This is a genomic window from Staphylococcus sp. HMSC62D11 (assembly GCF_001839145.1).
GTDB classification, from domain to species: Bacteria; Bacillota; Bacilli; order Staphylococcales; family Staphylococcaceae; genus Staphylococcus; species Staphylococcus lugdunensis.
Map to the genome: position 1 here is coordinate 293,346 of NZ_KV840184.1, position 57,671 is coordinate 351,016.

Here is a 57,671-nt window from a genome sequence, read left to right on the forward strand (position 1 = left end):
ACTCCTGAGGGAGCAGTGCCAGTCGAAGACAGGGCTCCAACAAAGAGAAATACGAAAAGCATTTCGCCAAGCAAAGCAAGTTGGGGTGGGGCCCCAACAGATAGGCCTTCGAAAAGAAAGCCATCGGACAAAGCAAGTTAGGGTGGCTGAGACGGCATCCTAGGAAAGCGAAGCCATTCAATACGAAGTATTGTGAAAATAGAGAACAGCAGCAAGATATTTTCTAATTGAAAATGATCTTACTGCTGTTTTTAGGAATTTATATCCCAAACTCGCATATATTTTATGACTAGATTATATACTATTTTTTATTTTTCCACCAAAATTATTTTGTTGTTCCTCTATATTCAATTCTATGTGGCAAAATCACATTAGGTTCATCAATAGGCTCGTCATTCATATATTTCGTTAATAGGCGCATACCAACTGCACCAATATCATACAATGGTTGAATCACACTTGATAATTTTGGTCTAACCATCTCAACTAAACGCGTATTGTTAAAACTTACAATTTGTAAATCTTGAGGGACTTTCACACCTTTGTCTTGAGCACTATGCAAAATTCCAATTGCTTGCTCATCACTAATGACTAAAATAGCATCCGGATGATGGCCTTGTAACTGTTCAAATGCATGTACACCTTCTTTATAACTTTCTTTTCCAGTAAGATGTAAAGCATCGTCAAGTTTAAGTTGATGCTCCCTTAGAGCCTCGCTTAAGCCATCAAGTACATCATCTTGGGCCTTTTTCGAATAATCTCCACCAACAAGCGCAAACTTAGTTGCACCATTTTGAATAAGTTGTTCTGTCACTTCTTTGGCAGCCGATTTAAAGTCAATATTAACTGATGCAATTTGATCGTCTTTTCCATTTGTTCCCGAAACAACAACGGGCACTGATGATTGACTTATTAAATCTTTTATCTCATCTGAAATCGTACCACCTAAGAATATAATACCGTCCACTTGTTTACTTAATAAATTATTGAATATCTCTTTTTCTTTTTCAGGATCATTATCTGAATTAGAAATAATAGAATGATATTTGTACATCGTTGCAATATCTTCTATACCTCGAGCCAATTGTGAATAATAAATATTTGAAATATCTGGAATAATTACACCTACTGTTGTTGTACGTTTACTAGCTAATCCGCGAGCAACTGCATTAGGTCGATAATTTAAGCGCTTTATCACTTCATTGACCTTTTTACGTGTTTCTGGTTTTACGTTTTGATTACCGTTAACCACTCTTGAAACGGTTGCCATGGATACTCTGGCTTCTCTAGCAACATCATAAATTGTAACTGTCATAGCGTCCTCCTGTAAGCGGTTTATTTATTATTATATCGTGTTTTCATTTCATTTTCAAAGTTTAACACAAAAAACTTATGTATTAAATATGTTTTAATTTCGTTCACATATCTGTAAAAAATATTTACTAATTAAAATAAATACCTGCCATAGTGATTCATTAATATGACAGGTACTTGAATTCAGCTAATAACTATTTTAACTTTTTGCTATTATATAATTCAGAAAGTGGTTTAAGTTCGCTGTAAAATGCGTCAAACTCATCTAAGTCCATTTGTTGAGCACTATCACTCAATGCAACAGCAGGGTTAGGATGAACTTCGGCCATTACACCGTCAGCACCGACTGCTAATGCTGCCTTTGCAGTTGGTAACATAATGTCCTTTCTACCCGTACTATGTGTTACATCTACCATAACAGGTAAATGTGTACCTTGTTTAAGAATTGGTACTGCAGAAATATCTAATGTATTTCTTGTAGCTTTTTCATATGTGCGAATACCACGCTCACATAAAATTATATTTTTATTTCCTTGAGAGGCAATATACTCAGCAGCATATGTAAATTCTTCAATTGTTGCTGAAAGCCCTCGTTTTAGTAATATAGGTTTATTTGTACGACCAGCTTCTTTTAGTAATTCAAAATTTTGCATATTACGTGCACCAATTTGGAAAACATCTAAATAATCATCCGCAAGTTCAAAGTGAGCAGGATTAACGATTTCACTAACAATATTTAATCCAAATTTTTCTTTGACATTTTTTAATATTTTAAGCCCTTCTAAACCGAGTCCTTGGAAATCATAAGGTGATGTACGAGGTTTAAAAGCACCACCACGTATGAATTTTTCACCTTTTTGTTGAAGATTACGAGCTACTGCATCTACTTGTTCTTGTGATTCAACGGAGCATGGACCAAAAACAAATGATTTCTTACCATCTCCAATAATGCCACCATTTTTAAATGTTACAACTGTATCTTCTGGCTTTAATTTTCTTGATACATATAAATGTTTTTCATTTTCTGATTTTTGTAAATCTGTGGACGCTTTAAAAATTTCTTTAAATAACTGTTTAATTACATTATCATTAAAAGGACCTTGATTTCGATCTAATAAATCGTTTATCATCTCTTTTTCACGTTGTGGATCATAAACTCTCGTACCCTGTTTTAATTTTTCTTCACCAATTTTTTGCGCCAATTCCCCACGTTTGGACAACAAATCTAATATTTGATTATTAATCGATACAATCTCTTCTCTGTATGATTCTAATTTATTACCCATAAATACTCACCTCAAAATTCTGTTTTAACAATTAGTGTCACTTTAAAGCGATAAAATTATTAATATTAAACTCTATTTTAACAATTCTTTTTTTATTCTTCAACCTCATACGATCTATATTTTTAGAATTTTCTGATATTAATAACATAAAGTAAAAAGGTATCTCCATTATAACTTAATTATAGATGAAGATACCTTTAAATATTTAATCATTGAAAGTACGTTTATCAATTTTACTTTTAGCTTTTTCTACACGTTGTGCTTGTTTAGGTGTTGATTTACGTTCATTTTTAGTTGAATTATCCTGCTGAATCGACTTTTCTTCATGCGTAATTACGCCATTATCAAAATGTGCTGACTGATGCGTTTGTTGGTCTTTAATTTGTGCTTCTGGTTGATTTATTGAAGGCTTTGTAACTAAATTTGGAACACGTTCAACTTTCACAAATTTTAATTCTGGTTCAGTTAATAGCGCTTTTGTTTTAGCCGTAACAGAGCTATCTTGTTCCATTTTTTGAGCTTTGCCTTTTGCTGCTTGTGCTAAACGCTGTGCTTGATTATTTGCCATCATCTTTTTTGTTTTATTAGAAGGCGCTTTTAATGTATCGTTTGTTTCGTGTTTTATTGCTTGTTGCTGTGCTGCTATTTCTGTGGCACTCGCTTCTTTTTTATTCTCTTCTTTTGCTTCTGCTTTAGCTTGTTGAATCTCTTGTGCTTCTGGTGAATCATCTTTTAATGTATCATTTACTTCTTCTTTAATAGCTTGTTGTTGTGCTGCTATTTCATCTGGTGAAATACTATCTTGTTGTTTAAAGTCTTCTATCTTGCTTTTTATAGCGTTAAAATTCGTTTCAGCTTGTTCTTTTATATTAAGATATTTCTGTTCTAATTCTTGTTCTTTCTTTTTAAGTTCATCTATTTTTTCAAAACCTTTATTTTTATATAATAGACCAATCGTTGAACCAATAATTGCGCCAGTAATAAAACTTACTACAAAGTCTTTTCGTTTTGGAACTTCATTAGAATAGGGCGTTAAATTTTGATGTTGGTAACTATCATGAGATAAAATATCACCTGAATGTGTATGTTCAAGTGGTTGTTGATTAAATTTTTGACTCATTGTAACTCCTCCTATAACAAATGCACTTAAACAGGTACAAACCTCATTTAAGTGCATGAAATTACATCTTATTAAAAAGTTTTCTCTACAAAAGTTAAGCAGCTTTATTTAATGGATTTTAGTGTCATCAGCTACAGAACTTGTTTTGTAGTTTGAACTTTCTCTACGATAGTGTCTGTTTTGCCATTTATCTGCAATTTCCATTGCAACATTGGACCATTGCACTACTTGAGAAATTTTATCTTCATTTTGAGAGATATTGTGAGTAATTGAATTTGTCACTTTATCAATTGAGCCATTTAAATTTTGAACAGAATCGCCAATACCTTTAACAGCATCAACAACAGAATTTAAACGTTCAACTTTACCTTGGATATCCTCTGTTAAACGATTTACTTTGTGAAGTAAATCTGTAGATTCACGTGTAATACCTTGAACTTGGCCTTCAACACCATCAAGAGTTTTTGCTACGTGATCTAAATTTTTCTTAACTGAGATTAACACAACAACTACACCTATACATAAAATTAAGAATGCAATTGCAGCGATAATTCCAGCAATTGGTAAAATCCAATCCATTAAAAACGCCTCCTAAATACCTATTAAAAATGTCATTAGTATTAAATACCCATGAGAATAATGTATAAACATATTAAAAATTATTTGTTATACCTAATTTGTGTTCGTATGCACGTTGTATTTTTTGTATATCACCAGCGCCCATAAATAAAATCACAGCATTATCAAATTGTTCTAATATGTCAATATTATTTTCGTCTATTAATGCAGATCCGTCAACACGTTTGATTAAATCTTGAATCGTTAAGTCTCCTGTGTTTTCTCGAATAGAACCAAAGATTTCACATAAAAAGACATGATCAGCCTTGCTTAAACTATCAGCAAACTCATTTAAAAATGCTTGTGTTCTAGAAAACGTATGCGGTTGAAAGACTGCAATGACTTCTTTATTTGGATATTTCTTTCTTGCTGTTTCTATTGTAGCACTAATCTCTCGTGGATGGTGTGCGTAATCATCAACTAATATTTGTTGATCATATTTAGTTTCATTAAACCGACGTTTGACACCACCAAATGTTTCAAGTGCTTCTTTAATATTTGCAACATCCATATCTTCTAAATAGCTAATTGTTATTACTGCAAGCGCATTTTGAATATTATGATTGCCATATTGTGGTGTTAAGAAGTGATCGTAATATTTGCCATTGATGTATACATCAAATTCAGTACCTTTATCAGTAATTTGAATATCATTGGCATATACGTCATCTTTATCACTTAAACCATAATAATATATTGGGATATCCACGTTAAGTTTACGTAAATGTTCATCGTCCCCCCAAGCTATAATTGCTTTTTTTACATTATTAGCCATCTCTTGAAATGCATCAAAAACATCTTCTACATCTTTAAAATAATCAGGATGATCAAAATCGATATTTGTCATAATAGCATAGTCAGGACGATAGCTTAAAAAATGTCGACGATACTCACATGCCTCAAAAGCAAAGTAGTCGCTTTGAGGTATTCCCAAACCTGTGCCATCTCCAATTAAAAATGATGTCTTTTTATCACCATTCATGACATGTGATAACAATCCAGTTGTTGATGTTTTCCCATGTGCGCCTGTAACAGCCACAGAGGTATATTGATCGATAATGTGACCAAGGAAATCATGATATTTAATAACGTCTAGTTTTAAATCATGCGCTCTAACAACCTCTTCATGAGTGTCTGGAAAAGCGTTTCCCTGTATGACTACCATACCCTCTTTTATATTTTCTGCACTAAAAGGTAATATTTTTATGCCTTTGTTTTTTAATGCTACTTCAGTAAATACATATTTTTCAATATCAGACCCTTGAACTTCATGTCCTAAGTCATGCATGATTTGCGCTAAAGAGCTCATGCCAGCGCCTTTTATACCAACAAAATGATAATGCGTCATATCACTTATACTCCTTTATTCATTTAATTATTTGTTATATCAGCTTCTGTTATCAATACATCTCTAGGTTTAGAACCATTTGCTCCTGTTATATAACCTAGTTGTTCTAATTGATCGATAATTCGTGCTGCACGATTATATCCAATTTGGAAATGTCGTTGAATTAATGACGTTGATATATGACCTTCTTTTATCATAAATTCACATACATCCTCAAATAATTCGTCTTGAGCTTGTGATTGATTTTTCTTTAATAGTTCCTTTTCCTCAAATAAATAATCTGGTTCGCGTTGATGCTTAATAAAATCTACAACACCATCAATTTCATCGTCAGATACAAATGTACCTTGGACTCGAATTGGCTTGTTCATTCCACTGCCGAGATATAGCATATCACCATATCCGAGTAAACGTTCTGCACCACCACTATCTATGATTGTTCGTGAATCAACGCTTGATGAAACCATAAAGGCAATACGCGTAGGTATGTTAGCTTTAATCAAACCAGTAATAACATTAACTGATGGTCTTTGTGTAGCAACTAGCATATGAATACCACATGCTCTCGCTTTTTGAGCAATTCTAGCAATAGACTGCTCTACTTCTTGTGGCGCTATCATCATTAAATCAGCAAGTTCATCTATAACTATGACAATTTTAGGAATACGTTGTTCATAAGATGCTTTTTTATTAAATGCAGTAATATTTCGAACGTGATATTGCGCAAATAATTTATAGCGTCGTTCCATTTCTTCAACAGCCCATTTCAGGCTTTGTGTAGCGGCCTTAACATCTGTAATTACTGGTGAAACTAAATGAGGTAAATCATTGTACGGTGCTAATTCTACCATTTTAGGGTCAATTAATAGTAACCGCAATTCTTCTGGATGGTTTTTATACAATAAAGACATTAATATGCTATTAATGCATACGGATTTACCTGAACCTGTTGCACCTGCAATTAAAGCATGTGGTGTTTTAGCGATATCCATAAGCAACGGTTCATTATTAATTCGATTACCCATTGCTACAGTTAATTTTGATTCAGAATGCTTAAAATGCTCAGTCTCTAATATTGATTTTAAGTTTACTTTCGTGGGGTTTTGATTTGGAACTTCAATACCAACTAGACTTGTACCAGGAATTGGCGCTTCGATACGTATATCTTTGGCTGCAAGTGCCATTTTGATATCATCTTGCAATGCAGTAATTCTTGATACCTTAACACCCTTTTCAACAGCCAATTCAAAGCGTGTTACACTTGGTCCAACTGTAACATTCTTCACTTCTGCTGGCACATTGAAATAATAGAATGCATCATTAAGCTCTTGCTTTTTGCTATCAATCCATGTTTCATCAATTTCTTGTGGTTGAGCATCATTTAAAATATCTAAATCCGGCAACTTAATGTTCGGGCCTCTTCGTATCATTGTCTGTTCAGGTTTTGCAGTTATATTATTGTTATCATTCTTAGATTGTTTTATTTCACCATCAGGTTGTGTCGCATTTACATTTGCCTGTATATTAGTGGAATCGTCTTCTAAATCTTCATTTTGTGGATATATATCTTGACTTAGTTCATCAGTGTTTCTTTCTATTACGTTATGATTACTTTCATGATTTTTAGCGACATTGTTTTTGTCTAATGTTTGTGATGTCTGTGGAGTTAACTCTGGCACATTAACTTGTTTTTCTCGTCTTTTGGCTTGTTGATCCATCATTCTTTTTCTATCAGATGGTGTCATAACGACGTTAAATGGTTTAGAACCTAGCTTAATATTGTTCTTATTTTGTGCTTTTACAGCATATGTTGTGTCATGATTATGCTCTTTATTCGTTGCTGATTTTTTCTGTTGCAACTTAGTTGCGCTGTGTTGTGCACTTTGTTTTGAGTCGATGTCGTTATGCGACTCATGATTTCGATATGCATGACCTTGTTTAATTGTAGAACTTTCTCTATTATCACTGTTTGAACGCGTATTATTGTCATCAGCAGTTTTAGTCGAAATGTAAGCCTGCTCTATTTCATGATATTCTGCATCTGTAATGTCATTGTCTATCAAATGATCATCTTGATGTTTATCACTGTGTTGTTCTCTGTCTAACATATTTTTATGCTGTTCAGCTTCTAATGTTTCTTGGTCATCCGATTGCTGAATGTTATTTGAGCTTTTATCAGCAGAAACATCAGTAATGTCTGGCACATTAACTTGATCATCTGTTAATTCTTGAATTTGTTGAATATCATCTAAAGCTATTTCCTCATAGTGATAATCTCTTTTTTCATTGTTGTTATCATAATGAGTATCTTCGGAAGTATGCTCAGCTTGCCGATTATTATCTTTTAACGATGTATCGTCATTAAGCGAACTTTCACCCGTATAACGTTCAGCTTGTTTGGCATACATAGCATCTATGGCTTTTTGTATGTCATCATCTTGATGTTGTTTCTGCTGACGTTTATCTTGCAATGCCTTTTTAAATCGACGTTTTTGTAACACTTTGCGTTCTCTTTCTTTACGTATTTCTTCAACAATCTGAGAAGCATAAATGTTTTCGATATTTATAGTATTATTTCGTGCGGGTTGGCGTTTTTTTATAATATCATCGCGATGCGTTGTCTCATCATTGTGTTGACTTTGTTGATTCGTATTTTCAGCCTGAGTTGACTGAACTGGTTGCTGTGTATCTCTTTTAACTTCAGTTTGTTGTTTATCGTTATTTCGGCTTTCATCATCACGCTTATCATGCTCAACATCAGGAATGATACCATTTTCAATTGGACGTCTTTTTTTTGTTCCAAAAATAGCTGATGGAACTTCACTAGCTTTAAAACTATGTGCTTGATATGTAGGTTTCGCTTCATTTGCAGACGATTTGATCCGCTCAGATTGCAATTTAAAGCGTGGTTTAGTGCTTGAATAATGCGAATGCGGTGATGTTTGTTGTGTTGCATATGCTGATGCTTGTTTCTTTAATCTGGATTGACTATCTGCATGTGATTGTTCTTTGTGTCTGTCATCATGTGAAGATGTTGCGCGTTGCCCACTTCCTGTATAATTTCTATGTCTACGGCGGTGTGTATGTGCTTGACCAGTTGTGAAGTCAGATTGATATGTTTGTCGACGGCGATTATTGTTACGCTCATTAACGTTATCGGTTGATGAAATATCATCTTGAACTTCATTATCTGAAATATTCATAGGAAATCGAAATTTTCCTTTTGGTCTTTCGTAGATATCATTATTTTCAGGAAGTAATGAGTCTTCGCTATTTAATTGATGCTTTGAATGTTGACGACGCGTTTTACGAAAAAAGACATCACTATCTGAATGATTATTTTCGCCAAATAATTTATCGAACCAGCTCATATACTCACTACCTTCCTACTTTTATTCAAAAAATGCTTGTCCAATTTGGTAATTATCAGATAATACCAAGATGCCTTTCTCTTGTGGCGCATTCGGCAAGTTAAGTTCTTTCATTGAACATACCATACCGCTTGAATCAACACCTCGTAGTTGCGCATCTTTAATAACCATACCACTAGGCATAACAGCGCCAACTTTAGCAACAACAACTTTTTGCCCAGCTTCTACATTAGGTGCACCACAAACAATTTGCAATACTTCTGTTGCAACGTCAACAGATAAAATACTTAGCTTGTCTGCATTAGGATGCTTTTCTTTTGTTTTCACATAACCCACAACAAATTTTGGAGATAAATCAGCATCTAATTGATATGAATAACCAGCTTCTGAAATGACTTGTTGCAATTTGTTAAGTATTTCCTCTGTTAATTTAATATTACCCACGTCTTGAATATGAAAATAATGAGAAAAATTAAAAATATTAAAACCAACAACAGCGTTATCTTGTGTTAATTGAACAACATTTTCTTTGATTTCATAAGCAACGTCACCTTCAACAGGATTTATTTGTAGAAATGCCACATCTCCAACGCCTTTGGGATTGTAAAATAAATTCATCATTTAAAACTCCTCTATATCGCTTCTAGTATTCTTTATGATTAAACTTTTTTCTATTTGCTTCTAATCTCTGTATAACATTAGGATCTCTTTTTTGTTTGTTATTTTTACCTAAAATAAAAATCGGTTCTAAGTGACCTTTACTATATCCAAATGATAAGGAGGTAATAGGTACTAATCCTTTAGTGAAAAATTCCATCGTTAAATGAGCCATCACATCATAGCCAGTTTTATTTCTTATATCAGCAATGATAAGCACATCTTGATGTGGTACAGCTACAAGCATTTCACCTTCACACTGTTGTTCAAATTCATTAAGTAATTTTGTATTTAATATACGGCTAGCATCATAACCATCGTTTGAATTAATAAAATAAAATATATTACCTTTCACTTCGTCAGTGGAATAAGAACATTCAAGCTTACGCAAATTAAATAAAGACATTTCTTTTACTTGTTGTGTCGTTATATTCATTTGTTTTAGCATACTTTCATCAATTAAACGATAAGATTTGCCTAAGTCAACAGCGTAATAAACGTTTGTTTCAGCTGTATGTTTATCAATTACAAATGCACTTCCATCCTTAGTCTTTTTCTCAAAACTTGTGGAACGAATAACTGGCATGATATTTATATCAGAAATTTGGTCTAATCCTTGGTCCTGCATTTGTGAAATCGCCTCTGTAACATAGTAGACAATTTCATCAATAATTTTATTTTGTTGCTCTTCATACTTAGCAACTATGGCATTTAATTTAATCGTAACGCCTTTATGATTATCATTTCTGTAGATACGTAGAGTTTCTTCTTCACGATCAAACTTAAAATCAACGTCTAAATATTTTAATCGTTGCTTTAATTCGTCTCTCATCTTAAAGACGTTCATCTTTACACCTCAATTTCACACCATTTATTATTTTACAATAAATATAGCCTTAATTACAGAAAAATTAAGCGATGTTGACTGCTAAAATAATATTTTAACAATATTGTGCTAAAAATTCATCAATCTGGGCAATTGATTTGCGTTCTTTACCAATATATGAGCCTAACATATCACCATCTTTAAACACTAAAAAACTTGGAATTCCCATAATATCGTATTTTACACATAAATCTATAAAACGATCTCTATCTACTGAGACAAATTGAAATTGTGGATACTTATGCTCTAAAATTGGCAAATCTGGTTCAATGATTTTACAATCTGGGCACCACCCCGCAGTAAACTCAAATACGACATTACTTTGCTTTAATTTATCAAATTGTTGTTCAGATTCAAGTTGGATCATAATTTAATTCTCCCTTAAATTTCATATTGTAATTCATTAATTTGATGACGATCTAAGTTAATCACAGCCTCCATTAAAAGCTGTCGTGCTGAAAAATAATCTCTAATATCAAACACAGCATCCGTACTATGAATATAGCGCGCACAAACACCTATGACCGCAGTAGGTATACCCTGATTCGCCTTATGTATTTCTCCCCCATCCGTACCACCAGGTGACATATAATATTGATAATTTATCTCTTTTTCATTCGCTAATTTCAATAGATAATCTCTAAAAATTGGTTTTAAGATCATTGTACCGTCTTTAATTCGAATTAATGTCCCTTCACCTAATTCACCGGACAAACGTCCTTTGCCTTTTACATCATTAGCTGGTGAACAATCAACAACAAATGCAATATCTGGTTGAATCAATTCGGCAGATGCTCTTGCACCACGTAAACCTACTTCTTCTTGCACATTCGCACCAACATATAAATCCACATCTAATTCAACATCTTTTAATAATTCTAATATTTCAATAGCAAGGACACACCCATAGCGATTATCCCATGCTTTTCCACTAAATCGATATTCTGACAGACGTGATAATGTTGTTGCTGGCACTATAGAATCACCAATTTCAATACCGCGTTCACGGACTTCTTCAGCACTAGTTGCACCTATATCTAGTAGTAAATCATGTATTTTAGGTGCAGCTTCATTTCCAGTGCGGAAATGTTTAGGAATATTAGCTACAACCCCTAATATTTGATCACCTTGACGTGTTTTGATAGTTAGTCTTTGCCCTTGCCAAATATCATTGGCAACACCTCCAAGATTTGTAAAGTGCAGCAAACCATTATCTGTTATTTCAGTAATCATAAATCCTATTTCATCCATGTGTGCAGCAATCATTACTTTTTTAGCATTGGCTGTACTAGACTTTTTCACTCCAAAAAATCCGCCTAATTTATTCTCTACAAAATGACTAATATAAGGTGTCATTTCAGCTTTCATATAGGCTTTAACATCATTTTCGAATCCTGGTGCACCATGCAACTCAGTTAGCGTTTTTATGCGTTGCAATGTGCGATTTTGTTCAATCTCCACAAGAATCACGCTCCTTGATAGTTATTATATCATGTTAAATATGGTAAACTAAATTTATGAACTATTGATTTTGAGGTGCATTTTAACATGAAAGACATAAATAAAAAAATTTTAATTTCGCTAATTGTCCTTTTCACACTAATGTTAGTTACCCTACCTGTTCTTTTCTTAATATTAACACGTCAAAAACTCAAGCATCCTAATCAAGTGTTAAATGAGGTTAAGTCTTATTTTAGAAATGTTAAAGGTTCCTACATATTAGAAACACCATTAGTTGACGACGCAAGTTACCCTGGGCGCTTTATATATCAAGGTGGTATCACCCAAGTTAAACATAATGAATTTACACAATATGAATTCTATGTCGATGCCAAAAATGGTGAAGTGTTAAACATCGTTGAACTTTAATCTACATCAAAAGTGGAAATACGCTAACTTTATAGTTATGTCGTATTTCCACTTTTGTCATCGTTCTATTCTATCAATTATTGTTTGTGGATTTGATTGAAATTTGCAAGCAAAATATTGATGGTCATGATAATATAAAAACCAATAGTTATGATAAATAAAATAAGGAATGAGTCTTTCTTTCGCTCTAATTGATTCCATAGGATAATCATCATATGCGGACACCCACAGTGGATTTAAATGAGCATGAGTTGGAAAAATATCTGACATATGCACTGCGCTTTCACCATTGCTCTTTATTGTTACAATAGATAGGCCATTGCTATGACCTCCAACATGATGCATTTCAATACCTGGGAGCACTTCAATAGTATCTTCAAATAAAATAACATTCTGATCGTAGTCCCCCTGATTCTTCTTCCAATATGTCGCTTTACTTCGCAAGTTAGGACTAAGAAATTCATGCCACTCATCTTGCTGTATAATATGCATAGCATTTTTAAATATGGCATTGCCATCACAATCTGATAATCCAGCTGCATGATCAAAATGCATGTGGGTCATTAATACATAATCAATTTCATCCGTAGTTAAATGAAACTGCGATAAAGCCTTTTCAATATTGCTTTCATAATCAACGCCATAATTTTTAATTTGTTTTTTTGTTAACTTGGCATTGCCTAATCCTGCATCGATAATGATATTTTTTTCTCCAGTCTGAATAAGTATAGGATATGTAACAAGTGGAACTTGGTTATTATTATTAACACTATACTTTTTAGACCATAACGGTTTAGGTACTACACCAAATATAGCTCCACCATCCATTTTAGTTATACCGCCATTTAGCTGATTAATCATAAATTCGCCTAATTTCATATATTTCTCTCCTTTAATATGAAAAGCTGATTTATTTTTGTATACCCTATTTAGGTAACTTTATGTTCATGAAAGAAACTTGTTATACAAGGTCGACTTACTGTGCTTGGTGAAATGCTTTTCGCATTTCTCTTTGTTGGGGCCCCATCCCCCAACTTGCTTTGTCTGTTGGCTTTCTTTTTGAAAGCCTATTTGTTGGGGCCCCTGTCTTCACTTGTCTTGTACTCCAAAGTGTCTTGCTAAAATACGTCTCATTGATATGTAATTTTACATCAACATATTTAAAAAAGGCAGTTTCTATATTATTTCAATAGAAATTGCCTTTTTTTATTTGTCCAACAACTTTATGTCACAGACTCATCATCATTTAATTTATAAATCTTGATGAAATTTAGCTTCCATGCGATATATACGAGATCCTTTATCTGCAAATTTCTGTTCATATTCTGTAAGAACATTATCTTCATTATCTTCTTCATGCAAGTTCAAATTTATTTTAGTAAAGTACATGCCAAACGTTGACATGCTTTCTAAACTATATGCAAATAATCCACGATTATCTGTCTTAAAATGAATTTCTCCATCTTTAACTAAAATTTGTCTATATAGTGCTAGAAATGTCTTATATGTTAGTCGCCTCTTTGCATGACGATTTTTAGGCCATGGATCTGAAAAGTTTAAATATATACGAGACACTTCATGAGATTTAAAATAATCGGTTAATTCTATGGCATCGTTACATATCATTTTGACATTTGTTAGTCCTAAATCTTTCACTTTATCTAGTACTTTGTACATCACACTTTTTTCTCGTTCCATAGAAACGAAATTAATTTCAGGATGTTGTGAAGCTATGGTAGTTATAAATTTCCCCATGCCAGAACCAATTTCGATATAGATGGGTTGTTTTTTGTCAAACCATTCTGATATATGTCCCGCATGTCTACCATCCATATCAACTAAATCTGGATGCTCTTTTAAATAATCTTCTGCCCATGGTTTATATCGAACTCTCATGCTTATCCTCCTTATATAAAAAATTGAGACTGTAAGTAGCTACATTTCTGCAACTACTTATCAGCCTATTAAATAAATAAATTACTATTCATAACTTCATTAAGAAACTTCAACCAAGTATTCATATCTTTAAAACGCTTCTGTTCTTCATACCATTGCACCATGCCGATGGATTGTATGACCGTATACCATTTCATGCGTTTATTTAAATCAAGACTTTCTTGTTCACCATAAATTTTGAACCATTGAGACCATTTTCTTTCGGGAACGTAGTTGTAAAGCAACATACCAATATCAATCGCAGGATCTGCAATCATTGCACCTTCCCAATCCACTAGAAAAAGTTCATCCCTATCTGATAATAACCAATTATTATGGTTAACATCTCCATGTACGACTGTAAAAAAGCGAGCATCTAAATTTGGAATATGTTCTTCTAAATAAATAAGCGCTTTTCTCACAATATGATGGCTTAATACTTCCCTGGATAAAGAGGCGTTAATTTTGTTCAACATGATTGCTGGTGTAATTGGTTCCATTTCCATGCGTTTCAACATCGTTAGCAAGGGTTTTGAGCTATGTATTTTTTTCATTAGCTGAGCTACTCTCGTCTGTGCCATTTCAATAGGCTCTAACTCTCTGCCGTTTTTCCAATGCTGAGCTGTAACGACTTCTCCTGTCTCAATACGTTTTGTCCAAACAAGTTTTGGGACAATTCCTTCAGCTGATAAAGCTGCGATAAATGGATTTGAATTTCGTTTTAAGAAAAGCTTTTGTCCGTCTTGTTCTGCCATATAAGCTTCGCCTGAAGCACCACCTGCAGAATCAAGTGTCCACCCTAATTGATAAAACTGCTCCAACACGTTCACCTCACTTCCAATTAGAAAATGGCTCTAGAAAGAAGTTTCAAGAGCCATATATTCTAATTTATACCAGTCGTATACTTCTAAAATACGCTGGTCATAATATAATCACTAGTAGTGTGTTTTATTATATTTTTTAAAATATTGTCCCGATATTTTAATTAAATTTACCATTTAGTTTTGTTATCACTCAAAGTAAATTTTATAATTTTTAGCCTCATTTTTCAACTGAAAATGAGAAAATAAAAGTCACATTTTACTAGTCATTTATACGTCCAAAAGTTAACTTTTGCTTAGGTCTTATTATAACACATTCATCTTAAATAAGTAGTTGTAATTTCATCTTTTCACAATTTATTAAATACTTTTTTCTTGAATGTATTTGTCGAAACCTTCTTGCAACTGACGTGTTATAGGTCCTACTTTACCATCATTAACCGCTTCACCATCTAATTTAATAATTGGCATAACTTCTGCTGATGTACTAGAAATAATCACTTCATCTGCATGTTTTAAGAAATCAACATCAAATGTTTCTTCAATAAATTGAATATTATAATCATCTGCAATCCATTTAATCACTCTGCGGGTAATACCATTTAAAATGTAATTATTAACCGGATGTGTATATATTTTGCCATCTTTAATCGCATACACATTACTTGATGCACCTTCTGTAACAGTGTCTCCGCGATGCTGAATCGCCTCTGTAGCATTATATTTAACCGCATATTCTTTTGCCAATACGTTACCTAGTAAGTTTAGACTTTTAATGTCACATCTTAACCAACGTATATCTTCAACTGTGACTGCACTAACGCCATTCTGTAATTCTTCATATGGGCGATCGTAACTTTTAGCAAATGCTGTAATAACCGGCTTAACTTCTGGTGTTGGAAATGAATGATTACGTGGTGACACACCACGTGTTGCTTGAATATAAATGCCACCAGTTTCTATTTGATTTTCTTTTAGTAACTGGCGTGTTATGTCAATAAGTTCTTCTTTAGTTTTGCCTAAATCTAAACCTATTTCATCTGCACTGCGTAAAAATCTATCAAAATGTTCTTCGACTGTAAATAATTTACCTTTATATGCTCTTATATATTCATAAATACCGTCACCAAAAACATAACCACGATCTTCATAAGATACTTTAGCCTCAGATTGATCTACAAATTTTCCATTTAAATATACCTTCATATTTATCCCTCCACACACAATGAATATATCGCTTCTAAGTAAATGCTTGTTGCGTCAAATAGTTGTTTTTTCGTAATATATTCATTCTTTTGATGCATTAAATCTTCAGAATCACTGAACATTGCCCCAAATGCAACACCTTTATCTAAATTGCGCGCGTATGTACCGCCACCAATTGTATAAGGTTCTGATAAATCGCCAGTTTGATTGCGGTAGGCAGTTACAAGCTTTTGAACAAACGGATCATTTTTATCTACAAAATGTGGTTGCTGTACCTTTCCTAAATCTACGTCAAATCCAAGTGATTTAATTTCATCTTCAAAGCGGTGAATTGCTTCTTCAAATTCAAATCCTAATGGATAACGTAGATTAACACCAAAACGCCCTGCATGTTCATTATCATATTCAATAATTCCTACATTGGTTGTTACATCACCCATAATATCAGTGTGGAATTTCATTCCCATTTTTTCACCAAAATGAGATTCAAATAAATAACGATTACTAAAGTCTACAAAATCTTTTGCTGTTTTGTTTAAGTTCAATGAGCCTAAAAAATGTAATAAATGTAAACCAGCATTCACGCCTAATGATGGATCCATACCATGAACTGCTTTACCATTAACAGTTAATTGTAAAACGCCACTATCAACTGTGCTATCACCCGTTAGTTTATGTTCTTGTAGATAATGTTCAAAGTGTTGAATTACATCTGTCATATTTTCTTTAACAAATACCTTTGCTTCTGCAAAATCAGGTACCATATTATAACGTTGGCCTGATTTAAATGATAACAATTCATAATCAGGTTCATCTTGATCATCTGATTTCAATTGCTGTACTAAATCAAACGTTGTGATACCCTTTTCACCATGGATAGCAGGAAATTCAGCATCAGGTGCAAAACCAAGTGTTGGCATTTCTTCTGTTTGGAAATATCTTTCAGTACACTTCCAATCAGACTCTTCATCTGTACCAATAATCATATGAATACGTTTTTTCCAATCAACATTCATATCATTTAAAATCTTAATAGCATAATAAGCTGCAATCGTAGGTCCTTTATCATCGAGTGTTCCTCTTGCTATAATGGCATCATCAGTCACAACAGGTTTAAATGGATCTGAATTCCAGCCATCTCCAGCAGGTACAACATCAACGTGACATAATATCCCCAATACATCATCGCCTTTTCCTGCTTCAATTCTTCCAGCGATATGGTCAACATCATGCGTAGCAAAACCATCTCTTTGAGCAATTTCATACATGTAATCTAATGCTTTTCTAGGTCCTGGGCCAACTGGTGCGTCCTCAGATGCTAGACTATCATCACGAACACTTTCAATTGAAAGCAGGCCGTTTAAGTCATCTATTATTTTACTTTCATATTCTTGAACCTTTTCTTTCCACATTTAGATCAACTTCCTTTTTTAATTTATATTTTCTATTCTACATAATTTATGCTATAAATTACAGTCAGATCTAAGAAGAATTACAAAATGTTCAGACAATTAGAGATTTTGGCAGTTCATTATTTAATTTTTGGCTTATTAAATGAATCATTATTTCACTAATAAAACAGAAAAATACACATCCAGCAATGCCGAATGTGTATTTTTCTATTTTAATGATACACTTTTATTTGTTTCGATTATTTTTTAAATCTTCTTCTGTCACTACACGTAAATTATTTGATGCTGATCCACCTTCATCATCAAATTTCACTTCTTCAAGTTCCTTTTGATTATCTTTTTTAGAAGTTAATTTAGATTTTTGTTCTTGAATAAAGCCTTTTGGATCATTTTTTATTTTATTCATGTATGCTTGTGGATTGTTCTTTACATCTTGAATTTTGTTTGTTGCTCTAGATCCAAGGTCATTTGCGATTCCTTTTGCATTTTCCTTGTAGCTTTCTGGATCTTCTTTGTATTTATTGTATTCTACCTTTAATTTGTCACGGTTTTCTTTTCTAGACAATATCACAGCTGCTGCCGCTGTTCCTAAACCTAGTATTACTCTGAAAAAACCTGCTTTTTTAGCCATGTAAAACACCTTCTCTTTCGAATATTATTTTAATTGCTCGATATCGGTTTGCGTTAATACACGATATTGACCCTCGTCCAACTCTTCATCTAAACGTAGGTTAGCAATTTGTATGCGTTTCAATTCTAATACCTCATTTTCAATGCTATGAAACATTCTTTTTATTTGATGATATCTTCCTTCATATATAGTAACCTTTGAGTGGTAGTCATCAATTATGGTTAGTTCAGCTGGTTTTGTCAAACCATCAGACAACATCACACCTTGTTTAAACATATACTGATTATCTTTAGTCACTGGATACTTAGAAGTTACTAAATATGTCTTAGCTACATGCTTGTTGGGGTTCATCAAATTGTGGCTAAATTGACCATCGTTAGTGATGAGTAATAAGCCCTCAGTATCTTTATCTAACCGGCCTACTGGAAATAGATCTAAATATTTATAGTCTTTTATTAAATCAATGACTGTTGCCTGTTTAGGGTCTTCGGTGGCTGAAATATAGCCTTTAGGTTTATTCAACATCAAATATACCGTTTCAACATAATCTATTTGATGACCATGAATTTGAACAACATCATGATGTGGATCGATTTGAGTTTTAGCAGATTTTTCTACTTTTCCATTAACCGTCACATTCCCCTTTTTTAAGGATTGCTTTACTTCTGTTCGCGTACCTTGACCCATATGTGCTAAAAATTTATCTAGTCTCATCATCTTAAAAACCCGATTCTATTACGTACTTTTTGAGCTACATCACCTAAAAATTCATCAGCTAATTTTGTTTTAATTGTTGCAAAGCCGTAAATCATTGCGCCTATTAAAACACAGACTAAGAGAATGATCAGTGCATAGAGTTTACGCTCAACAGGTAAGAATTGTGTCAATAATAAATATGTTAACTCAACGCCAATCATCATGATAAAGCCATAAATAAATATTTTAGCAAAGTGAATAAACGTTTCGGTAAATTCAAATTTTGCATAAACCTTTAAAATAACAAAGTTTGCAATATTAGCAGCTAGTAATGCTATTGCGGTACTCAATACTGCGCCAACTGTATGGAATGCCATAATTAAAGGAATATTGAGTAATAATTTTAAAATAACTGAGCCTAAAATAACAAACACAGTTAATTTCTGTTTATCGATGCCTTGCAACATTGATGCTGTTACACTTAATAATGAAATTAATATTGCTACAGGTGCATACCAGAATAAAATAAATTGACCATCGGGATTATATTGGTAGAACACTGTATAAAGCGGTGATGCTAATGCCATAATTCCTAAACTTGCTGGAACAGTAATAAACATTAATACACCTAATGACGTTCTTATTTGACGATGCATTTCAATTAAACGTCCTTCTGCATAAGTTTTCGTAATATATGGAATTAAACTCACTGCAAACCCAGCAGCTAATGATGTTGGAATCATTACAATTTTATTGGTTGTGAAATTCAAAATAGAGAAAAAGTATCCTTGTTTTTCAAAAAAACCTACTAAATCAAGCGCATTATTATGCGTAAACATATCAACTAAATTATATAAAGAAAAGTTAAGACTTACTATAACAAATGGAATACTGTATGAAATAATCTCTTTATACATTTGAGTATAAGTCACATTCATTCCTGTTTGGTCAGAAGCCACCATTTTATCAATATGTGGTTTCCTTTTACGCCAGTAATACCACAATGTTAATATACCTGCGATTGCACCAACTGCTGCAGCAATCGTCGCTATACCATTGGCTATTAAAATTGCACCATGAAATACATGAAGTACTAAATAACTTCCAACTAATATAAAGATAATACGAGCAACTTGTTCATTTACTTCAGACACTGCTGTAGGCCCCATAGATTGATATCCCTGGAATACACCTCTCCACGTAGCTAATAAAGGAATAAAGATAACAACAACACTAATCACTCTAATGATCCAAGTAATATCAGCTACAGACCACTCACTAGCGCTTACTTCTTTACCAAGCGTTAATGTAGCTATTTCAGGAGCAAGTGCAAATAGTAATAAAAATCCAATGATTCCGGTTATAAACATAACGACAAAACTAGATTTGTAAAGCTTTTGTCCAATTTTATATGCACCTAAAGCATTGTATTTGGCTACATATTTTGATGCAGCTAATGGTACACCAGCTGTAGCAACAGCAATGGCAATATTATATGGTGTATATGCATAGTTAAATGGAATCAAATTTGTTTCAGCATCGCCACCACCAGCGCCCATGATTGCATAAAAAGGAATTACAAATAACACACCAAGTATCTTTGTAATTAAAATACTGATTGTTATTAGAAAGGTACCACGTACCATTTCTTTATTCTCACTCATAATTATCTTCCTACCTTTAGTTTAAACTCTTCTTAAAAAGCTTAAATAATAATCAAGACTTACATTATTATAAAATATATCATAAATCGCACAACGTTTCCCAACAACTTTGTAAAATTTTGCGCAGATTTTATTTAATTATAGTAACTATAGATGCTCTTGTATTAGTTACACATTTATGCAAATCTTAAAATAATTAATTTTAAAATATGTTATTAACCAATCCTTGATTATATGAATAACGCATCAAAAAATAAATTTTATGGAGTCAGGGACATCATTATGTTTTGGACTATAAACTAAATATTGGCAGTAGTTGACTGGATTGAAAATACGCGTATACTAAACTTTTTTCAATCCTAGTCAACCTTGCCGGGGCGGTACTACGAATTCATGATAAATTCTGTCCCGCTCTCAATTTTTTCAGCTTGTTTGAATGTGAATTGACAACGTACACTTAATAATGTCATAAGCAATTGGGACATTGCAAATAATAATGTAGCCATATAGTGTAAGTGTCGTATACAATAGCAGTAGTAACTATTGGAGGATTCAACTATGTATCAAACAGTTATAATAGGAGGCGGTCCAAGTGGCTTAATGGCTGCAGTTGCAGCAAGCCAATCAGGACAACGTGTATTATTAATAGAAAAGAAAAAAGGTTTAGGACGCAAGTTGAAGATTTCAGGTGGTGGACGCTGTAATGTCACAAATCGCTTACCTTATGAAGAAATAATTAAAAATATTCCAGGTAACGGAAAATTTTTATACAGTCCATTTTCAACATTTGATAATGAATCTATTATTCAATTCTTTGAATCCCGAGCTGTTAAACTAAAAGAAGAAGATCATGGCCGCATGTTTCCCGTCTCAAACAAAGCCCAAGATGTTGTAAATGCTTTAGTTCAAACGATTCATTCTCAGCATGTCGATATAATTGAAGAAACACCTGTAACTCGTATTGAAAAATCAACAAATGATAGTTTTATCGTACATACCCAATCTAAAAGTTATAATGGCAAAACATTAGTGATTGCAACTGGTGGGACTAGTGTGCCACAAACCGGTTCAACTGGAGATGGCTATCGTTTTGCACAAGCAATGGGACATACGATTACCGAATTATTCCCCACGGAAGTACCTATCACATCAAACGAGTCTTTTATTAAAGAACAACGCTTAAAAGGTCTAAGCCTTAAAGATGTTTGTTTATCAGTACATAAGAAAAACGGTAAAATACGTATTAGTCACAAAATGGACATGATTTTCACCCACTTTGGGATAAGCGGTCCCGCTGCATTAAGATGTAGCCAATTTATTTACAAAGAACAGAAACAGCAAAAAACGCAACAAATAACAATGTCTTTAGATGTATTTCCAGATTTAAATAAAGACAAATTAAGTCAAAAAATTAATAAGCGTATTCAATCACAGCCAAATAAAATTATAAAAAATAGTTTACATGGTTTAATTGAAGAACGTTACTTAATATTTGCGTTAGAACATGCAAACATTAATGATGACATGACAGGACATCACTTTTCAAATCAGCAATTGCAACAACTTGTTGAAATATTTAAAGGATTTAAATTTAAAGTTAACGGCACATTACCTATAGATAAAGCATTTGTAACTGGCGGCGGTGTTTCCTTAAAAGAAATTTGGCCTAAAACAATGATGTCTAAACTTGAACCAGGTTTATTTTTGTGTGGAGAAGTCTTAGATATTCACGGTTATACTGGTGGTTATAATATTACTAGCGCCCTTGTGACTGGACATGTCGCAGGCCTCAATGCCGGAAGTTATTTATACCATTAATTTTAAGCTAGCATTTTTTAAATCGTGTTTAGACTTGGCTTTAAAAAATAAACACCCATTTAGTAACGGTAGCTAAATGGGTGTTTATTAAATCTATTAAAATTCATTTACTTAAAAATTAAATACGTTTTATTTCTAATCCTTCATTGCCCCAAGCTTTCATACCGCCTTCTACATTGACTGCATGAATATCTTGTTTTTCTAAATATCGAGCTACTTTTTCACTTCGAACACCTGCAGCACAAATAATATAGTAAGTATCATTTGTATTAAAATAATCAATATTTGATTCAATTTTATCCATAGGAATCGTTTCTGCACCAGGTATGATACCCATAGATGTTTCCTCATCTGTACGAACATCAACAATATTAACTGGATTAGATTCTAATACTTTATTTTTCAAATCTTCAACAGTTATTGAATCCATTATTCAACACTCCTTTAGTTATTTTGCTACAATATTTACTAGTTTTTGAGGGACTGCTATTACTTTCTTAATTTCTTTACCATCTATAGCCATTTTAACATTTTCATTTTCTAATGCTAATTCTTGCATTTCTTCTTTGGACAGCTCTTTAGGTATGGTTAGTTTTGCACGCACTTTACCATTTACTTGAACGACAATTTCAACTTCACTATCAACCAACAGTGTTTCATTATAAGTTGGCCATGGCTGATAAGTAATCGTTTCATCATGTCCTAATTTTTGCCATAATTCTTCACCTATGTGTGGCGCAATAGGCGCAAGCATCTTCACAAAGCCTTCCGCATATGGTTGATAAATTTCATCTACTTTATAACATTCATTAATAAAGACCATCAACTGACTGATAGCAGTATTAAAATTCAATGTATCAAAGTCTTCTGTCACTTTTTTAACCGTTTGATTATATACTTTATCTAATGATTTATTATTTGATTCAACAAATTTTTGAGATAGGCTATCATCCTCATTGATAAATAAACGCCAAACTCGGTCTAAGAAACGTCTTGAGCCATCTAAACCATTCTCACTCCAGGCAATAGCAGCATCCAAAGGCCCCATAAACATTTCATAAAGTCGTAAAGTGTCAGCACCATGAGAATTTACAATATCATCTGGGTTAACAACATTACCTTTGGATTTACTCATTTTCTCATTGCCTTCACCTAAAATCATACCTTGGTTAAATAATTTTTGGAATGGCTCTTTTGTTGGAACTACGCCTAAATCATATAAGACTTTATGCCAGAATCGAGCATACAACAAATGAAGTACTGCGTGCTCAACGCCACCGATGTATAAATCAACTGGTAACCAATGCTTTAATTTTTCTGGATCTGCTAACATTTGCTCATTATGAGGATCAATATAACGTAAGTAATACCAACAGCTGCCAGCCCATTGTGGCATTGTGTTCGTTTCACGACGACCTCTCATTCCCGTTTCTTCATCTACAACGTTAACAAAATCATCTATATTAGCTAATGGTGATTCACCAGTTCCAGACGGTTTAATTTCATCAGTTTCTTGTAATAATAGTGGTAATTCTTCTTCTGGTACCGTCGTCATTGTTCCATCTTCCCAATGAATGATTGGTATTGGTTCACCCCAATAACGCTGTCTACTAAATAACCAGTCACGCAACTTATAGTTAACTTTTTTCTCACCGGCACCTTTTGCTTCTAATAACTCAATTGCTTTAGCAATAGCCTGTTCATTATTTAAACCATCTAAGTCACCAGAGTTAACGTGCTCTCCTGCACCAGTATAAGCCTCTTTTTGAACATCTCCACCAGCAATAACTTCTATAATCGGCAAATTAAATTTAACCGCAAATTCGTGGTCGCGTTCATCATGAGCAGGCACTGCCATAACAGCTCCAGTACCATAACTAGATAATACATAATCAGCAATCCAAATCGGTAATTTTTCACCAGATAAAGGATTAATCGCATATGCGCCAGTAAAAACACCAGATTTATCTTTTGCCAAATCTGTACGCTCAAGGTCAGATTTTTTAGATGCAGCTTCTTGATATTTCTTAACTTCTTCAAATTTTTCAGTCGTTGTAATTTTTTCCACAAGCGCATGCTCTGGACTTAATACTAAGAAAGTCGTACCAAAAATCGTATCTGGACGCGTAGTGAAGACGTCTATTGTGTCATTCTCTCCTTCAACTTTGAAAGAAACACGTGCCCCTTCTGAGCGACCAATCCAATTACGCTGCATATCTTTTATCGATTCAGGCCAATCTAAGTCATCCAAATCTTCTAGTAGTCGATCGGCATATTCTGTGATCTTGAGTACCCATTGTTTCATAGGTCTACGGTATACAGGATGGCCTCCTCGTTCAGAAACACCATCAACAACCTCTTCATTAGATAAAACCGTGCCAAGTGCTGGACACCAGTTTACCGCTACTTCATCAACATAAGCTAACCCCTTATTATAAAGTTGGATAAAAATCCATTGTGTCCATTTATAATATTCAGGATCTGTTGTATTAACTTCTCTATCCCAATCATAACTAATTCCTAATTCTTGAATTTGACGTTTAAAAGTTTGAATATTTTGTTTCGTAAATGCTCGTGGATCGTTTCCAGTATCAAGTGCATATTGTTCTGCAGGTAAGCCAAACGCATCCCAGCCCATTGGATGTAAGACGTTATAACCTTGCATACGTTTATAGCGTGAAATAATATCCGTAGCAGTATATCCTTCTGGATGTCCTACGTGTAAACCAGCACCTGATGGATAAGGAAACATATCTAAGGCATAAAATTTCTTTTGTCCCAAGTTATCACTTGTCTTAAATGTTTGATTATCTAGCCAGAAACATTGCCATTTTTTTTCGATTTTTTTGTGATTGTAATTCACTTTTTTTCCTCCTACTCAATAAAAAAACACCTCATACTATTATAAATAAAGTATAGGGACGACAATTATGCCGCGGTACCACCCTAGTTCACATATATGTGCACTTAATTAAATAGTAAGAGATGTATATTACATTAAATAACGGTAAGTTCACTTAATACTTAACGCTAGTTTACACCACCACTAGCTCTCTGTTGAAAAATATTTAAGTTACTACTCCAATACACTTTAATATTATTGGATAATGCAACTGATTGCAAGTGCAAGTTATTACATAACTGAACAATTAATATAGAAGCCTAGCTCAGTCAATTAACATGGTTATATTGTTTTATCCTTAGGCATATTTTTATCAAAAACAGCTAAAAAACACAATGCTATGCTTAATAACACAATCATGCCAATAAACATGGTACTCATATTAAAGGCATCGACTAAAATACCACCTATAAGTGGCCCAAATGCTTTACCGACCGTAGAAGCTGAATTAACAAACCCCTGATACTGTCCTTGTTTACCATCAGGCGCTAAAAAATTCGCGATAGTTGGGACAGCAGGCCAAACGAACATTTCGCCAAATGTTAATATAATCATACCAATGAGAAAGACACTAAATTGTTCAGCAAAACTAGTCACTAAAAACGACACCATAAAAATAATAATACCTACAATCATTTGTTTTTTTATATTTCCTTTGAGTATACGAATTACCGGACTTATCAAAGGCTGTGCAACTAAAATCATAATACCATTCACTGTCCACAATATACTATATTGCGACATTGAGATATCGATGTCTTGTGTAAATGAAGCAATCGTACTTTCCCATTGTATATATGCAATCCAACAAATACTAAACATAATACATAAAAGGATTAATGCTTTAAATCTGCGTTTTTGGTCTTTATTTTCCAACTCAAGATTATCTGGCTTGTGCATCTTTACAGAATACTCGAGATTGAATTGTGTGACAGCTACAATCGCGAATAGCACATACATTAATAAATTTGCAATAAAAATATAGTTAAAACTAAGCTCAGCAACAAAGCCTCCTAAAGCAGCACCAAGTGCGACACCAATATTTTGAGCTAAGTAGATAGCATTAAACGTTTGCCGTCCACCATTGGGCCACACTGCTCCGGCCATAGCATAAATTGCTGGTACAATCATGCCACCACCAAAACCAAGCATAACTAACCATACTGCATACCAAGGCCAACCATGGAAAAAATTTAGCATCGTTGTACTAACTAAACACACAGCAGTTCCAGTTAAAATCGTACGATAACCACCTAATTTATCAAACAAACTACCACCTAATAAGTTACCAACAACCATACCAAATGAATTTATCATTAACACAATACCTGCAATAGTAAGGCTTTTATCGAGCTCTTCTTTCATATATATCGTATTTAAAGGCCATAAAAAACTAGAACCGGTAATATTGAGCGCCATGCCTATTACCAGCATCCATACTGATTTAGGTATATTCATACACTGAGTCCTTTCTCTCTCTTTTCTCAATCTACAATAGACACTATAACATTAAAATATGTTAAAATCTTTACTTAGAAACAATTAGAAAGGAAAATGTCTTATGGGTAAATATTTCCCGTATGCTTTTGAGAATAAACGCTATCATACTTGGAATTACCATTTAAAAAATAAATTTGGCCAAAAAATATTTAAAGTGGCATTAGATGGCGGCTTTGACTGCCCTAATCGTGACGGAACTGTTGCACATGGTGGTTGTACATTTTGTTCCGCGGCTGGTAGCGGCGATTTTGCTGGAAATCGAGCTGATCCTATTGAAGTTCAATTTCAACAAATCAAAGCAAAAATGCATGAGAAATGGCATGAAGGAAAATACATTGCCTACTTTCAAGCGTTCACTAATACACACGCCCCTGTTGAAATACTAAAGGAAAAATATGAACCTGTATTACAAGAAGAAGGTGTTGTAGGATTATCCATTGCCACGCGTCCAGACTGTTTACCAGATGATGTAGTAGAATACCTTGCTGAGCTAAACAAACGCACATACTTATGGGTTGAATTAGGACTCCAAACGATACATCAGTCTACATCTGATTTAATAAATCGTGCACACGATATGCAAACATATTATGATGGGGTCGCTAAATTAAGAAAACATAATATTAATATCTGTACGCATATTATTAATGGTTTACCTGGCGAAGATTACGATATGATGATGGCCACAGCCCGTGAAGTTGCCAAAATGGATGTTCAAGGCATAAAAATACATCTACTTCATTTATTAAAAGGAACACCTATGGTAAAACAGTACGATAAGGGTTTACTAAAATTTATGAGTCAGCAAGAATATACTAACCTAGTATGTGATCAACTTGAAATCTTACCCCCAGAGATGATAATTCATCGTATTACAGGCGATGGACCCATTGATTTGATGGTAGGACCAATGTGGAGTGTTAACAAGTGGGAAGTTTTAAATAATATCGATGATGAGCTCGCTAGACGTAATTCTTATCAAGGGAAATTTCACAAAGAGCGGGTTCAAATATGAAATTAGAACGCATTCTTCCCTTTGCTAAATCTTTAATTACGTCTCATATCCAAAGTGATAGTATTGTGATTGATGCTACATGTGGTAATGGATTCGATACATTATTCTTAGCTCAACACGTTCCAAAAGGTCATGTATATGGTTTTGACATACAACAACAAGCAATTGATAACACTGCTAAGAAGATCAAATCATTTAAAAACGTATCATTAATACATGATAGTCATGAATATATCTCAGACCACTTAATATCTGCTCATAAAAATAAAATCACTGCAGCAATTTTTAATTTAGGCTACCTACCAAAAGGTGATAAATCAATTGTCACCCAGCCTGAATCAACTATCCGCGCTATTGACGCCATATTTGAACAGTTAACGATTGAAGGCATTATTGTAGTTGTTATTTATCACGGCCATTTTCAAGGCAAACTAGAACGTGATGCATTACTTGATTATTTCAGCAATATAGATCAAACAAAGGCTCAAGTTCTACAATATCAATTTATAAATCAACGTAATGACGCTCCATTCATCTGCGCAATAGAAAAAATCAATTAAAATGCTTAGTCTATAAGTCGCTATTTCCTGACTATAGACTAAGCATTTTTCTAGATATTTAAAATTGAAGTGAAACTTGTTTGCATGGAATTTGATTTTTTGTGTACTGCATCACAAATGAATTTTAATAAGTCATCACGTTTACCATTTTGATTTTCATTGTAATGAATGATAACTGTACGCTCATCATCTTGAGGGCGTTCTTTGTAAATCCATTCTAAATTTACAAGGTTATTGTATGTGCGTGTACGTTTATAAGACTTAATCTTTACAAAACTATCCATTTCTTTTAACGTCATCGACCCTTTTTGCCATAGCGTTAGTAAAATTAAGATTTCTTCTTTTGTCATGCCGTATTCTTTCTCAATAACGTCGAAAATTGAATTGATGTCCATTAGTAGCGCTTCTAATTTTAATAATCCAGATACTTGGTCTATCGTTTGCTCGCTCACTAAAATCTCTCCCTGTCATAAAACTAAATAATACAATTTACCGATGATAAAGAATGTTGCTGCATTGTTAAAACCCTTAATAAACTTTTAATAATTTAATTGTCTTTTTATTTAATCACAACTATAACCATAAACTTGGTGCTAACATCAGCAAATTGCTAATTATTCATGTAGATTTTTATCCAATTAATTATTAATAAATTTATATGTATAAAATATACCAATTTCTATGTAGATATGCAACTAAACCATTTGTATTATGAATTTATTGTTTTAAATAAACACCGACACAATTAATGCCATCACACATAAGTAGTCTTCAATATTATAAAAACAAACTTTATTATGCGCACTTTAGCAGATGCGTAACAACAATTTATACTGTCACATTCCAAATAAAAAACACAAAAAATCTTTAGAAAGTATAAGTTCCATAACTCTCTCAAGCAGATAATTCAGGTTGCATCATAAATAGGTCTTTCAATATCTTTTATTTATTCAATATCCTCTATTTCTTCTTCTTTAACGATAAATCCCATCGTATTTACACTATTATTTAGAAATGTTAATACATATCGCATGACTTGATCACGTTCAGGCTCATTTTGGATTTCATGATATAAACCTTGCCATTTTTTATAATAGAATTCATCAGATTTTAGATTTTCTTTTAATTTAATTATCGCTTTAGGTTCGACAATCGCATCTTCAGAACCATGCATTAGTAATGTAGGTATTGATTTTACGTCCCCAACGTAATCTAATGTTTCTTTCATTTCTTCCACAACAGTATTGTACCAATGATATGTTACTTTTTTTAACATCAAACCATCATTAACCGTTTCTTCTCTTATTTCTTCATTTCTAGTCAACTGTTCAACTTCAATATTAACTTTAAAACGCGTATCTTTTGATACTTTTCCAATATTAGAAATTAAAATGTCTTTCCGTGTTGTCTTGTTCTTTTGTAATTCTAATAATGGTGAAAATAAAATCATACCCTCAATAGGCAATCGATCTACCTTTTCTAATAAATTAAGTATGATTAATCCTCCTAGACCAATCCCCATAACAAATGTAGGTAATTTATAATCATTTGCGAGTTTAATCCATTCTAAAACATGTTCATGATATTCATTAAAGTTTTTAATTTGCCCCTTGTTTGCACGTGAAGTCTGCCCTTGTCCTGGCAAATCACCCATAATCACATGATAACCATTTCTTCTTAACATCGTAATAACATAAGCATAACGCCCTGTATGCTCTAACATATTATGGACAATAACAACTACGCCTTTAGCATTATTTTCTGTTTCCCATTTCCACATGACTTATTAGTCCCTTCTACATAAACTCTACAGCTTAAATTATAGCAAATATCAGCTTAATATGGCTAACACTCTAATTGACTCAAGAAAACATTTCTGCAATAAATTGAACTTGAAGCAAAACGTATGACCGATATTGAAAACGCTTTCTCTTACGAATATTTCATGCTAAACTATTTATAAAATATATTGATTATAATATTGGAGGTTTACTACATGACACTATTTAGGGATTTCTTCATCGCTTTATCAAATAATACATATTTAAATCAAACAGCTAAGAAAATCGGCCCCAAAATGGGTGCAAATAAAGTCGTAGCAGGTAATACCATTCCAGAACTAATAGATACAATTGAAAGGCTTAATGAAAAAAATATCGCTGCTACCGTTGATAATTTGGGAGAGTTTGTAGGTACACGCGAAGAAGCCACAACAGCAAAGAATGAAATTCTCACTATAATGGATGCCATTAATGCATATAATGTAGATGCCCATGTATCTATTAAATTAAGTTTACTAGGAGGAGAATTTGATTTACAATTTGCTTTTGATAATTTACGTGAAATTTTATTGAAAGCTAATGAATATCAAAATATGCACGTCAATATTGATACTGAAAAATATGACAGTTTGCAGCAAATTATTCAAGCGCTTGATAAATTTAAGGGAGAATTTAAAAATGTCGGCACAGTTATACAAGCATATTTGTACGATGCTGATGAACTCATCGAACGTTTTCCAGATTTAAGATTACGATTGGTTAAAGGTGCCTATAAAGAAGATGCTTCCATTGCTTATCAAACAAAAGAAGATATTGATAGCAACTATATTAAATTAATTGAGAAACGTTTGCTAAATGCGCGTAATAAAACATCCATTGCGACACATGACGATCGAATTATCAATCATGTCAAACAATTCGTCAAAGATCACCATATTAAAAATGATGATTTTGAATTTCAAATGTTATATGGATTCCGTTCAGAACTAGCTGAACAAATCGCAAGAGAAGGCTATCATTTCACCATTTATGTTCCATATGGTAATGACTGGTTTAGCTATTTTATGCGTCGTCTAGCAGAGCGTCCTCAAAACTTATCACTAGCAGTTAAAGAATTTGTTGATACTAAATCTCTCAAAAAAGTTAGCGCGATAATTGGTATTTCTGCATTGTTACTTTTGATTACGAAAATTATAAAATAATAACGACACATATAAAGGGAGCAGGACTTCGAATTCACAATGAACTTTATCCTGCTCCCAAATTTATAGACTAAACATTATAGTTGTTGCAATAAGTTGGCCATTTCAATTGCACTGACTGCCGCTTCAGATCCTTTATTGCCAGCTTTAGTACCAGCGCGTTCTACAGCCTGCTCAATGCTTTCAGTTGTTAATATTCCGAAAATAACTGGTGTATCTGATACATCATTCGCTCTTGCAACCCCTTTAGACACTTCATTGCACACATAATCATAGTGAGAAGTTGCACCTCTAATTACACAACCCAATGTTATGATTGCATCATAATGTTTTTTTTGTGCTAATTTTCTAGCTACAAGCGGTATTTCAAACGCACCAGGAACATAGGCAACATCAATATTACTATCATTGACATCATGGCGTATTAATGTATCTTTAGCACCCTCTAATAGTCGATTTGTAATAAAATCATTAAATCGACTTACTACTATCGCAATTTTCAACTCTGAACCAACTAATTTACCTTCAAAATTCATTTTTATAACCTCCTAGATTAAATGACCCATTTTAATTTTTTTCGTTTCCATATAATCATGGTTGTGTGTTGTTTCTGGAACAATGACTTCAATACGCTTTGCAATTTCTATATCATATTCACTTAGCCCTTCAAATTTTTTCGGATTATTACTTAACAAATTAACTTGCTTGACATTAAAATATTTTAGAATTTGACTAGCAACCTTATAATCACGTAAATCTTCATCAAATCCAAGAGCTAAATTCGCAGTTACAGTATCATAGCCTTGCTCTATTAACTCGTAAGCACGAAGTTTATTTATAAGTCCGATACCTCTGCCTTCTTGGGGTAAATAAATCACCATTCCACCATGTTCATTAATATATTTTAAGGACGATTCAAGTTGCGCACCACAGTCACATCGTTGACTATGAAAAATATCACCAGTTAAACATGCTGAATGAATTCTTACATTTTCAGTAGTTCTTGGCTCTCCTTTAGTAATAACAACGATTTCATCCTGTGTAAGTGTTGAATCAAATCCATACATTTCAAAGTTGCCAAAATCTGTTGGCATATTTACCTTTGCTCTTAAGTTCACCTGTATATCATGCTGATGTCTATATTCTATGATTTGTTTTATAGAAATAAGCTTAAGCTGGTGTGTTTCTTTAAACTTTTCTAATTGTTCTCCCTTAGCCATCGAACCATCGTCATTCATAATTTCACAAATAACTCCTGCAGGTGCTGCACCTGTCATTTTAGCTAAATCAACCGTTGCTTCAGTATGACCTTCACGTTCTAAAACGCCATTATCTTTGGCAATAAGTGGAAATAAATGACCAGGTTTATGAAAATCTTCAGCCATTGTATCAGTGGCAATTAAAGACCGTGCCGTAGTCATGCGTTCAATTGCACTAATTCCCGTTGTTGTTGTATAGTGATCAATACTTACAGTAAAGTTTGTACCATAGTCATCTGAATTTTGCATTACCATTGGTTTTAACTCTAAACGTTCGGCAATATCAGTGGAAATTGGCGTACAAATCAAGCCACGACCGTGCTTAGCCATAAAATTAATCGTTTGATCTTGCATCCATTGTGTTACTGCAACAAGATCTCCCTCATTTTCTCTATCTTCATCATCTACAACAATTATAGTTTCTCCTTTTTTTAACGCTTGAAGTGCCTCTTCAATGGTGTCAAATTGCATATTTAATCCCCCTTAAAAACCATATGATTTTAACTTATCTAATGTTAAAGTATTGGAATTTTTATTAATGATTGTGGCTACATATTTGAATAAAACATCTGTCTCTAAATGTACAAAGTCTCCTTGTTTCTTATCTGCTAAAATTGTTGAGCGCCGTGTTTCTGGTATGAGATGTATATCAAAAGATGATTCACGTATATCAAATACTGTCAAACTAACGCCATCGACTGCAATTGATCCTTGCTTCACAAGTTGTTTAATGATTGTTTGTGATGCTGAAATTTGAATTACTTTTGAATCGGCTGTCTGATTGATTTTTGTAATTGTACCTAATTCATCAACATGGCCTAGAACAAAATGGCCACCAAATCTACCATTGCTGTGCATCGCGCGTTCTAGGTTCACTTCTTGATGACGCTGAACATTAGCAAGATAGGTTTTATCTTCTGTACCTTGTATGACTTGCACTGAAAAATGATTGCTATTAAAGTCTGTCACTGTCAGGCAAGTCCCGTTAACGCTTATAGAATCACCAATATGCATATCATCAATAATCCTTTCAGCTTTAATGATAAGTGTGCGTACTGATTGATCATTACGTATTTCAACAATGGTTCCAATTTCTTCTACGATTCCTGTAAACATGGTTGTTTCACTTCTTCCGTAGTTCTAATTTGATATTTTGATCTAATAAAGTGGAATTAACAATTTCAAATTCAAAGGTATCCTGTAAATCTATAACTTCTTGTGTTTGAAAGAATTGATTTGTTCCAGAACCACCTATCAATTTCGGGGCAAAATAGATGATGAGTTGATTAACTAACTGTTGTTGGAGAAATAATGAGGTAACTTTAGGTCCCGCCTCGACGAGCAGCCGACCTACACCTTTTTTATATAAATCTTGTAAAATATCAGTAATTTTACAATTGCTCATGTAATTAATAAAAACATTGGGTAAAGTTGTTGTTAATGTGGCATCTTCAGTGTATATCCATATATCAGATAATTGATCATGAAACATATCTAGACTAAAGTCAACGTCCCCACTTCGAGATAAAATAACACGAATAGGGTGTTTACCATCTTTAACTCTAGTCGTGTACTGAGGATTATCTGCTAATACGGTTTTATTTCCTGTTAACACGGCATCATGACTGTGTCTTAAACGATACACATCTTGCTTTACTGTTTTATTGGTAATCCATTGACTTTGTCCATAATCTGTTGCCTGTTTACCGTCTATACTTGTAGATACTTTAACGGTAATTTCAGGAATTTTCTCAGCTTTAGCTTTAAAAAAGTCTTCGTATAAACAATAGGCTTCATGATCAAACTGCTGATACACTTGGATACCAGCTTGGGTTAAGATTTCATCACTTTTACTAGGTAAAGTTGTATCTTTTACAGCATATACTACCTTATCTAGACCATGATCGATGATTTTGTTAACGCACGGCGGTGTCGAACCATAATGCGTGCATGGTTGTAAAGACACATAAATTGTTGCACCTTGTGCTTCGTCACCAGCCATGTCAATTGCTTGCACTTCAGCATGTTTCTCACCTTGTTTTAAATGTGCGCCAAGTCCGATAATTCTGCCATTTTTAACAACTACTGCTCCTACTGGTGGATTAACACCAGTCTGTCCTTTAACCATCTTAGCAAGCTGTATTGCCTTGCTTAAATATAAATCCAATTTATCACCTTCATAAAAAAACCTTATACCAAAATAGGCATAAGGAGATTGATATAATGACATTTGAACAAGCCTACACAATAATTTCTGTGCATGCTTAACAAACATTAAACGTAATCGTTTATGTTAACGTCGATTGTATTCTTTCTCCCATCCAGACTATACTGTCGGCTTCAGAATCTCACTGAATCAGCCACTTGTGCATCACAAGCAGGTCGCAGGCTTAATCACTGCCGGTTGGGAATTTCACCCTGCCCCGAAAGAACGTATTATGAAGTTGATAATTCTACTTTAAGTGTTACTAAAACACTATGAGTTTATCTTACTAAATTTTAATAAACTTTACAATGAAAGCAATTTAATTTCTTTAATTACTATTTTTTAGAAATATTGTCGCGACTTAACCGTGATTGATGTTCATATAAATGATCCACTGCATTAACTACTTGTGAAACAATCATCTTAACACCATTTCTTAATTTATTTACACCATTGGTAAGCTGACCTATAGCGACAGCGTTAGTCAACGTCCCATATCTTGGACTAATAATTTGATTTGTTTCTGGCACAATTTGAATACCACCCATAGGATGTGCTTGTACAATACGACGATTCTCTAGGTTAATGACTAATTGATCATCCTCGTCTAACTCTGCTAAATGTGTTTTAGCACCTGTTGCATTAATAATAATGTTAAAGTCATCACACGAAGATGTGTCTTTAAATGTTAGATTAAATAATTGTCCATCATGCGTAATATTCTCTAGACCACGTTTTATAATTAAAGAGCCATTCTGCATTAACTCAATAAGTAATTTAGCTGTTCTAGGCGGCATTGGATTAGAATTAAGTTGAATCACTTTAGTATATTTCTTATCGAACAACTGTTGATCTGAGCTACTCAAACTATTGTATATCCAGTTTAAATTCTCTTTTAGATGTTCTATCAATCCTTGAAATACACCGAGCTCTTGTGAATGATCTAAGTCATATTGCAAATCATCAATATGATTTCCTGAACGTCTATTTATTAACGTATCTAATTCAATATTCCATTCTTCACATTCCTTATAGAAAAGCTTAACTAAAGTATCTAGTGGTACGTTTCCATAATTAACTGCCTTGATACTATTAAAAGTTTGTTTTGTTAAATAACGAAATGTTATTTCTTGCATATTTCCACGCACACTTGGCAATTGCGCCGAGCGACTCGTCATAATGATTGGAAGATGCTTATGATGTGTTGCTACATATCTAACCACATCTAAGCTAGCTAACCCTGTACCTATAATAGCAATACGATCTGTCTCTTTCACTTCATCCAAAGTGTTATATGTTGGATATGGCGATTGGATATATCCTGGAATTCCTTTTAACTGGTATGGATCGTGATAGCTTAATGTCCCAATAGTCAAAAAGATATAATCATACTCCTTCCAATCATTCATATCATCAGAAGTACAAACATAATATTTTAAAGCTGTTTCATCAACATTTGAGTTAGTAAATATTTCTTTAACTTCGTCATGAATCAATGTTAAATTATCAAAAATTTTATCAAAATGTAACAAATAGGATTTCATATAGTGGCCAAAAATAAATCTTGGTAAATATTTAGGGTTCTCATAAGAAAAAATATTTTGCTGCTGATACCAATGCCAAAATTCTAAATCATCTTCTAAATTTAAACTCATCTTCTTGGATGGTAAATTAATTAATAGTTCATCACTATCATTTTGAAAAGGTACCCCGTGACCCATGTTGATTTTATTATCGTAGACATCTACAGTTAAAGTTGAAAAGTTTTCGTGTTTAACAAGTTGTCTTAGCACACTTACACCAGCTGTTCCCATTCCAATTATCGCTACACGCATGATTTCTTCACCCTTTTTAATTATCTGTTTCTTTCTACTAGATACTTCTTTATTGTATCAATAAGTATTTAGAACTAAAATAAAAATAACTTCGCGTTATTTAAGTAAAGTCATTATTTAACTTTTATAAATGAAAAATATATTAAATGAGGTGTTTTAACTATGAAAGTTATAGCAAAAATCATTTTAGTTACTGTTGTGTTATTTGCTTGGATTAATCGTAAAAATAAAGCTGAATAAATCGTTTTATAAAAAATAAAAGCTCCACTAAATATCTTGAGGAGTCAAGAACATAAATAACAAAATAAAAATGACAATTTCTATTAAAATCATGTAGAAATTGTCATTTTATTCAGAGATATATTTTATCTCAATTTATTTTCTTAATTCGCTTTATGTTTGTCATCATCTTTATAGACATACCATTTGAAATATTTTCCTTCTGTTTTCATTTCTTGATAAAAGTCAGCGATAATCGTTGCATTGCTTTCAGCCCATTTAATATCTGTCGCATACTGATGTTCGCCAGGGTTCTTAGGATTCCATCTCATGCTGTACAATGTATTTTGATCATCATGTGATAAGAAATGTTTGTGAATGAATTCTGCACCGCCACGTATTGCTTTTTCTGGCGTATCCCAACCATGCTTTTTAGCGTATTGTGCACCTGTTTTAATTGGATCTTCATCTAAAGCACCAACACCATAAAAATTATAATATTTCTTACCATCGATTTCCACGCCATTGGCTAATTGACTCTTAGAAGCACCTGTTTCAAGTAAAGCATGTGATATAAGGTAAACTTCATTAACATGATTATCTTTAGCCGCTTCTAAAAAATCATCCGTATGTTTTAACAATGTTTCTCTATCAAACAACATACGTTTAATTCTATTTTTATCAATACCTTGATATTTCGATAAATCTAAAAATTGATATTTCTGTTTGTTATCTTCAATAAATTTACTGCTATCCATTGCTGTTTTAATTTCAGTAGCAGAAGCATCTCTCCAAGCATTATTGCTTTTATTAGAAACTTGCTGGCTTGTATAATTATCTATTTGTTTCTTAGAAGCTTTATCGAGTGTTACATCTAAATTTTCAACCTTTTCAACTTGTTTAACTTCTTTAAATAAAATTTGATCTGAAATCATTGAAAAGAAGATTATCCCAACAATTACTAATAGTATTAGTAATCCAAACAACCCGATAATAGAGCCTCTTTTGTGCTTTGCCATATTCACACCTCTTAGGTCAATGTTGTAAAACTTATGCATTATGTGTTTATGATAATAAAGTTTAACATTATTATATTGCTTTCACAATTTTATATAAGCTTTGTTACATATTCATAAATGAATAGTAATAAAACTGCAAAATAAAATGGTTAGACAAATCGTCCTGTATAAATTTGCCCTAACCATTTAACTTTCACATTTTTATTCACGATGATTTTTGTATTCCATCATAATGAAACTTGCTGCTTGAGAGCGATTCTTATAATAATATTGATTTAAATCGATAGTACCCTCTACTTCACCATCTCGATACATCATTTCATTTGTAAAATTATTAATCATTACAAAATCTGAGCGATCTTTAATAATATCCAAGTCATCATTTCGTGCAAAAAAGTGTTCAAGATTTAAGTGTGCGTAATCCATATATACCTCCTTAGCGTCAAATTTGTTATATGCTGAAGTTTGTTGATGTTTTAGTCAATAACTTATTTTTAAAATATACCTATGCCCTATATTTAACACCTTATAGCGTAATTAAGCAAATGATATTTTTCAATTTTTAGCATAAGCTATGAATATCCGGATAAATTTCATTATGCGCATAAGAAACGGAGCAGCTAATGTTATTTAACAATGTATATCATCAATTTAATAAATATATTCATTATTTGTTAAATAAATATCATATTCGTTATAATTATGATGAGTATTACCAACTCATGCTCATACGATTATGGCAACTCACAAGCCAATATAATGCCTCTTTAAATCCAAATTTTTCAACTTTTATTATCTTCCGACTAAATTATTATTTAATTGATTTATTTAGAAAAGAACAGCCTAAACAATCCGTAGAAATAAGTATATTAAATCCAAGCTCATCAAAGCTACCTAATTATATCCTCAATGACTTCAATCTTATTATGGAAGAGGCATGGAAACACTTAACACGTCAAGAACAGCAATGGCTCATCTTACAGATAAGTGGATACAAGCAATATGAAATTGCCCAACATATGCACGTCTCATTATCCTCAGTAAAAAATTACAAACGCAATGCCAGACAAAAGCTTCAGCGCTTCTTCACATAAAGGAGTCAGCACACCATGAATGTAACTAAACTGGATCAATTACTCTACTTAAAAACTTGTACTAGCAATAAAATAGCTACAGAATGTAAATATTTAGAACACACTGAAATAATACCTAAATCAATGAAGCAAGTACTATATCATTATCTTGAATTTTATGGTAGATATTTGCCTTTACAAATAAAGGTTGCCAAGCGTTTATTACACATCAATAAATTAGTGCCTATTTATGTAAACCAACAGACCATACTATTTCCTATTAGACCCCAACGTTCTCCAATTCAATGTTACATTAATGCTAAACATATTGTCGCCATGCATGCAATTAACAACCATATCATCATCGTTTTTGAACAACAAATCCAATTAATTATCGATGCCCCATATACACTTATTTATAACAAATGGAAAGAAAGTTTATTACTATCACATCTTATACCACTTAACTACGCGATTGATTAAATTTATATTCAAGTAGCTTCTTTGTCGCATATGCTGTTATTTTTTTAATTAACCAAAGACTGATAATGATTAATAAGATCGCACCTATTAAGATTAAAATAACACTCCACGTGGCTACTTTTACTTGTGGATTAATAAAATAATTTACTGCAGTTAAACTCGTAATGAATCCAAATAAAAATAATCCCATAAAAACAACATACAAGACGATAATTAAAAACAGTAATAATACTAAAGAACTGTGTGTTTGATTTTTCTCTTTGAAAACATAATTTTTTAAAAACTGATTTGCATAATAAATGGGACGCTGCAATATTTTTTCGTCATTGTTATCAATCAAATGATTTAAATATCGTTCTAATTGTATTTGCTCATTATTATTTAAAAACCACAGTTGCTTTTTTATTTTAGCTACAAATTGACTTTCATTCATCTACATCCCTCCTATTCATTTAATATATCAATAAAGCTAATACTATAAGATTTAAACAATGTCTGCAAGTTTATCTTTGGACATATAAAACCCCCAACAATAAATTAATTGCTGGGGGTAAATATTTGAGTTACAAAATAGATAAGCCTGAACTTTGGATATCTTTAGCAAATCCCTTAACCGTATCTACTGATAAACCATTAATGTCTCGACCTAAATTATTATTAACCTTCTTAACGACATCTGCTGGGCACGTAATGATATCTGCGCCAACCTCATCTGCTTGGATAACATTATATAATTCGCGACAGCTAGCCCATAATAATTTAACACCTGCTTTACTATGCGTAACTGTGACTGCTTCTTTCATTAATGGTAATGGATCTACACCAGTGTCAGCAATTCTTCCAGCAAATACTGAAACATATGTTGGTACACCCTCTGTAACTGCTTCTGTAATTTCTTTAACCTGTTCAATTGTATAAACTGCTGTAACGTTTAATCTAACATTGTCTGCAGATAATTTTTTAATGAGCGGAATCATTGACTCACCTTTTGTGTTAACAACTGGGATTTTAACAAAAACATTTTCCCCATATTGTTTTAAAATTTCGGCTTCTTTTTCCATTGTCTCTATATCATCAGCAAATACTTCAAATGATATTGAAGCATCTGGTATCTCTTTTACAGCTTCCTCTGCAAATGCTTTATAATCCGTAACGCCGGCTTTAGCCATTAAGCTTGGGTTCGTTGTGAAACCGTCAACTTGTTTATTTTTATATGCTGCTTTCATTTCTTCAATATCTGCACCATCTGCAAATACTTGTACATTTAATTGTGTCACTATGCATTCCTCCAACTAATTAACTTAAGGTATCTTGCTAAAAATATTGTAGTCTATCTTTGAAATTAAGACACACACATTTTATTACTGCCACTTTAAGTTAAAAATAATATAATTCATTTATATCATGTGGTTGTTATACAAGCTAATGTTTTGTTTGGTAATTTGTCATTTAATATATCAAAGTTGATAATTATTATTTCATTGTTGCGTAAATATGGTAAAATATTCTGATGAGTCACTTAGGAGGTCAGTCATGTCTAAATCAAAAAAATATTTTTATATTTCAATTATTTTACTAATAATTAGCTTTTATTTTAATACATTTAACCCCTATTTAAGTCAACAAATAACATCTATTAAATATTTAATGATTGCTTGCAGTGTTGTTAACGTAATTATTTTAATTGCAGCCATTATTTTTTCTGATAAAGCGATTAAGCACTTGAATGAAAACAGTGATTGGATACGTATAGCAAGTAAAATATTACCCTTTATTATTCTATTGGTAATCATCTTCCATATTTATGCTTCAATCACTACTTTTGGCATTATCAAATAATGGGTAAAAATTTATCATAATTACTGAATAAATCATAACTTAAACGCTATATTAAGGATCGATGTTCAATGCAATATTTTTATATTTTCATTGGTGGAATGATAGGCGCTGCTTGTCGTTATCTGCTATCAACATTCAATTCAACAACAACATTTCCATATGGTACATTAAGTGCAAATTTAGTTGGTGCTTTCTTAATGGGCTTATTATTCACTTTAACAGTGCCATTTCTAAGCAAGCATCCTAAATTGAAAAAAGCACTCACAACTGGATGTTTAGGTGCTTTTACAACATTTTCTACATTTCAATTTGAATTGATTACAATGCTTGAACAATCTCTTTTCTTAACCGCATTATGTTATGGAATTGTTAGCTACATTTTGGGAATTTTAAGCTGTTATATAGGTCTCAAGTTAGGACGTGAGTTATCGTGATAACACTTATCCTTATAATGATAGGCGGCGGTGTGGGTGCATGTGCAAGAGCTTGGATTACTCAGCAATCAAAACATTATTTAAAGATCGATTTCCCTATCGCAACGTTATTTGTAAATTTGCTTGGATGTTTTTTAATTGGTTATACTGCATCCATTGCTCATGAACATCATTGGTTCTCTTTATTCGTTGTCACAGGATTTTTAGGAGGATTAACAACATTTTCTACTATGAGTTTAGAACTTGTTCAAATGTTGTTAGAAAAAAATAAAGTCATTAAATTTGTACTTTATACTGTGCTTCAGTTTATCGTTGGCTTTCTATTATGTTTATTCGGCTATCAATTATAAAGACACAAACGAGTAAGGAGCGGAACAGAATTCATTATAAATCCATAGTCCTGCCCTGGCAAAGTTGACTAAGATTGAATCAAGCTTGATATAAGCGTATTTTCAATCCAGTCAATTACTGCCAATATATCGTTCATAGCCTAAAACATAATATCCCGAATCCTTTCTTGTTACGCCTTTTAATTTACCCTGCAAAATCTTGAGGGTTTGGTCCTATACGCTTCTCTTGATTTAATTGGTCGATACGTGCCATTTGCGCACCGCTCAACTCAAAATCAAACACTTGGATATTTTCTGTGATTCTTGATGACGTGATTGATTTGGGAATCACGACTACACCATGTTGAATATTCCAACGAATAATAACCTGTGCCGGAGACTTAGATACTTCATGTGCGATTTGTTGAATTGTTTGATTATTAAGTATTTGTCCGTTTTGTAAAGGAGACCATGACTCCATAGGGATGCGCTGTGCTTTTAAGTAAGTTCTTAATTCATTTTGAGTAAATTTAGGGTGATATTCAACTTGATTGATCATTGGCTTTATTGAGACCTGTGCAAGTAAGGCCTCAAGATGATTTACGTCAAAATTACTGACACCTATACTATAGACTTTATTATCTTTATATAAATCTTCCATGCCCTTCCACGTATCAATCATGACTGCTTCATCTTTGCCGGGCCAATGAACTAAATATAAATCGAGATAGTCTAATCCCAATTTTTTCAAACTTTGTTCGTATGCTTGTGCAACGTTTTCTCTACCAAAATCTTCAAAATATAATTTTGATGTAATAAATAAATCTTCTCGACTTAATCCTGTTGATGTCATTGCTGCTTTTATACCTGCACCAACCTTTTCTTCATTACCATATACTTTTGCCGTATCTATACTTCTATACCCCTGTTCAATCGCATATTGGACTGCTCGTTGACACTCGTTATTATTTTCAATCCGAAATGTTCCTAGACCTACTTTAGGCATCGCTTGTCCATTATAAAATTCTATCGTTTTCAAATGATTCAGCCCCTTTTACATTAATAACGCTAATACCTATTCCCACTCTTGTAAATTTTAAGCATAAAACAGCACCTAACTCGTATAAAAGGAAAGTTAGGTGCTAGTTATTTTTTAGTTAAATGATTCTATTTTTGTCATAATTTCTTGCAAATCATCAACATTGTATTGAATTCGACCATGGAAAACAAATTTGTTGAAAAATTCATTTAGTTGCTCTGGACCGACAAGTACTTTCGCACTTGAAGTTTGCGCATAATTTGAAATAGTTACTTCACCTTCACGTTTAGGATTGAAATAAAGAATAGATGTAGGTGTGTATGTTAATCCTAATTTCGTTTGCAAGTCAGTAGCTAACTTTTCAATTTGTGCAAGTTGTGCTGAATAATCTAAAAATGATAGCGATGATTGATCATCATTTTGATCTAGTACTAAGGTATGCGGTGCTTTGGCATTTAAATCCAATGTTGAAAAGACTTGTTGCATCATTGGCAATTCATTAAATTGATTACCACTTATACCATTATACACATGTCCCTTTAATAACTTGGAATCAATAATATAAAGCCCTGTACGAGTTAATACAAGATGACTGATGCGTTCAATATTATTCAAGTCATTACCAGGTAAAAAGATATTAGCCATAATATGCATATCTTCAGGTCGGATTCGTTTTTCATTGACAAGACGTTCACGGATACCAATTAATCTCATATCCGTCACATATTCACTCGTATTTTTTGAAAATAATTTTAGAGCATCAATTTCTCGCTCTTTGCTATTAACAGTTGCTTCGTAATTTTCCTTTTGTTTAGTAACTGTCTTTTTGTTTTCAATTCTTTCTTTTTCTAATGCTTCGTCATGTGATTCTTGCATTTGCTTTTCTTTTAATTTATATTCGTCTACCGTTTGTCGTTTTATCTTTTTATTATTTCTTAATGCAACGAAAAATAAGATTAAGCAAATAAGTGCTATTACCACAGCAACGATTAAACCGATTTCCATTGGTCCTAATGAATTCATTCAAACAACGCTCCTTTAATTATTCAATAACTATAATTATAATAGAAAATCTGTCTTATTTCGATATTTATCCTTAAATTTAGTAATTAAAAATTAAATTATGCTTGAACGGCGTCTTTTAAAATATTGACTTTATCTAATTTTTCCCAAGGTAATAACACATCTGTTCTACCAAAATGACCATATGCCGCAGTTTGTTTATAAATAGGATGTTTTAAATCTAACATTTTAATGATACCAGCGGGTCTTAAATCAAAATGTTTTCTAACTGCAGCGACAAGCTCACCTTCAGATACTTTACCTGTATTAAACGTATCAATGGCAATAGAAACTGGTTCAGCTACACCAATGGCATAAGCAAGCTGTACCTCACATTGGGCTGCAAGTCCAGCTGCAACAATATTCTTAGCTACATACCGTGCTGCATAAGCGGCAGACCGATCTACTTTTGTTGGATCCTTACCACTGAAGCATCCACCTCCATGACGCGCATATCCGCCATACGTATCAACAATAATTTTTCGTCCTGTTAAACCAGCATCACCTTGTGGTCCACCAATAACAAAACGCCCTGTAGGGTTAATAAAGAACTTAGTGTCCTCATCTAAAAGATTATCAGGTACCGTTGGATAAATAACATGATTTTTAATATCCTGTTGAATTTGTTCTAATGTTATATCTTGCGCGTGTTGTGAAGATACCACAATTGTATCGATGCGGTATGGTTTGTCATTTTCATCATATTCAACAGTTACTTGCACTTTGCCATCCGGACGTAAATAATCTATAATGCCATCCTTTCGAACATCTGATAAACGTTTAGCAAGCTGATGTGATAAGAATATTGGTAAAGGCATATACGTTTCAGTTTCATTAGTAGCATAACCAAACATTAGCCCTTGATCTCCGGCACCAGTTGCTTCTATTTCTTCTTCTGAAATATCATTACGATATTCAAGTGCTTTATCAACACCTTGTGCAATATCCGGTGATTGCTCATCTATAGCAGTTAAAACTGCCATTGTTTGGCAATCATATCCATATTTAGCTCTTGTATAGCCAATATCTCTAATTGTTTCTCTTACAACTTTAGGAATGTCCACATAAGTTGTTGTTGAAATTTCACCAGAAATCAATGCCATACCTGTTGTAACAGTTGTTTCACAAGCAACACGTGCATTAGGGTCGTCTTTTAAAATTTCATCTAAAATGGCGTCGGATACTTGGTCAGCTATTTTGTCGGGGTGTCCTTCAGTAACTGATTCTGAGGTAAATAAGCGTTTATTATATGTCATTGTTTACTCCTTTAAGTTATTTTACGAAAACTCTCTTGTATAAGCCAAATTAAAAGAGCCTTCTACTATTTAGATAGAGAGAAGGCTCTAGACGTCCATTCGCTCTTATCGTTCAGACCATATTTGTCTGCAAACGGTTTGGCACCTTTCTTTATAAAAGAGGTTGCTGGGCTTCATTGGGTCCATGTCCCTCCGCCACTCAGGATAAGAGAATCCGTTAAGAATTATACTACCGAATTCGTTAGCTAATGTCAATTTTAGATTTTTCATACCAACATCGTATTAGCTATGGCATAATCCTTTCATTATGTTATACTATTGAATTGTAAAGGCTTTCACATGTAATATTTATGCACTGGAGGGGTTAAAGTATGTCAATTAATACATACAGCGAAACGTCAAAAATTAAACACTTATTAGAAAAAGAGACAACTTTATTTCAGCTTTCAACGACGCAGCTTTATAACAAAATTCTTGAAAATAACGAAGGAGAACTGACTGAATTAGGTGCAATCAATGCTAGTACAGGTAAATATACAGGACGTTCACCAAAAGATAAATTTATCGTTACTGAACCTTCATATAAAGATAATATTGACTGGGGCGATGTCAATCAACCTATAGATGAAGAAACATTTTTAAACCTATATCACAAAGTTTTAGATTACCTTGATGAACGTAACGAATTGTATGTTTTTAATGGTTATGCAGGCAGTGATAAAGATACACAACTTAAATTAACGGTTATTAATGAATTAGCATGGCATAATTTATTTGCACATAATATGTTCATTCGTCCTGAATCAAAAGATGAAGCTATAAAGATTAAACCGAATTTTACAATTGTATCTGCACCTCATTTTAAGGCAGACCCAGACATTGATGGCACTAAATCTGAAACATTTGTCATTATTTCATTTAAGCATAAAACAATTCTTATTGGCGGTACAGAATATGCCGGAGAAATGAAAAAAGGTATTTTCTCTGTTATGAATTATTTATTACCAATGCAAGATATCATGAGTATGCATTGCTCAGCTAATGTGGGTGCTAAAGGTGATGTTGCGTTATTCTTTGGTCTATCTGGAACAGGAAAAACAACTTTATCTGCTGCTGCAGATAGAAAACTAATCGGGGATGATGAACACGGTTGGAACAAAAATGGTATTTTTAATATTGAAGGCGGTTGTTATGCAAAAGCAATTAATCTTTCAAAAGAAAAAGAACCGCAAATATATGACGCTATTAAATATGGCACAATTCTTGAAAATACAGTTGTACATGAAGACGGTAGCGTAGATTTTGATGACAATCGATATACAGAGAATACACGTGCTGCCTACCCTATTCACCATATAGATAATATCGTATTACCATCTAAAGCAGCACATCCAAATACGATTATTTTCTTAACAGCGGATGCATTTGGCGTACTCCCTCCAATCTCTAAATTAACTAAATCGCAAGCGATGTATCATTTTTTGAGTGGATTTACATCAAAATTAGCTGGAACAGAACGAGGTATTACCGAACCTGAACCGTCATTCTCAACATGTTTCGGCGCACCATTCTTACCTCTAAATCCGACCGTATATGCTGATTTATTAGGTGCGTTAATTGATGAACATAACGTTGATGTCTATCTCGTAAACACCGGCTGGACAGGCGGTAAATATGGCGTTGGTCGCCGCATTAGCCTCCACTATACTCGTCAAATGGTTAATCAAGCAATCACAGGTCAATTAAAAAATACAGAATATATAAAAGATGACATGTTTGGTCTTTATATTCCGACAGAAATCGAAGACGTGCCAAAGACAATTCTTCAACCGATTAATGCTTGGAATGATTCAGATAAATATAGAACTCAAGCGCAAGACTTAATCAAACGCTTTGAACATAATTTTGAAAAATTTGGTTTAGAAGTAGCCGAGATAGCACAAAGTGGCGGCTTTAATAAATAAAAACCTCAAAAATATAGCTTAGATGCATATTATGATTTAAAATTCGTAGTGCATCTAAGCTTTTTATTTTTGAAGCTCTTCTATTTCCTTCATCCAATTGAATATACGTTGAATTGCCAATCTCATTGCTACTGGTCGAGGTACATGGCCTTCTGCAAGTTGATAAAATGTATCAAATTGCGTCCCTCGTTGTTTCAAAGCATCTTCTAAAACGTATGCCTGATGAATACCGACTTGTTTATCCTGACCTCCATGAATGATAAGTATCGGTGGACTCGTTGCATCAATATCCTTTAACGCATCACGTTTTTTATAGGATTGTGCATCTTTAACAGGATGTCCAATCATTCGTCGCAACATTCCTCTCAAATCCACACGTTCCTCATACATTAAATTTACGTTTGAAACACCCCCCCAAATAATATAACTGTCCACTGGTAAATCTTGAAACGTTAATAAACCTTGCAGACCTCCGCGTGAAAAACCAATCATATGAATATAAGCGTCAGGATATGATTGATGTAACTGCTGAACAAGTGTTGTCACATCATGTAAATCACCTTGGCAAAATTCATCTCTACCTTCACTCCCATTATTGCCTCGATAATATGGCCCAATAACTAATGTCTCTGGTGATGAAAATTGCATTAATCTTGCTGCACGCACACGTCCTACCTGACCTTTTCCACCACGTAGATACACAACAATCCGCTCAACCGTTTTATGAGGTAACATTTGTAATGCTTTCACTTTTAAACCATCAACAACATAGGTTACCTCTGCAAATTCATGTGTCAATGATTCAATTGGCATGGTTTTATAAAGAATATAATCCAAGCAATTTCACCCTCTCCAAACACTGCTGAATAGCTGCATCTTGTATTAAATAACTTCGCTTGTTTTCAGGAATATCGTTAAGTCTTTGATAAAGAATGGGACCTGCTGTTTCTAAATAATCATTTTTTTTATCTATACGACTTACTTCAATTGCATATACATCTTTGACAAAAGGTGTCTTATCCTTAGTAAATACTTCATATTGCGCAATGTACGTAAGTTTCTGGCATTGGGCGCCTGTTTCTTCAAAAAGTTCGCGTTTAATCGCCTCCATACTTGTTTCTCCTTCTTCCCGTTTACCACCTGGAAATTCTATTCCTCTTACTTTATGCTGAGTAAATAATAGCTGCTGTTTATAAAATGGGATAGCTAAAACATGGTTACCATTCGCAATATCTTTATCATTTTTATATGTGAGGATAACACGTCTATTTTCTTTATCTAAAAATTGCATATAGATTACTTCCCCTTTCAATATGTTAAAATGAAGTTATTGCTAGATGGTTGGAGGCTTTTATAAATGAAAAAATTATTACAAAAATTATTTTTAAGCTTAATTTATGTTTATCAACATTTTATTTCCCCAATGACACCAGCGACATGTCGTTTTTATCCAACATGCTCAGAATACACACGTGAAGCCATTGTGGTATATGGACCACTCAAAGGAACTTATATGGGTATCCGTAGAATTTTAAAATGTCATCCTTTTCATAAAGGCGGATTTGATCCAGTACCGTTAAAAAAAGATAACAAGCACTGTCAACATAAACATTAAAACATGACCAATTGTGATGTATCAACCTCGGGAGGAGAAAATGAAATACGTCGTTGTTTTAGAATACCTGATTGTGACACAAGATCATGATCATAATAGTATCCAGAAGGTGTAATATCCCCTGGATAATCTCCAAATTGTGCTAAGTAAGCTGTAAAATAACGACTTAACCCATATTCATACATTCCACCAATGACGACACTAATATTATCACGTTGTAGCTTGTGTATTAACTTAATCACATGGTCAATACCACCCATTCTAAAAGGCTTAATTACGACCACTTGTATGTTATAACTATGACATAACGTTAATATTTGTTGCACTGATGTAGCCTTTTCATCTATTGCCACTGGCGGAAATAAATTATGATTATAATTTTTATATAAATCCATTGTTTTAAATGGTTCTTCGATATAAATAGGATGATACTGCTTAACCAGTGCTAATTTAGGTAAATCTTCTTTAGTTAATGATTCATTTGCATCAATTACCAACTGATATTCAAAATCCAATTGCTTATTCATATGCGCTAAATCTTTCAAAATATGATTCGACCATTTTATTTTAATGCGTTTTGGTTGTGTCTCTTTAAGTTGAACGAAATGCGCTTCGGTTAACCCGCTCACAGTTGCACCATAATCCACATTTATAATTGGTAATGTTTGGTACATTTGAAACACAGCCATTACCACTGTAGCCCGAGCAGCTGGAGCAGCGTTCAGCTGATTTAAATAAGGGAGCCAAGCATCAAAGGTCGAAAATTCTTTATTTTTGATACTACTCGACCATGCTTCAATAACCTTTTGAACACTATTAATTGTTTCTGAGTCATACCAATCCGATTCAAATGCATTGCATTCACCAAAAAATGATTTTCCCTGTGAAGTAATCATTTCAATAATTAGTGCTTTACGACTTGTTAAATGAACTTTCGGGCTTGTTATTGGCACACGAAACGATTGATTATACAAATAGTAATTGATATCTACAATTTTCATTCATACTCATCCTTTAAGCTCAAATTTATTACGTTGCAATTTCCCAGTAGATGTATAAGGCAATGTTTGAACGGCAACATATTTTTTAGGAACTTTATAAGCAGCAAGTTGCACTCTTAAAAATCGATCTAACGACGCAATATCAATGTTGTCTTCTGAAATATAATATAATAATGGGACTTGTCCCCATGTTTCATCTGATAAAGGCACACACATCGCGTCTTTTATGCCATCAAATTGTTTAGCTTGCATTTCGATTTCATAAGGATAAATATTTTCACCACCACTAATGATTAAGTCTTTGCGACGATCATAAATCACGACAAATCCATCCTTATCAACCTCCGCAATATCCCCCGTTTTAAAATAGCCATCTACGAATGCGTCTTTTAAACCTTTAGGATATAAATAACCGTCCATCACATTGTTACCTTTAAGCCACAACTCACCATGCCCATCGCGATTAGGATTATGTATCTTTATCGAAACATTACTACTCGGTTTACCAACCGTATCATGACGACGAGCTAACATATCAGGTGATGCCGTTAAAAATTGAGAGCACGTTTCTGTCATGCCAAACGAATTATAAATTGGTAACTGATAATTTAGCGCTTCATCAATTAAAGCAACTGATAATTTAGCGCCTCCGAGCAATATTTTTTCAAGCTTATATGGCTGTGTTAAGCCGGCATCCATAAGCCATTGCAATGTTTGAGGAACAAGAGAAACATGCGTGATGTGCTCATTCTTAATGATATGCATCATACGCTGTGTATCAAATTTATCCAATAATCTTACCGTGAAACCTTCTATAACTGAACGTAGTAATACACTTAATCCTGATATATGATAAATTGGCAATACAGAAAGCCAAATCGTTGTAGAATCAAAACCTAAACTTGATTTACAGCCTTTTGCACTCGCATAATGATTGTTAAAAGTTTGTGGAACTGCCTTTTGTGGTCCAGTCGTGCCAGAAGTAAACATAATTGATGCGATATCTTGTTGGTTAAATGATTTAGATATCAATCCTTTATTACGTTTATCAATTAAACTCTGAAAAGGAATGATATTAAAATCTTTCAATGCTAAAGAAGCAGTAGTGATTATATATTGAACGTCAATCGACTGCATTTGAGCTGTGATTTCTTTTGGTGTTAATCGGGTATTAATCATAGCAATTTCGATATGTGCTATCCAACATGCATGAATTAAAATGACTGAGTTTATAGAATTGGTTAAATATAAACCTACCCTTGAGATATTAAGCGTAACAAGATGCTCAGCGATAACCTTTGCCCTATCATATAATGTTCGAAATGTGAGTGCCTTAACACCATCTGTAATTGCTATTTTATTTGGATTCATATAACTCTGTTCTGATAACCAATATTCCAACTCAATAGACCTCCATGTTCATATACATTCTTATTATAGCGATTTTGTATGATTTTATCAGTGACAGTGCTTAGGTTATTTGAAGCATTATATTTTTAAATAAACCTTAAAGTTAACAACTAGGATACATTAGTTATTTTTCACAGTATTTTTATAAATTTTACGCTTTGCATTTATACTTTTTTGCTACGCTGGTTATGGGACTTTTATTGAAAAAAATTAATGATAAAAGGAGATATAATTTCATGATAAAAAAAGAACTCGTAGAAATTTATACTAACGGCTTAGAAGAAACATTTTCAGTAGGATATGTCCTTGAAGAAAATGAAAATTTCATTATATTTAAGTCTATTGATGAAAAAGGTGTACTAGACAGTTACCAATTAAGGAATAAGGAATACATTGTAGAAACTTGTAATCATTCAAAATACCTTGAATTAATCGATAATTATATTTTACAAAGCAAAGAACATGGCATGTTTAATCCATTTAATATTGAAAATACATTCCATTTATCTTCAGATTTGCAAGATTTAATTACTTTAAACTCAATGATAACAATCGTTATGCAAGATAGCATTGAATTAATCATTGGACGTGTAACCGAAGTACAGGAAAATATCATAAAAGTAAAAGTTTTAGATTTTAATTCCTTAGAGTTTACAGATGTTGACCAAATTTATATATCAGACATTGTAGCGATTGATTTAGTAAGTGTAGAAAATAAATTACTTGAAAACTATTTAAATGCGTAGTTTTTTGTAGCTGAGAGTAAGTTTATGGAAATGCGAATAAAAAAGAACGCTGATATATCAACGTTCTAGAGTAATTTAATTAATCAGAATTAAACTGATTTTTAATTTTGTATGGAGAGTGAGGGATTACCCAAATTGCCTTGAAATAAGTAATTGGGTAGTCTTTTTGTCCGTGTGTTGACCAAAATTTTAATTCTCTTTTGATTCAAGTTGCTTTTGGTAATTGTAGAGTTTTTCTGCGGTTTCCAAAGTTAAGTTTTCAATTGCACGTTCTCCACGACGTATATCGTTTATATTACCATAACTTACGCCAGTATCTTTCTTTATTTGGTAACCTGATATATTTTTATTATTAATCAATTTTTCTATTGTCTGAAATAATTCATTATAGCTGTTCATTAAAATGGAATGAGACGAGAGTCTTTATATAAAAATTAATAAAATAACTAGTATTAAAATACCTATAGTTAAAGCAAATGAAATTCTTTGTCTTATTTTCCTTTTCATTTATATCACTCCCCATTATAATAAAAGGTAAGGCACCCCCTTTGGGGGCTTACCTTAGAACATCTTACGAAGAAATTCTATGAGTAGTATTATGAAAGTGGCGATTTTCAGGTAGTACTCAATTTCTTCACGATGTTCTTTTTTTATTCTTTCCTTTCGTCTCATTCCCTCACCTCCTATATATATTATAACTCATATGAGTTATAATAGCAATATATTTCCCTACTTTTTTCATTTCTTCGCAAAAAACAACCTACTAAAATTAATAGGTCATTACAATTTAATCTTTGTCTTCGTCTTTATGTGCTAACAGTTTATCAATATCCATTTTACTTAGTGCCATACAAAAACCACGCTCATTTAGAACGCGGTTTATTTTTTACAATTCGTTTTTAACATCTTGTAGCGTATATTCGAATTGTTGATGTTCTTCAATTTCTTCGTTGTCGAATTTACTGTTTAGGTCTTCATTTTTAATTAATTCTAAAATGTAATCTTTGTCTTTTTGCCATTCTGGACTGATTTCATATAAGTAAAAGCTTTCTCCCTCCTTTGTGATAATCTCTAACGCTTTATCTTGTTTTTTCATATCTACTACATAAGTTAAATTGTAGGTAACATCGCTAATAATTCATTTTTAACATTGTCTATTATCACAATGAGTTGTTTATCTTGTTTATCGTCTTCTATACCAATTCGCTTTTTTACATTTTCTAAAAAGTTCATTTAGCCACCAACTTATCCAGTTGTAACTGTAGTAGCTTTATCATCTTTAACTTTTACTTTGACTACTGCGTCAATATTTTCAGGGAATAATTTTAATGCTGACATTAAAACTGTTTCTGATGTTAAACGGTTAGATTGAATATCATGTAAAACACCAACAAATCCAGTTTCATCTGTTGCAAAGTTAAATGCACGTCCTAATTCACCATTAGGATTTGCATATGCAACATTTAAGTTTTCAGCTACAGTCATCCAAACCTCGCCTTGCGGAACATCAGAAAGTTCAATCACTTTAACACTAACATAATCACTCAATAATCCCATGCCAAACAATGATCCGTTTGAAACAATTAAACCATTAGCAATATGTTCTGCAGTATCATCTGGATTAACAAAAGCAATTGGTGTAACTGCACCATCAAGCACAGTAGTTAATCTAGCACGTCCTTTAGCTAATGCCCCTTGCAAATTCTTAGCTTGTAATGCTCGTTTGCCACTATCTAATTCTGTACCTGCAGCAGAACCTAATGCACTAGCAAAATCTGTTCTAATTTTCTTTTGTGCGTGTCTAATTAGTTCATGATCTGTTTTATTAACTGCGATATCAAAACCATGAGCTTGAATTGCTTCTGCTGGTGTAGCTTTACGATATTTGTCAAACGTTAATTCAATTGTGTTAACCAATGTACGTTTAACTTTTGTTAACGGAATTTCATCGCCCTCAGCCACTGTTTTATTACTTGGTTCTTCTACACTAAATTTATACATTTTAACGTTTGAACCAATATTCATTGGTAATTTGTTTGTTACCCCTAAAATTTCTAATAACTTATTAATATTGTCTCCAAGTCTATTCGCAAAATCAATAGACTTCGCTTTACCTAAAGCTTCTGTATTTGATAAATTTGTCTCTACTGTCATACTTTTTACCTCCTAATTTATGAAAATAAATTGATATTGTTCGCAATTGCGTTTTGACGTTGTACGTCATCTTTAATTGCCATAATATCTTCCTTTGTCATTCCACTGGTTTGTGTGTTAACTGGAGAGTTTTGTCTCAATGCTTTTTCAACATTAGATTGAACCATTTTATTTAAAAGATTAGAAAAAGTTTCAACATTCTTTTTAGTGTCCTCTGCATTTGAAGTAACTAACATATCTAATAAAGGTTCCTCAGTCACATCGATGCCTTCTTTATTTAACATCAATCGTGCTTCAGCTTTCATCTGTGATTTAGCATCTCTTACTTTATATTCTTCGAGTTGCTTAGTTAACTTTTCATTCTCATATTGTAACTGTTGATCTTTATTCATTTTAGCTAGCTTTTGAGCTTCTTTGACTGCTTCTGCTTTTTCATCTTCTTTTTGCTTTAAACGACGTTGTAATTCAGAATTTAATCGTTGATTAAACTCTTCTTCTGAATAAACTTTTTCCGGTGTGTCTTGTTTTTCTTGTCCTTCAGATGTTTGTGCATTGTCCTCTGGTTCTTCTGCGAAAAACTGTAACTTTAATTTCAACATGTTGGTCTTCTTAGTTTGCATATTTTACACCTCATATATTTACTCTTGATTAGTTTTAAGTCATGCATGGTTCGGACTTAACACTTGCACCTTTTAACGCCTTAAGCATGGTTTGGGCATAAAAAATAACCTTCCGAAGAAGGTTAAAAAATCGTATAAAAATAGCACCACTTTCTATTTATCTATGTAGAAAGGATGCTATTTAATACCAAGCAACTAAATATTCTTCAGGAAATTCATTTTTGCTTATAAAATATCTAATCGCTTGAAATGCTTTGTTTCTATATATCATATAATCTTTTGTTATTTCATCTTTAGATAATATGAACTCAATAACCTCTGAATTTTTTTTATTTAAAGTTACTTTGCCTCTCCCCTTTTTTAAATCATCTTGTGGCAAATATTCATAACTAATTATTCTCTCATCTTCTTTTATTTTATTTAAAGTTAACATTGAACTCACCTTATTTATTAATATAACTTGCATAATCATACTTTTTCTCAACATAATTATGTGCCTCTGTATAAGAATAATTATACTTATTCATCAAATAGTGTTCAAGCGCTTCATGACGCAATAATATAAAATCTTGCTCTTTTATATTCTTTCCTTCCCTTAAACGTTGCCAACTTAAAGCTATATTAAAGTCCGGGAAAAATTTCTCTTTTTTATTTCCTAATTCATAGATGTTTTCAAATAAATGTTCATAAACTCTTTCTATTAATTTTTGATTATATCCAGTATTATTTGATATTATTTCAATTTCTCTTTTTTTATTTCTATTTAGCACTGATTTATAATATTTTATTGCATGCTTATCTCTTTTTAAGTGGTAAGGATTATTTAAATCATTCAGTGCTCCTGATTGTTTTTTAGAATTGGAACCATTGCTTGTTTTATACTTGCCTTTACGTTCTTTAAAGAACTTATCCCTCCAGTTTCCTACATGAGGTACTGTTGTACTTCTACACCATGGGTGCATAGGAGGTGCATTAATACCTGGAACCATATCTTTAACTTTAAAAACTTTACCATTTAATGAGTGACATATTTTAGATGTCTTATTATCTATTTTAGCTACATATTTGTACTCTCCACCTTGACCCAATTCTTTTAAATAAGTTAGCTTTTGCGATTCTGATTGTACTCTTGCAGATTCAGTAATTAATAAACATTTAGCGTTATAGGTTGTAGCGTCTGTTTTCTTTTTGAAATCTGATATATATTCATTAGGATGTCGGCCACGTACAACTACATTACTAGTGACACGCTCAACTTCTTTTTGAACAACAGCCATATCTTTCCACAAACGAGTTGACCACTTAACCCCTTTAAAGTTACTATTCACTACTGCACTAATTTCAGTATCATCAATTTTAACGTGCTCACCTAATATATGTGCTTGCCTTTCTACTTCTCTATCCACAGCTTCGACAAGCTTTTCTTCAATTTTATCTTGTAAATCACTACCTGAACTTTTGATGATTAAATCTAACTGTTGCTTAAGAAGTTGTTCTCTAGATACTTTCATTGACAAGTTATATAGTTTTAATGCTTTATTAGCCTCATCACTAAAATCTTTTCTTTCAACATATTGCTTTGCTTTATTACGAAAAGCTAAAACATCAAATTCATCAGCTTTTTTCTTAACTTCTTGAATATTTAATCCAGTATCTAGCGCATATTTTGCATAAAATGCTAACAATTCTTTAGATATCTCAGCATACATTTGTATAACTAGCCGTTCTAATTCAATCGCTGCTTGAGCATCTGCTAGAGATTCGGCGTTTATGACGTTCTGGGCGCGTTCTAGCCAATACTCTATATTATTGGGCATTATTATCAGTCATTTCCTTTTCGTCGCTAAAATGGCCGTTAAAATGCGAATTATCAGCTTGTTCTCTAACTTTATTCTGCTCATCATGCATTTTCTTAATCTCATCATTAGGATTATCGATAATTGGTAATAATTTCAATCTTGTTTGTTCAGAAACGCCACCATTTAAAGCATTGAATGCTTCAATTGCTTCAGATAAAGATTTAGGCAAGTTAGGTGTGAATGTAATTTCAATCTTTGAAACCTTCCAAGTCACAACTGCCATTGTGATAAGGAAGGTTATTTTAATTAGAAACTTCATCCTTATTCACCTCGAATTTTAAATATAAAGCTAAACTTTCGTTTTACGTAAGTCTTGGCTAAAAAAAATATCTCTTCCCTCTTGTGGTGTCAATTCTAGGGCGAAATAAATACCGTTAATAACTGAATATGATGGTCTATTTTTACCATGTATTACATTAGATAATGTATCTCTATTAACACCAATCTCAGCGATAACGTTTTAATATTAAAGTCCTTTAATGCCATTTTAGATTTAAGAAGTTTAGTATTAATTAACATCGTTTTCACCTACTTTCGTTTTACGTAAGTAATGATATCATAGTCTTACAAAAATAGTCAAGCATTATACGAAAGTTTTTCGCGTTAAACATTGCAAATAACGAAAGTTTTCCGTATA

The 57,671-nt window shown here is 32.9% G+C and carries 59 protein-coding genes, 1 pseudogene, 2 riboswitches and 1 other annotated feature; of the genes and pseudogenes, 13 read left to right on the top strand and 47 right to left on the bottom strand.

All coding sequences use genetic code 11. The features are described 5' to 3' along the window. Positions 1-325: 325 nt before the first annotated feature. The 10 genes from ccpA to HMPREF3267_RS04350 all read right to left on the bottom strand — a co-directional run bounded on the left by ccpA (position 326) and on the right by HMPREF3267_RS04350 (position 12,061). Complete coding sequence (ccpA, locus tag HMPREF3267_RS04305) at positions 326-1,315, bottom strand: catabolite control protein A (RefSeq protein WP_002458835.1); 990 nt, start codon at positions 1,313-1,315, stop codon at positions 326-328. Positions 1,316-1,508: 193 nt separating this feature from the next. Beyond that, complete coding sequence (locus tag HMPREF3267_RS04310) at positions 1,509-2,600, bottom strand: bifunctional 3-deoxy-7-phosphoheptulonate synthase/chorismate mutase (RefSeq protein WP_002458834.1); 1,092 nt, start codon at positions 2,598-2,600, stop codon at positions 1,509-1,511. 205 nt (positions 2,601-2,805) lie between these two features. Next, a complete protein-coding gene (locus HMPREF3267_RS04315) occupies positions 2,806-3,720 on the bottom strand; it encodes a Maebl (protein ID WP_070866792.1) in 915 nt (304 codons plus the stop codon). Positions 3,721-3,828: 108 nt separating this feature from the next. Beyond that, positions 3,829-4,299 (bottom strand): DUF948 domain-containing protein, encoded by a 471-nt coding sequence (locus HMPREF3267_RS04320; protein WP_062077751.1) that lies wholly within the window; start codon positions 4,297-4,299, stop codon positions 3,829-3,831. 73 nt (positions 4,300-4,372) lie between these two features. After that, positions 4,373-5,686, bottom strand: coding sequence for a UDP-N-acetylmuramate--L-alanine ligase (murC, locus tag HMPREF3267_RS04325; protein WP_037545500.1), 1,314 nt, complete (start codon positions 5,684-5,686; stop codon positions 4,373-4,375). 23 nt (positions 5,687-5,709) lie between these two features. Continuing rightward, positions 5,710-9,057, bottom strand: a complete 3,348-nt coding sequence (locus HMPREF3267_RS04330; RefSeq protein ID WP_062077753.1) for a DNA translocase FtsK — start codon at positions 9,055-9,057, stop codon at positions 5,710-5,712. A gap of 21 nt (positions 9,058-9,078) precedes the next feature. After that, positions 9,079-9,675, bottom strand: a complete 597-nt coding sequence (gene ytpR, locus HMPREF3267_RS04335) for a YtpR family tRNA-binding protein (RefSeq protein WP_037540620.1) — start codon at positions 9,673-9,675, stop codon at positions 9,079-9,081. 25 nt (positions 9,676-9,700) lie between these two features. Next, positions 9,701-10,561, bottom strand: a complete 861-nt coding sequence (locus HMPREF3267_RS04340) for a DUF1444 domain-containing protein (RefSeq protein WP_002458828.1) — start codon at positions 10,559-10,561, stop codon at positions 9,701-9,703. Between the two features lie 94 nt (positions 10,562-10,655). Further along, the gene (locus tag HMPREF3267_RS04345; RefSeq protein WP_002458827.1) at positions 10,656-10,967 is read right to left on the bottom strand and encodes a thioredoxin family protein; all 312 of its coding nucleotides are present in this window, start codon (positions 10,965-10,967) and stop codon (positions 10,656-10,658) included. Between the two features lie 14 nt (positions 10,968-10,981). Next, positions 10,982-12,061: a M42 family metallopeptidase gene (locus HMPREF3267_RS04350; RefSeq protein ID WP_062077755.1), complete on the bottom strand. Its 1,080-nt coding sequence runs from the start codon at positions 12,059-12,061 to the stop codon at positions 10,982-10,984. A gap of 87 nt (positions 12,062-12,148) precedes the next feature. Here HMPREF3267_RS04350 and HMPREF3267_RS04355 point away from each other — a divergent pair, with 87 nt between their 5' ends. Continuing rightward, positions 12,149-12,469 carry a PepSY domain-containing protein gene (locus tag HMPREF3267_RS04355; RefSeq protein WP_002478017.1) on the top strand — a complete coding sequence of 107 codons (321 nt, stop codon included), beginning with the start codon at positions 12,149-12,151 and terminating at the stop codon, positions 12,467-12,469. Positions 12,470-12,526: 57 nt separating this feature from the next. Here HMPREF3267_RS04355 and HMPREF3267_RS04360 read toward each other — a convergent pair whose 3' ends face one another. The 8 genes from HMPREF3267_RS04360 to HMPREF3267_RS04395 form a co-directional block, all read right to left on the bottom strand. Beyond that, positions 12,527-13,348 (bottom strand): YtnP family quorum-quenching lactonase, encoded by an 822-nt coding sequence (locus HMPREF3267_RS04360; protein ID WP_002458824.1) that lies wholly within the window; start codon positions 13,346-13,348, stop codon positions 12,527-12,529. A 372-nt stretch (positions 13,349-13,720) separates the two neighbouring features. Further along, positions 13,721-14,365 carry a tRNA (guanosine(46)-N7)-methyltransferase TrmB gene (gene trmB / locus HMPREF3267_RS04365; RefSeq protein ID WP_002478016.1) on the bottom strand — a complete coding sequence of 215 codons (645 nt, stop codon included), beginning with the start codon at positions 14,363-14,365 and terminating at the stop codon, positions 13,721-13,723. 68 nt (positions 14,366-14,433) lie between these two features. Further along, positions 14,434-15,225, bottom strand: a complete 792-nt coding sequence (locus tag HMPREF3267_RS04370) for a phosphotransferase family protein (protein ID WP_002492623.1) — start codon at positions 15,223-15,225, stop codon at positions 14,434-14,436. Between the two features lie 360 nt (positions 15,226-15,585). Continuing rightward, on the bottom strand, positions 15,586-16,431 hold the full coding sequence (dat, locus tag HMPREF3267_RS04375) for a D-amino-acid transaminase (RefSeq protein WP_002458821.1): 846 nt from the start codon (positions 16,429-16,431) through the stop codon (positions 15,586-15,588). Between the two features lie 2 nt (positions 16,432-16,433). Then, complete coding sequence (gene pepV / locus HMPREF3267_RS04380) at positions 16,434-17,843, bottom strand: dipeptidase PepV (RefSeq protein ID WP_002478015.1); 1,410 nt, start codon at positions 17,841-17,843, stop codon at positions 16,434-16,436. A 226-nt stretch (positions 17,844-18,069) separates the two neighbouring features. Further along, entirely contained in the window at positions 18,070-18,474 is a 405-nt protein-coding gene (locus tag HMPREF3267_RS04385; RefSeq protein ID WP_062077757.1) for a YtxH domain-containing protein, read from the bottom strand. 24 nt (positions 18,475-18,498) lie between these two features. Continuing rightward, positions 18,499-19,188, bottom strand: coding sequence for a pseudouridine synthase (locus HMPREF3267_RS04390; RefSeq protein ID WP_037540621.1), 690 nt, complete (start codon positions 19,186-19,188; stop codon positions 18,499-18,501). Further along, positions 19,188-20,834 carry a putative polysaccharide biosynthesis protein gene (locus HMPREF3267_RS04395; RefSeq protein WP_002458817.1) on the bottom strand — a complete coding sequence of 549 codons (1,647 nt, stop codon included), beginning with the start codon at positions 20,832-20,834 and terminating at the stop codon, positions 19,188-19,190. The genes HMPREF3267_RS04390 and HMPREF3267_RS04395 overlap by 1 nt, the downstream gene beginning before the upstream one ends. A 558-nt stretch (positions 20,835-21,392) precedes the next feature. On the opposite strand from HMPREF3267_RS04395, the gene HMPREF3267_RS04400 reads away from it, so the two are divergent. Next, positions 21,393-22,652 carry a BaiN/RdsA family NAD(P)/FAD-dependent oxidoreductase gene (locus HMPREF3267_RS04400; protein WP_062077759.1) on the top strand — a complete coding sequence of 420 codons (1,260 nt, stop codon included), beginning with the start codon at positions 21,393-21,395 and terminating at the stop codon, positions 22,650-22,652. 118 nt (positions 22,653-22,770) lie between these two features. Here the strand turns inward: HMPREF3267_RS04400 and HMPREF3267_RS04405 are convergent, their stop codons facing one another. From HMPREF3267_RS04405 to HMPREF3267_RS04415, 3 genes are all read right to left on the bottom strand, one after another. After that, entirely contained in the window at positions 22,771-23,082 is a 312-nt protein-coding gene (locus tag HMPREF3267_RS04405; RefSeq protein WP_002458814.1) for a rhodanese-like domain-containing protein, read from the bottom strand. A gap of 18 nt (positions 23,083-23,100) precedes the next feature. Continuing rightward, complete coding sequence (gene leuS, locus HMPREF3267_RS04410) at positions 23,101-25,515, bottom strand: leucine--tRNA ligase (protein ID WP_070823842.1); 2,415 nt, start codon at positions 25,513-25,515, stop codon at positions 23,101-23,103. 51 nt (positions 25,516-25,566) lie between these two features. After that, positions 25,567-25,751, bottom strand: a binding site (T-box leader). Positions 25,752-25,836: 85 nt separating this feature from the next. Continuing rightward, complete coding sequence (locus HMPREF3267_RS04415; RefSeq protein WP_002492648.1) at positions 25,837-27,012, bottom strand: MDR family MFS transporter; 1,176 nt, start codon at positions 27,010-27,012, stop codon at positions 25,837-25,839. Positions 27,013-27,115: 103 nt separating this feature from the next. Between HMPREF3267_RS04415 and HMPREF3267_RS04420 the strand changes: the two genes are divergently transcribed. After that, on the top strand, positions 27,116-28,069 hold the full coding sequence (locus tag HMPREF3267_RS04420; RefSeq protein WP_002458811.1) for a tRNA modification radical SAM protein MnmL/YtqA: 954 nt from the start codon (positions 27,116-27,118) through the stop codon (positions 28,067-28,069). Continuing rightward, on the top strand, positions 28,066-28,629 hold the full coding sequence (locus tag HMPREF3267_RS04425; protein ID WP_002458810.1) for a tRNA 5-(aminomethyl)-2-thiouridylate-methyltransferase MnmM: 564 nt from the start codon (positions 28,066-28,068) through the stop codon (positions 28,627-28,629). Before HMPREF3267_RS04420 ends, HMPREF3267_RS04425 begins: the two co-directional genes overlap by 4 nt. Before the next feature lie 50 nt (positions 28,630-28,679). Here the strand turns inward: HMPREF3267_RS04425 and HMPREF3267_RS04430 are convergent, their stop codons facing one another. Together HMPREF3267_RS04430 and HMPREF3267_RS04435 are read right to left on the bottom strand one after the other, a co-directional pair. Beyond that, on the bottom strand, positions 28,680-29,081 hold the full coding sequence (locus HMPREF3267_RS04430) for a transcriptional regulator, SarA/Rot family (RefSeq protein WP_002458809.1): 402 nt from the start codon (positions 29,079-29,081) through the stop codon (positions 28,680-28,682). 494 nt (positions 29,082-29,575) lie between these two features. After that, positions 29,576-30,409, bottom strand: a complete 834-nt coding sequence (locus HMPREF3267_RS04435; protein WP_002458808.1) for an alpha/beta fold hydrolase — start codon at positions 30,407-30,409, stop codon at positions 29,576-29,578. Positions 30,410-30,625: 216 nt separating this feature from the next. Here HMPREF3267_RS04435 and HMPREF3267_RS04440 point away from each other — a divergent pair, with 216 nt between their 5' ends. After that, entirely contained in the window at positions 30,626-31,612 is a 987-nt protein-coding gene (locus tag HMPREF3267_RS04440) for a proline dehydrogenase family protein (RefSeq protein ID WP_070823843.1), read from the top strand. A 77-nt stretch (positions 31,613-31,689) separates the two neighbouring features. Here the strand turns inward: HMPREF3267_RS04440 and ribE (HMPREF3267_RS04445) are convergent, their stop codons facing one another. The 7 genes from ribE (HMPREF3267_RS04445) to HMPREF3267_RS04475 all read right to left on the bottom strand — a co-directional run bounded on the left by ribE (HMPREF3267_RS04445) (position 31,690) and on the right by HMPREF3267_RS04475 (position 38,576). Next, a complete protein-coding gene (gene ribE, locus HMPREF3267_RS04445) occupies positions 31,690-32,148 on the bottom strand; it encodes a 6,7-dimethyl-8-ribityllumazine synthase (protein ID WP_002458806.1) in 459 nt (152 codons plus the stop codon). 12 nt (positions 32,149-32,160) lie between these two features. Next, a complete protein-coding gene (locus tag HMPREF3267_RS04450; protein WP_002478008.1) occupies positions 32,161-33,342 on the bottom strand; it encodes a bifunctional 3,4-dihydroxy-2-butanone-4-phosphate synthase/GTP cyclohydrolase II in 1,182 nt (393 codons plus the stop codon). Between the two features lie 12 nt (positions 33,343-33,354). Beyond that, positions 33,355-33,987, bottom strand: coding sequence for a riboflavin synthase (gene ribE, locus HMPREF3267_RS04455; RefSeq protein ID WP_062077767.1), 633 nt, complete (start codon positions 33,985-33,987; stop codon positions 33,355-33,357). A 7-nt stretch (positions 33,988-33,994) separates the two neighbouring features. After that, entirely contained in the window at positions 33,995-35,038 is a 1,044-nt protein-coding gene (gene ribD / locus HMPREF3267_RS04460) for a bifunctional diaminohydroxyphosphoribosylaminopyrimidine deaminase/5-amino-6-(5-phosphoribosylamino)uracil reductase RibD (RefSeq protein ID WP_256320522.1), read from the bottom strand. 138 nt (positions 35,039-35,176) lie between these two features. Then, positions 35,177-35,306: riboswitch (FMN riboswitch) on the bottom strand. Between the two features lie 106 nt (positions 35,307-35,412). After that, positions 35,413-36,912 carry an FAD/NAD(P)-binding protein gene (locus HMPREF3267_RS04465; RefSeq protein WP_062077770.1) on the bottom strand — a complete coding sequence of 500 codons (1,500 nt, stop codon included), beginning with the start codon at positions 36,910-36,912 and terminating at the stop codon, positions 35,413-35,415. Between the two features lie 383 nt (positions 36,913-37,295). Continuing rightward, positions 37,296-38,150, bottom strand: coding sequence for a peptidoglycan release complex glucosaminidase SagB (locus tag HMPREF3267_RS04470; protein ID WP_002458801.1), 855 nt, complete (start codon positions 38,148-38,150; stop codon positions 37,296-37,298). Between the two features lie 201 nt (positions 38,151-38,351). Next, positions 38,352-38,576 (bottom strand): hypothetical protein, encoded by a 225-nt coding sequence (locus HMPREF3267_RS04475; RefSeq protein ID WP_002458800.1) that lies wholly within the window; start codon positions 38,574-38,576, stop codon positions 38,352-38,354. Positions 38,577-38,773: 197 nt separating this feature from the next. Between HMPREF3267_RS04475 and HMPREF3267_RS04480 the strand changes: the two genes are divergently transcribed. Both HMPREF3267_RS04480 and HMPREF3267_RS04485 read left to right on the top strand, forming a co-directional pair. Next, complete coding sequence (locus tag HMPREF3267_RS04480; protein WP_037545532.1) at positions 38,774-39,244, top strand: sigma-70 family RNA polymerase sigma factor; 471 nt, start codon at positions 38,774-38,776, stop codon at positions 39,242-39,244. Positions 39,245-39,259: 15 nt separating this feature from the next. Further along, positions 39,260-39,706, top strand: coding sequence for a competence protein ComK (locus HMPREF3267_RS04485; RefSeq protein WP_002458798.1), 447 nt, complete (start codon positions 39,260-39,262; stop codon positions 39,704-39,706). Here HMPREF3267_RS04485 and HMPREF3267_RS04490 read toward each other — a convergent pair. Further along, positions 39,687-40,139 carry a hypothetical protein gene (locus HMPREF3267_RS04490; RefSeq protein WP_002458797.1) on the bottom strand — a complete coding sequence of 151 codons (453 nt, stop codon included), beginning with the start codon at positions 40,137-40,139 and terminating at the stop codon, positions 39,687-39,689. The two genes, HMPREF3267_RS04485 and HMPREF3267_RS04490, sit on opposite strands and share 20 nt — an antisense overlap. A 130-nt stretch (positions 40,140-40,269) precedes the next feature. Then, a complete protein-coding gene (locus HMPREF3267_RS04495; RefSeq protein ID WP_002458796.1) occupies positions 40,270-40,983 on the bottom strand; it encodes a transaldolase in 714 nt (237 codons plus the stop codon). Positions 40,984-41,239: 256 nt separating this feature from the next. Here HMPREF3267_RS04495 and HMPREF3267_RS04500 point away from each other — a divergent pair, with 256 nt between their 5' ends. The 3 genes from HMPREF3267_RS04500 (at position 41,240) to crcB (HMPREF3267_RS04510) (ending at position 42,329) form a co-directional block, all read left to right on the top strand. Further along, positions 41,240-41,545, top strand: coding sequence for a hypothetical protein (locus HMPREF3267_RS04500; RefSeq protein WP_002478003.1), 306 nt, complete (start codon positions 41,240-41,242; stop codon positions 41,543-41,545). 68 nt (positions 41,546-41,613) lie between these two features. After that, positions 41,614-41,979, top strand: a complete 366-nt coding sequence (crcB, locus tag HMPREF3267_RS04505; RefSeq protein ID WP_002478002.1) for a fluoride efflux transporter CrcB — start codon at positions 41,614-41,616, stop codon at positions 41,977-41,979. After that, complete coding sequence (gene crcB, locus HMPREF3267_RS04510) at positions 41,976-42,329, top strand: fluoride efflux transporter CrcB (RefSeq protein WP_062077772.1); 354 nt, start codon at positions 41,976-41,978, stop codon at positions 42,327-42,329. The genes crcB (HMPREF3267_RS04505) and crcB (HMPREF3267_RS04510) overlap by 4 nt, the downstream gene beginning before the upstream one ends. Positions 42,330-42,513: 184 nt before the next feature. Here crcB (HMPREF3267_RS04510) and HMPREF3267_RS04515 read toward each other — a convergent pair whose 3' ends face one another. The 3 genes from HMPREF3267_RS04515 to metK all read right to left on the bottom strand — a co-directional run bounded on the left by HMPREF3267_RS04515 (position 42,514) and on the right by metK (position 45,665). Beyond that, positions 42,514-43,314 (bottom strand): aldo/keto reductase, encoded by an 801-nt coding sequence (locus HMPREF3267_RS04515; protein WP_216640710.1) that lies wholly within the window; start codon positions 43,312-43,314, stop codon positions 42,514-42,516. A 147-nt stretch (positions 43,315-43,461) separates the two neighbouring features. Then, positions 43,462-44,370: a nuclease-related domain-containing protein gene (locus tag HMPREF3267_RS04520; protein WP_002458791.1), complete on the bottom strand. Its 909-nt coding sequence runs from the start codon at positions 44,368-44,370 to the stop codon at positions 43,462-43,464. 98 nt (positions 44,371-44,468) lie between these two features. After that, the gene (gene metK / locus HMPREF3267_RS04525) at positions 44,469-45,665 is read right to left on the bottom strand and encodes a methionine adenosyltransferase (protein WP_002458790.1); all 1,197 of its coding nucleotides are present in this window, start codon (positions 45,663-45,665) and stop codon (positions 44,469-44,471) included. A gap of 102 nt (positions 45,666-45,767) precedes the next feature. Next, a riboswitch (SAM riboswitch) is annotated at positions 45,768-45,876 on the bottom strand. Between the two features lie 160 nt (positions 45,877-46,036). Here metK and pckA point away from each other — a divergent pair. Beyond that, positions 46,037-47,629, top strand: coding sequence for a phosphoenolpyruvate carboxykinase (ATP) (pckA, locus tag HMPREF3267_RS04530; RefSeq protein ID WP_062077776.1), 1,593 nt, complete (start codon positions 46,037-46,039; stop codon positions 47,627-47,629). A gap of 63 nt (positions 47,630-47,692) precedes the next feature. On the opposite strand, the gene HMPREF3267_RS04535 is transcribed toward pckA, so the two are convergent. Both HMPREF3267_RS04535 and ytkD read right to left on the bottom strand, forming a co-directional pair. After that, positions 47,693-48,466: an alpha/beta hydrolase family protein gene (locus HMPREF3267_RS04535; RefSeq protein WP_002492634.1), complete on the bottom strand. Its 774-nt coding sequence runs from the start codon at positions 48,464-48,466 to the stop codon at positions 47,693-47,695. Further along, positions 48,447-48,920, bottom strand: a complete 474-nt coding sequence (ytkD, locus tag HMPREF3267_RS04540) for an RNA deprotection pyrophosphohydrolase (protein WP_002458787.1) — start codon at positions 48,918-48,920, stop codon at positions 48,447-48,449. Before ytkD ends, HMPREF3267_RS04535 begins: the two co-directional genes overlap by 20 nt. 66 nt (positions 48,921-48,986) lie before the next feature. Between ytkD and yidD the strand changes: the two genes are divergently transcribed. Continuing rightward, the gene (yidD, locus tag HMPREF3267_RS04545) at positions 48,987-49,244 is read left to right on the top strand and encodes a membrane protein insertion efficiency factor YidD (RefSeq protein ID WP_002458786.1); all 258 of its coding nucleotides are present in this window, start codon (positions 48,987-48,989) and stop codon (positions 49,242-49,244) included. Here yidD and menC read toward each other — a convergent pair. Continuing rightward, complete coding sequence (gene menC / locus HMPREF3267_RS04550) at positions 49,241-50,245, bottom strand: o-succinylbenzoate synthase (protein WP_070823844.1); 1,005 nt, start codon at positions 50,243-50,245, stop codon at positions 49,241-49,243. The genes yidD and menC overlap by 4 nt on opposite strands. 6 nt (positions 50,246-50,251) lie before the next feature. Continuing rightward, a complete protein-coding gene (gene menE, locus HMPREF3267_RS04555; protein ID WP_002458784.1) occupies positions 50,252-51,646 on the bottom strand; it encodes an o-succinylbenzoate--CoA ligase in 1,395 nt (464 codons plus the stop codon). A gap of 245 nt (positions 51,647-51,891) precedes the next feature. Here menE and HMPREF3267_RS04560 point away from each other — a divergent pair, with 245 nt between their 5' ends. After that, positions 51,892-52,401 (top strand): hypothetical protein, encoded by a 510-nt coding sequence (locus HMPREF3267_RS04560; RefSeq protein WP_230453893.1) that lies wholly within the window; start codon positions 51,892-51,894, stop codon positions 52,399-52,401. A 189-nt stretch (positions 52,402-52,590) separates the two neighbouring features. Here the strand turns inward: HMPREF3267_RS04560 and HMPREF3267_RS12725 are convergent, their stop codons facing one another. From HMPREF3267_RS12725 to HMPREF3267_RS04600, 8 genes and pseudogenes are all read right to left on the bottom strand, one after another. Beyond that, on the bottom strand, positions 52,591-52,800 hold the full coding sequence (locus HMPREF3267_RS12725; protein WP_062077782.1) for a helix-turn-helix domain-containing protein: 210 nt from the start codon (positions 52,798-52,800) through the stop codon (positions 52,591-52,593). A gap of 487 nt (positions 52,801-53,287) precedes the next feature. After that, the gene (locus HMPREF3267_RS04570; protein WP_062077784.1) at positions 53,288-53,497 is read right to left on the bottom strand and encodes a hypothetical protein; all 210 of its coding nucleotides are present in this window, start codon (positions 53,495-53,497) and stop codon (positions 53,288-53,290) included. A 14-nt stretch (positions 53,498-53,511) separates the two neighbouring features. Beyond that, positions 53,512-53,634, bottom strand: a complete 123-nt coding sequence (locus HMPREF3267_RS04575) for a phage head-tail connector protein (protein ID WP_081095640.1) — start codon at positions 53,632-53,634, stop codon at positions 53,512-53,514. Between the two features lie 12 nt (positions 53,635-53,646). After that, positions 53,647-54,555 carry a hypothetical protein gene (locus tag HMPREF3267_RS04580; RefSeq protein ID WP_062077786.1) on the bottom strand — a complete coding sequence of 303 codons (909 nt, stop codon included), beginning with the start codon at positions 54,553-54,555 and terminating at the stop codon, positions 53,647-53,649. Positions 54,556-54,572: 17 nt separating this feature from the next. Further along, a complete protein-coding gene (locus tag HMPREF3267_RS04585) occupies positions 54,573-55,175 on the bottom strand; it encodes a DUF4355 domain-containing protein (RefSeq protein WP_081095641.1) in 603 nt (200 codons plus the stop codon). 181 nt (positions 55,176-55,356) lie between these two features. Then, a complete protein-coding gene (locus HMPREF3267_RS04590) occupies positions 55,357-55,608 on the bottom strand; it encodes a hypothetical protein (protein ID WP_062078783.1) in 252 nt (83 codons plus the stop codon). A 10-nt stretch (positions 55,609-55,618) separates the two neighbouring features. Further along, positions 55,619-56,992 (bottom strand): minor capsid protein, encoded by a 1,374-nt coding sequence (locus tag HMPREF3267_RS04595; protein WP_062077788.1) that lies wholly within the window; start codon positions 56,990-56,992, stop codon positions 55,619-55,621. After that, positions 56,982-57,233, bottom strand: a pseudogene (locus tag HMPREF3267_RS04600) (phage portal protein); the annotation flags it as partial. The gene HMPREF3267_RS04595 and the pseudogene HMPREF3267_RS04600, both read right to left, overlap by 11 nt. Positions 57,234-57,671 lie beyond the last annotated feature (438 nt).

Bases quoted from the DNA above. Each gene is read 5' to 3' on its own strand.
- HMPREF3267_RS04310 (WP_002458834.1), bottom strand. From the start codon at position 2,600: ATGGGTAATAAATTAGAATCATACAGAGAAGAGATTGTATCGATTAAT.
- HMPREF3267_RS04480 (WP_037545532.1), top strand. From the start codon at position 38,774: ATGTTATTTAACAATGTATATCATCAATTTAATAAATATATTCATTAT.
- metK (WP_002458790.1), bottom strand. From the start codon at position 45,665: ATGACATATAATAAACGCTTATTTACCTCAGAATCAGTTACTGAAGGA.
- HMPREF3267_RS04595 (WP_062077788.1), bottom strand. From the start codon at position 56,992: ATGCCCAATAATATAGAGTATTGGCTAGAACGCGCCCAGAACGTCATA.
- HMPREF3267_RS04400 (WP_062077759.1), top strand. From the start codon at position 21,393: ATGTATCAAACAGTTATAATAGGAGGCGGTCCAAGTGGCTTAATGGCT.
- HMPREF3267_RS04580 (WP_062077786.1), bottom strand. From the start codon at position 54,555: ATGACAGTAGAGACAAATTTATCAAATACAGAAGCTTTAGGTAAAGCG.
- menC (WP_070823844.1), bottom strand. From the start codon at position 50,245: ATGAAAATTGTAGATATCAATTACTATTTGTATAATCAATCGTTTCGT.
- HMPREF3267_RS04470 (WP_002458801.1), bottom strand. From the start codon at position 38,150: ATGGCAAAGCACAAAAGAGGCTCTATTATCGGGTTGTTTGGATTACTA.
- ribE (WP_062077767.1), bottom strand. From the start codon at position 33,987: ATGTTTACAGGAATCGTAGAAGAAATTGGAACCATTGTTGAAATACGT.
- HMPREF3267_RS04490 (WP_002458797.1), bottom strand. From the start codon at position 40,139: ATGAATGAAAGTCAATTTGTAGCTAAAATAAAAAAGCAACTGTGGTTT.
- HMPREF3267_RS04360 (WP_002458824.1), bottom strand. From the start codon at position 13,348: ATGAAATTAGGCGAATTTATGATTAATCAGCTAAATGGCGGTATAACT.
- murC (WP_037545500.1), bottom strand. From the start codon at position 5,686: ATGACGCATTATCATTTTGTTGGTATAAAAGGCGCTGGCATGAGCTCT.
- HMPREF3267_RS04585 (WP_081095641.1), bottom strand. From the start codon at position 55,175: ATGCAAACTAAGAAGACCAACATGTTGAAATTAAAGTTACAGTTTTTC.
- HMPREF3267_RS04440 (WP_070823843.1), top strand. From the start codon at position 30,626: ATGACACTATTTAGGGATTTCTTCATCGCTTTATCAAATAATACATAT.
- HMPREF3267_RS04435 (WP_002458808.1), bottom strand. From the start codon at position 30,409: ATGTGGAAATGGGAAACAGAAAATAATGCTAAAGGCGTAGTTGTTATT.
- HMPREF3267_RS04330 (WP_062077753.1), bottom strand. From the start codon at position 9,057: ATGAGCTGGTTCGATAAATTATTTGGCGAAAATAATCATTCAGATAGT.
- ccpA (WP_002458835.1), bottom strand. From the start codon at position 1,315: ATGACAGTTACAATTTATGATGTTGCTAGAGAAGCCAGAGTATCCATG.
- HMPREF3267_RS04340 (WP_002458828.1), bottom strand. From the start codon at position 10,561: ATGAACGTCTTTAAGATGAGAGACGAATTAAAGCAACGATTAAAATAT.
- HMPREF3267_RS04500 (WP_002478003.1), top strand. From the start codon at position 41,240: ATGTCTAAATCAAAAAAATATTTTTATATTTCAATTATTTTACTAATA.
- yidD (WP_002458786.1), top strand. From the start codon at position 48,987: ATGAAAAAATTATTACAAAAATTATTTTTAAGCTTAATTTATGTTTAT.
- pckA (WP_062077776.1), top strand. From the start codon at position 46,037: ATGTCAATTAATACATACAGCGAAACGTCAAAAATTAAACACTTATTA.
- HMPREF3267_RS04395 (WP_002458817.1), bottom strand. From the start codon at position 20,834: ATGAGTGAGAATAAAGAAATGGTACGTGGTACCTTTCTAATAACAATC.
- ytkD (WP_002458787.1), bottom strand. From the start codon at position 48,920: ATGCAATTTTTAGATAAAGAAAATAGACGTGTTATCCTCACATATAAA.
- HMPREF3267_RS04450 (WP_002478008.1), bottom strand. From the start codon at position 33,342: ATGCAATTTGACACCATTGAAGAGGCACTTCAAGCGTTAAAAAAAGGA.
- HMPREF3267_RS04560 (WP_230453893.1), top strand. From the start codon at position 51,892: ATGATAAAAAAAGAACTCGTAGAAATTTATACTAACGGCTTAGAAGAA.
- pepV (WP_002478015.1), bottom strand. From the start codon at position 17,843: ATGTGGAAAGAAAAGGTTCAAGAATATGAAAGTAAAATAATAGATGAC.
- HMPREF3267_RS04405 (WP_002458814.1), bottom strand. From the start codon at position 23,082: ATGGATTCAATAACTGTTGAAGATTTGAAAAATAAAGTATTAGAATCT.
- HMPREF3267_RS04385 (WP_062077757.1), bottom strand. From the start codon at position 18,474: ATGGCTAAAAAAGCAGGTTTTTTCAGAGTAATACTAGGTTTAGGAACA.
- HMPREF3267_RS04570 (WP_062077784.1), bottom strand. From the start codon at position 53,497: ATGAAAAAACAAGATAAAGCGTTAGAGATTATCACAAAGGAGGGAGAA.
- HMPREF3267_RS04475 (WP_002458800.1), bottom strand. From the start codon at position 38,576: ATGGATTACGCACACTTAAATCTTGAACACTTTTTTGCACGAAATGAT.
- HMPREF3267_RS04465 (WP_062077770.1), bottom strand. From the start codon at position 36,912: ATGCGTGTAGCGATAATTGGAATGGGAACAGCTGGTGTAAGTGTGCTA.
- HMPREF3267_RS04515 (WP_216640710.1), bottom strand. From the start codon at position 43,314: ATGCCTAAAGTAGGTCTAGGAACATTTCGGATTGAAAATAATAACGAG.
- crcB (WP_002478002.1), top strand. From the start codon at position 41,614: ATGCAATATTTTTATATTTTCATTGGTGGAATGATAGGCGCTGCTTGT.
- HMPREF3267_RS04575 (WP_081095640.1), bottom strand. From the start codon at position 53,634: ATGAACTTTTTAGAAAATGTAAAAAAGCGAATTGGTATAGAAGACGAT.
- HMPREF3267_RS04415 (WP_002492648.1), bottom strand. From the start codon at position 27,012: ATGAATATACCTAAATCAGTATGGATGCTGGTAATAGGCATGGCGCTC.
- HMPREF3267_RS04315 (WP_070866792.1), bottom strand. From the start codon at position 3,720: ATGAGTCAAAAATTTAATCAACAACCACTTGAACATACACATTCAGGT.
- HMPREF3267_RS04390 (WP_037540621.1), bottom strand. From the start codon at position 19,188: ATGAGACTAGATAAATTTTTAGCACATATGGGTCAAGGTACGCGAACA.
- ribE (WP_002458806.1), bottom strand. From the start codon at position 32,148: ATGAATTTTGAAGGTAAATTAGTTGGTTCAGAGTTGAAAATTGCGATA.
- HMPREF3267_RS04355 (WP_002478017.1), top strand. From the start codon at position 12,149: ATGAAAGACATAAATAAAAAAATTTTAATTTCGCTAATTGTCCTTTTC.
- HMPREF3267_RS04485 (WP_002458798.1), top strand. From the start codon at position 39,260: ATGAATGTAACTAAACTGGATCAATTACTCTACTTAAAAACTTGTACT.
- HMPREF3267_RS04425 (WP_002458810.1), top strand. From the start codon at position 28,066: ATGAAATTAGAACGCATTCTTCCCTTTGCTAAATCTTTAATTACGTCT.
- HMPREF3267_RS04420 (WP_002458811.1), top strand. From the start codon at position 27,116: ATGGGTAAATATTTCCCGTATGCTTTTGAGAATAAACGCTATCATACT.
- ytpR (WP_037540620.1), bottom strand. From the start codon at position 9,675: ATGAATTTATTTTACAATCCCAAAGGCGTTGGAGATGTGGCATTTCTA.
- trmB (WP_002478016.1), bottom strand. From the start codon at position 14,365: ATGAGAGTTCGATATAAACCATGGGCAGAAGATTATTTAAAAGAGCAT.
- HMPREF3267_RS04345 (WP_002458827.1), bottom strand. From the start codon at position 10,967: ATGATCCAACTTGAATCTGAACAACAATTTGATAAATTAAAGCAAAGT.
- HMPREF3267_RS04520 (WP_002458791.1), bottom strand. From the start codon at position 44,370: ATGAATTCATTAGGACCAATGGAAATCGGTTTAATCGTTGCTGTGGTA.
- HMPREF3267_RS12725 (WP_062077782.1), bottom strand. From the start codon at position 52,800: ATGAACAGCTATAATGAATTATTTCAGACAATAGAAAAATTGATTAAT.
- HMPREF3267_RS04590 (WP_062078783.1), bottom strand. From the start codon at position 55,608: ATGTTAACTTTAAATAAAATAAAAGAAGATGAGAGAATAATTAGTTAT.
- HMPREF3267_RS04320 (WP_062077751.1), bottom strand. From the start codon at position 4,299: ATGGATTGGATTTTACCAATTGCTGGAATTATCGCTGCAATTGCATTC.
- dat (WP_002458821.1), bottom strand. From the start codon at position 16,431: ATGAAGGTATATTTAAATGGAAAATTTGTAGATCAATCTGAGGCTAAA.